This window comes from Klebsiella sp. PCX (genome assembly GCF_021869705.1).
Taxonomy (GTDB): domain Bacteria; phylum Pseudomonadota; class Gammaproteobacteria; order Enterobacterales; family Enterobacteriaceae; genus Klebsiella; species Klebsiella quasipneumoniae.
The window spans coordinates 2,690,162-2,746,804 of record NZ_CP091527.1 but is presented as its reverse complement, the minus strand read 5'-3'; the positions used below and the strand labels follow the sequence as shown (position 1 = coordinate 2,746,804).

Annotated in this window: 52 protein-coding genes and 1 pseudogene (2 of these 53 only partly in view); 26 read left to right on the top strand and 27 right to left on the bottom strand. The window is 60.4% G+C overall.

Annotation, left to right across the window (positions count from 1 at the left end):
• The 7 genes and pseudogenes from GQR96_RS12990 to pptA form a co-directional block, all read left to right on the top strand.
• Positions 1–277: pseudogene (locus tag GQR96_RS12990) on the top strand (NtaA/DmoA family FMN-dependent monooxygenase); it begins 1,987 nt to the left of the window's first position.
• A gap of 11 nt (positions 278–288) precedes the next feature.
• Positions 289–798 (top strand): GNAT family N-acetyltransferase, encoded by a 510-nt coding sequence (locus tag GQR96_RS12985; protein ID WP_004202731.1) that lies wholly within the window; start codon positions 289–291, stop codon positions 796–798.
• Between the two features lie 9 nt (positions 799–807).
• Positions 808–1,734 carry an amino acid ABC transporter permease gene (locus tag GQR96_RS12980; protein WP_004202730.1) on the top strand — a complete coding sequence of 309 codons (927 nt, stop codon included), beginning with the start codon at positions 808–810 and terminating at the stop codon, positions 1,732–1,734.
• Complete coding sequence (locus tag GQR96_RS12975) at positions 1,718–2,497, top strand: amino acid ABC transporter ATP-binding protein (RefSeq protein ID WP_023318389.1); 780 nt, start codon at positions 1,718–1,720, stop codon at positions 2,495–2,497. Before GQR96_RS12980 ends, GQR96_RS12975 begins: the two co-directional genes overlap by 17 nt.
• 38 nt (positions 2,498–2,535) lie before the next feature.
• The gene (locus GQR96_RS12970) at positions 2,536–3,387 is read left to right on the top strand and encodes a transporter substrate-binding domain-containing protein (protein ID WP_074384558.1); all 852 of its coding nucleotides are present in this window, start codon (positions 2,536–2,538) and stop codon (positions 3,385–3,387) included.
• A 77-nt stretch (positions 3,388–3,464) separates the two neighbouring features.
• Positions 3,465–4,082 (top strand): glutathione S-transferase family protein, encoded by a 618-nt coding sequence (locus GQR96_RS12965; protein ID WP_032456135.1) that lies wholly within the window; start codon positions 3,465–3,467, stop codon positions 4,080–4,082.
• A 70-nt stretch (positions 4,083–4,152) separates the two neighbouring features.
• Positions 4,153–4,380: a tautomerase PptA gene (pptA, locus tag GQR96_RS12960; RefSeq protein ID WP_002906690.1), complete on the top strand. Its 228-nt coding sequence runs from the start codon at positions 4,153–4,155 to the stop codon at positions 4,378–4,380.
• A 39-nt stretch (positions 4,381–4,419) separates the two neighbouring features.
• Here pptA and GQR96_RS12955 read toward each other — a convergent pair whose 3' ends face one another.
• From GQR96_RS12955 to GQR96_RS12945, 3 genes are read right to left on the bottom strand one after another with little or no spacing between them, the layout of a single operon-like run.
• Positions 4,420–6,036 carry a carbohydrate porin gene (locus tag GQR96_RS12955; protein ID WP_236948509.1) on the bottom strand — a complete coding sequence of 539 codons (1,617 nt, stop codon included), beginning with the start codon at positions 6,034–6,036 and terminating at the stop codon, positions 4,420–4,422.
• 43 nt (positions 6,037–6,079) lie between these two features.
• Positions 6,080–7,462, bottom strand: a complete 1,383-nt coding sequence (locus GQR96_RS12950; protein ID WP_043519650.1) for a glycoside-pentoside-hexuronide (GPH):cation symporter — start codon at positions 7,460–7,462, stop codon at positions 6,080–6,082.
• A gap of 23 nt (positions 7,463–7,485) precedes the next feature.
• A complete protein-coding gene (locus GQR96_RS12945) occupies positions 7,486–9,054 on the bottom strand; it encodes an alpha-L-rhamnosidase-related protein (RefSeq protein ID WP_065904345.1) in 1,569 nt (522 codons plus the stop codon).
• A gap of 204 nt (positions 9,055–9,258) precedes the next feature.
• Between GQR96_RS12945 and GQR96_RS12940 the strand changes: the two genes are divergently transcribed.
• Positions 9,259–10,083 carry a helix-turn-helix domain-containing protein gene (locus GQR96_RS12940; protein WP_004202721.1) on the top strand — a complete coding sequence of 275 codons (825 nt, stop codon included), beginning with the start codon at positions 9,259–9,261 and terminating at the stop codon, positions 10,081–10,083.
• A gap of 55 nt (positions 10,084–10,138) precedes the next feature.
• On the opposite strand, the gene GQR96_RS12935 is transcribed toward GQR96_RS12940, so the two are convergent.
• The gene (locus GQR96_RS12935) at positions 10,139–10,720 is read right to left on the bottom strand and encodes a flavin reductase family protein (RefSeq protein ID WP_032456131.1); all 582 of its coding nucleotides are present in this window, start codon (positions 10,718–10,720) and stop codon (positions 10,139–10,141) included.
• Positions 10,721–10,934: 214 nt separating this feature from the next.
• Between GQR96_RS12935 and GQR96_RS12930 the strand changes: the two genes are divergently transcribed.
• The 4 genes from GQR96_RS12930 (at position 10,935) to nhoA (ending at position 15,234) form a co-directional block, all read left to right on the top strand.
• Positions 10,935–11,636 carry an ABC transporter ATP-binding protein gene (locus tag GQR96_RS12930; protein WP_064183342.1) on the top strand — a complete coding sequence of 234 codons (702 nt, stop codon included), beginning with the start codon at positions 10,935–10,937 and terminating at the stop codon, positions 11,634–11,636.
• Entirely contained in the window at positions 11,633–12,601 is a 969-nt protein-coding gene (locus GQR96_RS12925; RefSeq protein WP_023318383.1) for an ABC transporter substrate-binding protein, read from the top strand. Before GQR96_RS12930 ends, GQR96_RS12925 begins: the two co-directional genes overlap by 4 nt.
• A gap of 55 nt (positions 12,602–12,656) precedes the next feature.
• Entirely contained in the window at positions 12,657–14,312 is a 1,656-nt protein-coding gene (locus tag GQR96_RS12920; protein ID WP_065904343.1) for an ABC transporter permease, read from the top strand.
• 76 nt (positions 14,313–14,388) lie between these two features.
• Positions 14,389–15,234 (top strand): N-hydroxyarylamine O-acetyltransferase, encoded by an 846-nt coding sequence (gene nhoA, locus GQR96_RS12915; protein ID WP_004202712.1) that lies wholly within the window; start codon positions 14,389–14,391, stop codon positions 15,232–15,234.
• 432 nt (positions 15,235–15,666) lie between these two features.
• On the opposite strand, the gene narI is transcribed toward nhoA, so the two are convergent.
• The 6 genes from narI to GQR96_RS12885 form a co-directional block, all read right to left on the bottom strand.
• Positions 15,667–16,347 (bottom strand): respiratory nitrate reductase subunit gamma, encoded by a 681-nt coding sequence (gene narI / locus GQR96_RS12910; protein ID WP_023289864.1) that lies wholly within the window; start codon positions 16,345–16,347, stop codon positions 15,667–15,669.
• On the bottom strand, positions 16,344–17,039 hold the full coding sequence (gene narW / locus GQR96_RS12905) for a nitrate reductase molybdenum cofactor assembly chaperone (RefSeq protein WP_065904341.1): 696 nt from the start codon (positions 17,037–17,039) through the stop codon (positions 16,344–16,346). The genes narI and narW overlap by 4 nt, the downstream gene beginning before the upstream one ends.
• Positions 17,039–18,583 carry a nitrate reductase subunit beta gene (narH, locus tag GQR96_RS12900; protein WP_004202708.1) on the bottom strand — a complete coding sequence of 515 codons (1,545 nt, stop codon included), beginning with the start codon at positions 18,581–18,583 and terminating at the stop codon, positions 17,039–17,041. The genes narW and narH overlap by 1 nt, the downstream gene beginning before the upstream one ends.
• The gene (locus GQR96_RS12895; protein ID WP_065904336.1) at positions 18,580–22,320 is read right to left on the bottom strand and encodes a nitrate reductase subunit alpha; all 3,741 of its coding nucleotides are present in this window, start codon (positions 22,318–22,320) and stop codon (positions 18,580–18,582) included. Before GQR96_RS12895 ends, narH begins: the two co-directional genes overlap by 4 nt.
• A gap of 113 nt (positions 22,321–22,433) precedes the next feature.
• Positions 22,434–23,816 (bottom strand): NarK family nitrate/nitrite MFS transporter, encoded by a 1,383-nt coding sequence (locus GQR96_RS12890; RefSeq protein ID WP_004202706.1) that lies wholly within the window; start codon positions 23,814–23,816, stop codon positions 22,434–22,436.
• Positions 23,817–23,990: 174 nt separating this feature from the next.
• Positions 23,991–24,566 (bottom strand): TetR family transcriptional regulator, encoded by a 576-nt coding sequence (locus GQR96_RS12885; RefSeq protein WP_004202704.1) that lies wholly within the window; start codon positions 24,564–24,566, stop codon positions 23,991–23,993.
• A gap of 119 nt (positions 24,567–24,685) precedes the next feature.
• Between GQR96_RS12885 and kmrA the strand changes: the two genes are divergently transcribed.
• Positions 24,686–26,185 carry an efflux MFS transporter KmrA gene (kmrA, locus tag GQR96_RS12880; protein WP_048294927.1) on the top strand — a complete coding sequence of 500 codons (1,500 nt, stop codon included), beginning with the start codon at positions 24,686–24,688 and terminating at the stop codon, positions 26,183–26,185.
• On the opposite strand, the gene GQR96_RS12875 is transcribed toward kmrA, so the two are convergent.
• A complete protein-coding gene (locus GQR96_RS12875) occupies positions 26,180–27,070 on the bottom strand; it encodes an IclR family transcriptional regulator domain-containing protein (RefSeq protein ID WP_072140467.1) in 891 nt (296 codons plus the stop codon). The genes kmrA and GQR96_RS12875 overlap by 6 nt on opposite strands.
• Positions 27,071–27,187: 117 nt before the next feature.
• On the opposite strand from GQR96_RS12875, the gene GQR96_RS12870 reads away from it, so the two are divergent.
• The 7 genes from GQR96_RS12870 to benD all read left to right on the top strand — a co-directional run bounded on the left by GQR96_RS12870 (position 27,188) and on the right by benD (position 33,443).
• Entirely contained in the window at positions 27,188–28,351 is a 1,164-nt protein-coding gene (locus GQR96_RS12870) for a muconate cycloisomerase family protein (protein WP_072500750.1), read from the top strand.
• Between the two features lie 19 nt (positions 28,352–28,370).
• The gene (gene catC / locus GQR96_RS12865) at positions 28,371–28,661 is read left to right on the top strand and encodes a muconolactone Delta-isomerase (RefSeq protein ID WP_004202698.1); all 291 of its coding nucleotides are present in this window, start codon (positions 28,371–28,373) and stop codon (positions 28,659–28,661) included.
• Between the two features lie 69 nt (positions 28,662–28,730).
• Complete coding sequence (gene catA / locus GQR96_RS12860) at positions 28,731–29,657, top strand: catechol 1,2-dioxygenase (RefSeq protein ID WP_053810331.1); 927 nt, start codon at positions 28,731–28,733, stop codon at positions 29,655–29,657.
• 109 nt (positions 29,658–29,766) lie between these two features.
• Entirely contained in the window at positions 29,767–31,149 is a 1,383-nt protein-coding gene (locus tag GQR96_RS12855; RefSeq protein WP_032456123.1) for a Rieske 2Fe-2S domain-containing protein, read from the top strand.
• The gene (gene benB / locus GQR96_RS12850) at positions 31,149–31,634 is read left to right on the top strand and encodes a benzoate 1,2-dioxygenase small subunit (RefSeq protein WP_023318372.1); all 486 of its coding nucleotides are present in this window, start codon (positions 31,149–31,151) and stop codon (positions 31,632–31,634) included. Before GQR96_RS12855 ends, benB begins: the two co-directional genes overlap by 1 nt.
• A gap of 9 nt (positions 31,635–31,643) precedes the next feature.
• A complete protein-coding gene (benC, locus tag GQR96_RS12845; protein ID WP_004202691.1) occupies positions 31,644–32,660 on the top strand; it encodes a benzoate 1,2-dioxygenase electron transfer component BenC in 1,017 nt (338 codons plus the stop codon).
• Positions 32,661–32,669: 9 nt separating this feature from the next.
• Entirely contained in the window at positions 32,670–33,443 is a 774-nt protein-coding gene (gene benD / locus GQR96_RS12840; protein WP_023318370.1) for a benzoate diol dehydrogenase BenD, read from the top strand.
• On the opposite strand, the gene yddG is transcribed toward benD, so the two are convergent.
• Positions 33,440–34,318: an aromatic amino acid DMT transporter YddG gene (gene yddG / locus GQR96_RS12835; protein ID WP_065904463.1), complete on the bottom strand. Its 879-nt coding sequence runs from the start codon at positions 34,316–34,318 to the stop codon at positions 33,440–33,442. The two genes, benD and yddG, sit on opposite strands and share 4 nt — an antisense overlap.
• 225 nt (positions 34,319–34,543) lie before the next feature.
• On the opposite strand from yddG, the gene fdnG reads away from it, so the two are divergent.
• Genes fdnG through fdnI form a run of 3 tightly spaced genes read left to right on the top strand, consistent with a single transcriptional unit; the run spans position 34,544 to position 39,136 of the window.
• The gene (gene fdnG, locus GQR96_RS12830; RefSeq protein WP_114140431.1) at positions 34,544–37,591 is read left to right on the top strand and encodes a formate dehydrogenase-N subunit alpha; all 3,048 of its coding nucleotides are present in this window, start codon (positions 34,544–34,546) and stop codon (positions 37,589–37,591) included.
• An 11-nt stretch (positions 37,592–37,602) separates the two neighbouring features.
• Positions 37,603–38,487, top strand: a complete 885-nt coding sequence (fdxH, locus tag GQR96_RS12825) for a formate dehydrogenase subunit beta (RefSeq protein ID WP_043519640.1) — start codon at positions 37,603–37,605, stop codon at positions 38,485–38,487.
• A complete protein-coding gene (gene fdnI, locus GQR96_RS12820) occupies positions 38,480–39,136 on the top strand; it encodes a formate dehydrogenase-N subunit gamma (RefSeq protein WP_065904334.1) in 657 nt (218 codons plus the stop codon). Before fdxH ends, fdnI begins: the two co-directional genes overlap by 8 nt.
• A 43-nt stretch (positions 39,137–39,179) precedes the next feature.
• Here fdnI and GQR96_RS12815 read toward each other — a convergent pair whose 3' ends face one another.
• The 4 genes from GQR96_RS12815 to GQR96_RS12800 form a co-directional block, all read right to left on the bottom strand.
• Positions 39,180–39,503 (bottom strand): CcdB family protein, encoded by a 324-nt coding sequence (locus tag GQR96_RS12815; protein WP_065904332.1) that lies wholly within the window; start codon positions 39,501–39,503, stop codon positions 39,180–39,182.
• Complete coding sequence (locus GQR96_RS12810) at positions 39,503–39,691, bottom strand: hypothetical protein (protein ID WP_023318364.1); 189 nt, start codon at positions 39,689–39,691, stop codon at positions 39,503–39,505. The genes GQR96_RS12815 and GQR96_RS12810 overlap by 1 nt, the downstream gene beginning before the upstream one ends.
• A 178-nt stretch (positions 39,692–39,869) precedes the next feature.
• Positions 39,870–40,688, bottom strand: a complete 819-nt coding sequence (gene ppk2 / locus GQR96_RS12805) for a polyphosphate kinase 2 (protein WP_004202673.1) — start codon at positions 40,686–40,688, stop codon at positions 39,870–39,872.
• An 85-nt stretch (positions 40,689–40,773) separates the two neighbouring features.
• Positions 40,774–41,211 (bottom strand): VOC family protein, encoded by a 438-nt coding sequence (locus tag GQR96_RS12800; RefSeq protein WP_004202671.1) that lies wholly within the window; start codon positions 41,209–41,211, stop codon positions 40,774–40,776.
• A gap of 278 nt (positions 41,212–41,489) precedes the next feature.
• Between GQR96_RS12800 and araJ the strand changes: the two genes are divergently transcribed.
• Positions 41,490–42,644, top strand: coding sequence for an MFS transporter AraJ (gene araJ, locus GQR96_RS12795; protein WP_004202669.1), 1,155 nt, complete (start codon positions 41,490–41,492; stop codon positions 42,642–42,644).
• A 6-nt stretch (positions 42,645–42,650) separates the two neighbouring features.
• Here the strand turns inward: araJ and GQR96_RS12790 are convergent, their stop codons facing one another.
• The 7 genes from GQR96_RS12790 to adhP all read right to left on the bottom strand — a co-directional run bounded on the left by GQR96_RS12790 (position 42,651) and on the right by adhP (position 50,941).
• Positions 42,651–43,742, bottom strand: a complete 1,092-nt coding sequence (locus tag GQR96_RS12790) for an alkylhydroperoxidase domain protein (RefSeq protein WP_004202667.1) — start codon at positions 43,740–43,742, stop codon at positions 42,651–42,653.
• 9 nt (positions 43,743–43,751) lie between these two features.
• On the bottom strand, positions 43,752–44,738 hold the full coding sequence (locus GQR96_RS12785) for a putative FMN-dependent luciferase-like monooxygenase (RefSeq protein ID WP_023318360.1): 987 nt from the start codon (positions 44,736–44,738) through the stop codon (positions 43,752–43,754).
• Complete coding sequence (locus GQR96_RS12780) at positions 44,738–46,354, bottom strand: dipeptide ABC transporter ATP-binding protein (protein ID WP_017900523.1); 1,617 nt, start codon at positions 46,352–46,354, stop codon at positions 44,738–44,740. The genes GQR96_RS12785 and GQR96_RS12780 overlap by 1 nt, the downstream gene beginning before the upstream one ends.
• The gene (locus GQR96_RS12775; protein WP_017900524.1) at positions 46,351–47,199 is read right to left on the bottom strand and encodes an ABC transporter permease; all 849 of its coding nucleotides are present in this window, start codon (positions 47,197–47,199) and stop codon (positions 46,351–46,353) included. The genes GQR96_RS12780 and GQR96_RS12775 overlap by 4 nt, the downstream gene beginning before the upstream one ends.
• Complete coding sequence (locus GQR96_RS12770) at positions 47,196–48,140, bottom strand: ABC transporter permease (protein ID WP_069135719.1); 945 nt, start codon at positions 48,138–48,140, stop codon at positions 47,196–47,198. Before GQR96_RS12770 ends, GQR96_RS12775 begins: the two co-directional genes overlap by 4 nt.
• Before the next feature lie 10 nt (positions 48,141–48,150).
• A complete protein-coding gene (locus tag GQR96_RS12765) occupies positions 48,151–49,773 on the bottom strand; it encodes a TIGR04028 family ABC transporter substrate-binding protein (protein WP_065904327.1) in 1,623 nt (540 codons plus the stop codon).
• A 157-nt stretch (positions 49,774–49,930) separates the two neighbouring features.
• A complete protein-coding gene (adhP, locus tag GQR96_RS12760; RefSeq protein ID WP_004202657.1) occupies positions 49,931–50,941 on the bottom strand; it encodes an alcohol dehydrogenase AdhP in 1,011 nt (336 codons plus the stop codon).
• A gap of 253 nt (positions 50,942–51,194) precedes the next feature.
• On the opposite strand from adhP, the gene GQR96_RS12755 reads away from it, so the two are divergent.
• The gene (locus GQR96_RS12755; RefSeq protein ID WP_004202655.1) at positions 51,195–51,794 is read left to right on the top strand and encodes an inorganic diphosphatase; all 600 of its coding nucleotides are present in this window, start codon (positions 51,195–51,197) and stop codon (positions 51,792–51,794) included.
• 143 nt (positions 51,795–51,937) lie between these two features.
• Complete coding sequence (locus tag GQR96_RS12750; protein WP_064177775.1) at positions 51,938–52,891, top strand: bifunctional helix-turn-helix transcriptional regulator/GNAT family N-acetyltransferase; 954 nt, start codon at positions 51,938–51,940, stop codon at positions 52,889–52,891.
• Between the two features lie 33 nt (positions 52,892–52,924).
• Here GQR96_RS12750 and GQR96_RS12745 read toward each other — a convergent pair whose 3' ends face one another.
• From GQR96_RS12745 to GQR96_RS12730, 4 genes are all read right to left on the bottom strand, one after another.
• Positions 52,925–54,637, bottom strand: a complete 1,713-nt coding sequence (locus tag GQR96_RS12745) for an ABC-F family ATP-binding cassette domain-containing protein (protein ID WP_065904325.1) — start codon at positions 54,635–54,637, stop codon at positions 52,925–52,927.
• Positions 54,638–54,997: 360 nt separating this feature from the next.
• On the bottom strand, positions 54,998–55,684 hold the full coding sequence (locus tag GQR96_RS12740; protein ID WP_062914229.1) for a hypothetical protein: 687 nt from the start codon (positions 55,682–55,684) through the stop codon (positions 54,998–55,000).
• The gene (locus GQR96_RS12735) at positions 55,685–56,392 is read right to left on the bottom strand and encodes a glycosyl transferase (protein WP_065904323.1); all 708 of its coding nucleotides are present in this window, start codon (positions 56,390–56,392) and stop codon (positions 55,685–55,687) included. It abuts the gene before it with no gap.
• A gap of 183 nt (positions 56,393–56,575) precedes the next feature.
• Positions 56,576–56,643 carry the end of an NAD-dependent malic enzyme gene (locus GQR96_RS12730; protein ID WP_004202648.1) on the bottom strand. The gene runs 1,630 nt beyond the window's last position, so only the last 68 of its 1,698 coding nucleotides appear in the window; the start codon falls outside the window, past its right edge; the stop codon is at positions 56,576–56,578.

The window sequence follows — 56,643 nt, the reverse complement described above, 5'->3', positions numbered from 1 at the left end:
ACGAGCCGACGCCTTTTTCGGCCCTAACGTAATTGGCGCATGGAAGGCGGCGCTGACCGGCAAAACCAAACTGGTGGGCAGCGTCGACGGCGGCTGGCCGAAAGCGGCGCATATCGCGGTGACGCTGAAAAAAGACAGCGGGCTGGTGAATGCCGTCCAGGCGGCGCTGAACGGCGCTATCGCCAGCGGGGACTACGCCAAAGTGCTTAACCGCTGGGGCGAAGGGGTGGAAAGCATACCGCAATCGGAAATCAACCCGCCCGGGCTGGGCGACTGACAGGAGGCGCGATGAGCGAAGCATTCCGCGATATTTCTCCGGACGCCCCGGAGCTGCAGCCGATTATTAGCGGGCTGTTTGCTGAATACGCCGCCCGCTACGGCGACTATTTTTCCCGCGATGCGGAAGTGGAGTTGAGCGAGTGGTATTTGCCGCCGCAGGGGCTGTTTATCGTCCTTGAGCGTGAGGGCGAAATTATCGCCACCGGCGCTTATAAACCTAAGGATCGCCACACCGCAGAGATCAAACGTATCTGGACGCACCGCCGTCTGCGCCAGCAGGGGCTGGCGGCGAAAGTAGTTCAGGAGCTGGAGCGGCGGGCGGTGCTGGCCGGGTACAGCCATATCTACCTGACCACCGGCTTCCGCCAGCCGGAGGCGGTAAAGCTCTATCTCAGCCAGGGGTATGAGGCGCAGTTTGACCTCGCGCGAGACCCGGAAGAGTACAGTCAGCCGCCTTACGATGGCCGGCTGCGGTTCACTAAAGCGCTGGCGGTGAGCGCCTTTAGCCACAGCGCCTGAGGAGGCATTATGCATACATCTGAAACGATAAAAGTGGTGCCGGCGCGCTATCCGCTGCGGGTGGTGGGAGCCCTGGTGGCCCTGCTGGTGCTGGCGGTAGTGATCCAGTCGGTGGCCTTCAACCCGCGCTGGGAGTGGGGCGTCTTCGCCCGCTGGTTCTTTGACCCGGTGATCCTCGAAGGGCTGGGACAAACCCTGCTTCTGACCCTGCTCGGCACGGTGCTGAGCGTGATCTTCGGCGGCCTGCTGGCGCTGGCCCGCTTGTCCTCATCCTGGCTGCTCAGCAGCCTCGCCTGGAGCTATATCTGGCTGTTTCGCTCGCTGCCGCTGATTGTAGTGCTGATCATTCTCTACAACTTCTCCTATCTTTACGACACCCTGTCGCTGGGGATCCCGTTTACCGGCGTCACCTGGGCCAGCTACCAGACGATAAACGTGCTGGGGCAATTCTCCACGGCGGTGGTGGGCCTGACCCTGGTGCAGAGCGCCTATACCGCGGAGATTATTCGCGGCGGCTTCCTCGGCGTTGACCATGGGCAGTATGAGGCCGCTGCCGCGCTGGGGCTGCCCGCCTGGCGACGCACGCTGCGCATTATTTTGCCGCAGGCGCTGCGCACCATTCTGCCATCCGGCTTCAATGAGATCATCAGTCTGGCGAAAGGAACGGCGATGGTGTATGTCCTGGCGATGCCGGAGCTGTTCTACACCATCCAGATGATCTACAACCGTACCCAGGAGGTGATCCCGCTGTTGATGGTCGGCGCCGCCTGGTATCTGGCGATCACCAGCGTTCTCTCCGCCATTCAGTACCTGGTGGAACGTGGCCTGGCGCGCAGCGAGCGCCGCTCGGCGGTGAACAGCGCCCGCAGCAGCCGTCTGAATCAACCCGCACGTCAACCACAGCCCCAGGAGGCCGTCCATGCCCAGCTCTCGTAATGGCCATATCTCTATCACCGGCGTCAGCAAATACTATGGCCGCCACAAAGCGCTGGACGATGTGTCCTTGGAGATACCTCCGGGCACAGTGACGGTGATCCTCGGCCCTTCCGGTTCGGGCAAGTCCACGCTGCTGCGCACCATTAATCACCTCGAGCGCGTTGATGAGGGGTTTATTCAGATTGATGGCGACTATATCGGCTATCGCCGCAAAGGCGACAAGCTGTATGAGATGAAAGAGAAGGAGATCCTCCGCCAGCGGATCAACGTCGGCTACGTGTTTCAGAACTTTAACCTGTTTCCGCACCTGACGGTGCTGGAGAACCTGATAGAGGCGCCGATCGCCCACAAGCAGGCCACGCGCAAAGAGGCCATTGCCCGTGCCTGGGAGCTGCTGGACGTGGTTGGACTGCGCAATAAAGCAGATGCCTGGTCGCGGCATCTCTCCGGCGGCCAGCAGCAGCGTATCGCTATTGCCCGGGCGCTGGCGCTGGACCCGCGGGTGATCCTGTTTGATGAGCCCACCTCGGCGCTGGATCCGGAGCTGGTGGGCGAGGTGCTGGATGTCATCAAGAAGCTGGCGCGCTCTGGCACCACTCTGGTGGTGGTCACCCACGAGGTTGGCTTTGCCCGCGAGGTGGCCGATCAGGTGGTGTTTATGGTCGACGGCAGGATCGTCGAGCAGGGCAGCAGCGACGAGGTGCTCAACCATCCGCAGCATCCGCGTACCCGGCAGTTTTTATCCAGGGTGCTGCCGTCATGAACAGAGCGATAGCGACCCTTGTATTCAGCGCCCTGGCGCTGGACGCTCACGCGGCGCTGGATCTGCGCGCCAATGAGCAGCCATTGCCGGTCACCCGCGACCCGCAGGCGATCGCGAAAATTCCACCGGGCTATCGCTTCGTGGAACCGGGGACGCTGACGGTGGCGATCTCGGCGCTCAATTCTCCGCCGCTGGCGCTGCTTGCCAGCGACAACCGCACGCGGATCGGCAGCGACCCGGATATAGCCCGCCTGCTGGCCGGGAGCCTTGGCCTGAAGCTCAGGCTGGTGCCCACCGCGTGGGAGGACTGGCCGCTGGGCATCGCCGCCGGCCGCTACGATGTGGCGCTGATCAATATCGCGGTAACCGAGAAGCGCAAAGAGAAGTTCGATTTCGCCACCTACCGGGTGGACTCCCTGGCCTTCTCGGTGAAATCCACCAGCGACATCGCCGCGGTAAACGGACCCGCAGACCTCGCCGGGCGCAAAGTGATCGTCGGGTCTGGCACCAACCAGGAGCGGATCCTGCTGGGCTGGAATGAGGACAACCGGGCCGCCGGGCGGCCGCCGGCCCAGCCGGTCTACCTGACCGATGATGCCTCCGGCAACCTCTATATCCAGTCCGGGCGGGCGGATATCTTTTTCGGCCCGCAGTCGATGGCCGCCTATAAAGCGGCCCTTAATGGCCAGACCCGGGTGGTAGGCCTGGGGCCGAAAAAAGCGTGGGTGGCGACAACCACCAAAAAAGGCAACGGCCTGGTCTTTGCCCTGCAGGCAGCCCTCGACGGGGCGATTGCCCGCGGTGAATATCAGCAGGTGCTGGCGCGCTGGGGAGAGCAGGGCGAGGCGGTGGCGCAGTCGGTGGTCAACCCGCCGGGGATCACCTACTAACCACCCGGGCCATGGTGTGCCGGTTGGGTGAGCGGTAATTTTCTGCCTACACTTAGGCTTTATCCTGGAGGCAGACCATGATTACCGTTTATGGCGTGCCGGGATGGGGCTCGACGATTAGCGAGCTGATGCTCTCCCTGGCCGATATTCCCTACGAGGTGGTTGACGTTGAGGGCTTTGACCAGCCCGGCCCGGCGCGCGAGCGCCTGCGGCAGATTAACCCGCTGTGTCAGGTGCCCACCCTGAGGCTGGCCGACGGCAACATCATGACCGAAACCGCCGCCATCGCGCTGATGATCCTCGACCAGCGTCCCGACCTGGCCCCCGCGCCGGGGACGCCGCAGCGTCAGCAGTTTCAGCGCCTGCTGGTCTGGCTGGTGGCTAATGTCTATCCTACCTTTACCTATGCCGACTATCCGGAACGCTGGGCGCCCGCCGCGGCGGAGCAGCTGGTGGAGAATTGTCGCCAGTACCGGAACAATCTCTATCTCTGGTTCGAACAGCAACTGGCCGCCGGGCCGTGGGCGCTGGGCGCGTCGATTACCCTCCTGGACTGCTATATCGCGGCGATGTACAGCTGGGGGCCGCGGCAGGCGTGGTTTGACGACCACGCGCCAAAATTCGCCGCCGTCGCCCGGGCGGTCTACCAGCGACCGGAGCTGGCCGCGACGCTGCGCCGTAACAAGCTGATTTAACGCACGCGATGCCAACCATAACGGCCATTGTGTGGTAGCGTTATGGCTCTGACCACAAGGAGTCTTTGCTATGCCGCATGTAGATATTAAATGTTTTCCCCGTGAACTGACTGACGAACAAAAAACCGCACTGGCCGCCGACATTACCGAGGTGCTGATCCGTCATCTGAACAGCAAAGAGAGCGCGGTCAGCGTCGCGCTCACCCAGGTTGAGCCGGACGCGTGGCAGGCGGTGTGGGATAGTGAGATCGCCCCGCAGATGGCGCAGTTGATTAAGAAGCCGGGTTATAGCATGTAATTGCCACTGGCGGGCATGATGCCCGCCAGTGACGCTCGGTCAGAACCAAATCTCCGTCTGCACGCCGAAGTTCCATGTCCCGCCAGCGGTAAAGCCTTTGCTGCCGAAATCATCGTTGATCGCATAACGATCCAGGTCTTTATCCCAGTTCATCCACGTGACAAAGAAACGTATCTCCGGCCGCGCTTTGATATCAAACACATCGCCCACTTTAAAGGTGGGGGCGAAGGTCAGCTTGTAGAAATCACCGCGCACCGCCTGATACTGATAAACGTTGTCATTATAGCGATAGCTGCGCCCGTTCGGATTGAGATCCATATACTGCCACGAGGCCTCATACAGCAGGGCGAAGTGAGCGGAGATCCCTTGCGATACCCGCAGGTTAAACGTCGCCCAGTCGTAGCGGTCGCCGTCGCGATAGCGGTCTTCGCTGTGCTGGGCGATCACCGACGGCGCCAGCTGCCAGTTTTTCCCCAGCGGCAGGATCCCGTACGACGCAAAGCGTAGGGAGGCCGCGTTCTCGGTCAGGTCGCCATCGCTCCCCGGCTGACGCGCTTCGGCGCCCAGCCCGACGCCGTACTGCAGGGCGCTTTCCGACACCCCCGGCGCCAGGCCGTAGAACTGCTGTTTGTCGTGGAGGGCCAGCATCGCGTAGTAGCCGTTTTTGGCGGTGTTATCGCTGCGCAGGGCATAGCTCCCGGTGGTCGAGGTATTATCTTTCAGGTCATCGTTGCCCTGGGCGGTCATCACCGTGGTCATCAGCTGCCAGTTGCCGTAAAAATGGTTTGCGGTGAACAGCAGATTCTGGATGTCATTATCCGCGTAATTATCGCTGCCAAGGTCGCCGAAGTTACGCGCATACACCGAATAATCGCCGCGCAGGCCGCTTCCCCAGTCGACATCATTGATCCCGCCGCCGGTGCCACCGAGGAACATGATGTCGCTATCGGTAAAGTGGATATCGAAGTTATCCCGATCGAAGCGCTTGCCAGCCCAGATCGAGGCGCGTTTTAACGGCCCGGTGAACTCGGCGAAATCGCCCATCTCGACGTACAGCTGACGAATGTTCAGATGGTGGCTGTCGTTATCCTGAACCCACGGATCCGGGTTGGTGGCCCCGTCGGCGAGCATGGTCTTAAAGCGCGCCCATGAGCCATCGTTGAAGGTAAGCTTTTTGCCAAAGCTCAGCTCAGCGTAATTATCTTTTTCGTTGCCGAGACGGCCGACGTGGGCATCGCCGTTGAGCGAACTGGCCGGGGAGATACCTGGCCCGCCGCGGGCGCCTTTGCCGTGGCTGTTGACTAACATTCCGGAACGGGCGTAGGTGTTAAAGGTAAAGCCATCGTCCGGGGCGCGTTTCGCCAGCTGCTCGCTCAGCTGCTGATTGGTGGCCTGCTGTTTTTGTTCGCGAGCCGTGGTCTGTTGGCTGAGCGCCTGCACCTGCTTTTCCGCTGCCGCCGCGCGCTGTTCCGCGGCGCTGGTGCGCAGCTCCGCCTGCTGCGCCCGGCGTTTAGCTTCTCCCGCCTCCTGCTCCGCATGATTTAGCCGGGCCTCCAACAGAGCCAGCCGTTGCTCGACAGTGAGTGGGGCCGCACTCGCGCCGTAAGCCGAAAAAAGGGCGCAGCAAACCGCTGCGCTTATCAAAGAGATACGCATATCAATCCTTATTTTTTCAGAGGTATGAAGGGTGTGCTGCGCCTTACAGGGCGTGGTTTTCTCCACCAACAGACGATGCGTTCGACGGCGCACGGCGTCCAGCGTCAAGGTCAGCGCGGATCTGCTCGTACTGGTCGTCGAGGCGGTAGAAGCGACCCATCCACAACATTGAGGCCACAATCAGCAGCGCGGGGATATAGAGGTAGCAGGCTTTTATCGCCAGCATCGCGCCGTCGCTTTGCGTCTGGTTAGCGATATAACCGGCGGATGAGAGCAGTACCCCGGTAATGGCTCCTGCGCCCGCCATAGCCACCTTGCCAAGAAAGCCGTTGATGGAGGTTAAAATGCCGGCGGTATTGATGCCGGTTTTCCATACCCCGTAATCCACCGGATCGGCCTGCATGGAAAAGTAAATTGCCGTGCGCTGTCCGGCGCCAAGCGATAACACGACCGCTCCGGCAACCAGACCCCAGCTATTAACGCCTGCCGCCATCATCATACCCATGCCGACCAGGTTGATCGCGCTGGCGACCAGATACACGTGGCGCTTTTTCATTCGGCTGGCGAGCAGCGGCACGGTGAGGGTGCCCAGCAGGGGAACGAAGGTGGAGATTCCGGCGACGACCGCCGTGAGTTCGTTATTGCCGACGTAATAATGGAAGAAGTACACCAGCGCCCCGGTTTGAAAGAAAAACGCGCCCCACATCAGGAAAATGTTGATGGCGAAGACGAACCACGGTCGATTGGCGCGCAGGCTGACCCAGGCGCGTTTTAAGGTCATGCGCTCCTGAGTAATGCTGATATTTTCCTTAACGTTCCGGAAGCTCACCAGCAGAAAAAAGGTGGCAATAACGCCGAAAACTACCGCCGTATAGAAGAAGCCGTGCTCCTGATTGCCTTTCCCCAGCGCGCCAACCAGCGGCAGAGTGGCGACCGCGACAATGGTCGCCCCGAGCGAGCCGAGCAGAATACGCACTGCCGACAGCGTCGTGCGCTCTCGCGAGTCGTTCGTCAGAAACGGCAGCATGGCGCAGAATGGAATATTAACGAGGGTATAGAGAAACGACAGGCACAAATAGGTGACAAAAGCGTAGATCAGCTTACCGGTGGTGCCGAAATCGGGCACGTAGAAGGCCAGAATACACAGCAGTCCAAAGGGGATCGCGCCAATCAGCAGATACGGACGGCAGCGCCCCCAGCGGGTGGCGGTATTGTCGATTACCAGCCCCATCAGCACGTCGGCCACGCCGTCCACCAGTCGGGTGACCAGAAACATCAGGCCGACGTAATAGGCCGGGAGGCCCATCACGTCGGTGTAAAAAAACATCAGATACAGAGAGATCATCTGCCACACAAGGTTGCAGGAGAGATCGGCAATGCCATAGCCAAGGCGCTGCCGCCACAGGGTAAACGTTGTTTCTGCCATAAATCACTCGCTTATCGTTGTTGTTAAAGTCCGTACCGGCGAATAAACCAGGCCGGCGTACAGCTCCACGCATGGCAGTAACTATTGATGAGCTTACTGCCATAGGGGGAAAAGTCAGGATGCTGCGGATCGAAAATTTCCCAGAAGGTGTCGGCGCCGTAGTCGACCATCGCTCCCCAGTAGGCCTTGATCTCCGCTATCGCCTCCTCGCGCAGGCCGCATTGCAGCAGGGCGACAATGTGATGATGGCGCAAGTACGGGGTATTCATGGCAATGGCGGGCGGATGTTGCTGCAGGCGGCGCATCAGCGCTTGCCGCTGCCCGGCGGTGCCAACCTCCGCCAGTACCAGCCAGATCTGCGATGCCCATGAGACCTGGCGCGCGGCGCCGCTGATAAACACCTGCCGCTCGCTGTCCCACAGGTGGCGGAGGGCGGCCTCTTTCAGCTGCGCGAGCGTAGCGGTGTAGTCGGCTACCCGCTGCGGTTCAACACGCTGCGCCAGCCAGAGGGCACGCTGCAGGCAGTAGATAAGCACCCCCTGCGCCGACGACTGTTTATTCAGCTCTGCCTGCCAGTCGATAAATACCCACCAGTCATCGCTGTCGCGCACCAGACCCTGGGGATCGCAGCGGGTCAGCGCCAGCTCGATTTGCCGTCGCGCCGTGGGCCACAGTTCACGGGCGGTTTCCATGTCGCCAGTGCTTTGCAGGTAGTGATAGAGTACGTCGACAAAAAATAATGAATAATCAAAGAGAAATGTGTCATCGGCACGCACGTCAGGCTGAACAAAGACATTGGCGGAGACCATGCCATCTTCCCGGGTATGGCCGGCAAACAGGTACAGGCAGCGGCGGACCAGATCGTGGTGGCCGAAGGTCACGTCATTGACCAGCGCCTGCAGGCGCAGGTCGCCGAGCCACAGCCGACGGTCGCGTTTCGGCCCATCCTCAAACACCTCCTGCATGCAGTTTTGCAGGGTGCGAACCGCGACGTCATCAATGGCTTTCAGCTCCGAATCGGCGATGACCGCCGGCTGCGGGCTGCCGGCTGAGGTAACGGTTTCCAGGGCTATCTCATCGAACTGCAGACGAAATTTGCGCGACAGCGCTTTGATTTCCACCTTCAGGTAGCGCAGGCAGTAGCGACGCGGCAGGTCAACCCGGGCGGGCAGGACGTCGAGCCACAGATCCTGTTGCTGCAACCAGCTACTGCTCAGCCACCCCTGGTACTCGCTGAACGGCTCGCAGACTTCGCTCAGCGTTTCGCCGAAGGTGAAGTGCAGATGGGCCGGGGCATCCGGCGGGCTGCCGACGCTGCGGCAGCTGAACTGCAGGTAGCCAACAAAATGGCTGCCAAAGTCAATGATAATGCTGTCGCCGACGCGAAGCGGCTGCTGATAAAACTGCTCAGGCGTGCAGACGGTGTGTCCCCGCCAGCCGTTCAGCGCCGCCGGATCGGCGACGGCCTCGACGATGGCCTGCGGCGCCTGGCGGTGACGATGTAGCGCGGGCGTTAGGGCGGCCGCACGCTCTAATAAATGCGGATGGCGGGTCATCGCCACACTGGAATTGTATTGAATTGCCTGTGACATACTGCGTCCTCTCCATTAGGTTAGGCGCAGCATAGGCCGTCGTCCGGCGGCACCACCACTCTGGCAATGCCAAACCGTCAGTGAAAATGGCAGGAATAATGAGGTGGGGGCGCTGGCGATCACAAATCCGCACATCGGGCGCGTGCCGAGGGCCGGAATAGATTATCGTGCCCCTGCGCACCAGGCTGTTCAGGATTTGCTGTAATGATGACACTGACCGTTGAGTATTATTTCACCCACCCCCAGGATAAGCTCGGCATGTACGCCAGCGACCCGGAAGATAATAGCCAGGAACATGGCCACGAGTTTGCCGAGCTGGTGATCGTCGAGGAGGGGCATGGATTACACGTTATTAATGGCCGCCCGCTGTATATCCAGCAGGGCGATGTATTTTATGTCCAGCCTGGCGATGTCCACTATTATGATGAGCTGGGGACGCTGAAGTTGATTAATGTCTTAATTAATCCGGCGGTGGCCTTTCGCTATTTACAGCAGATGGAGGGATTGCTGCAGCAATTATCGGCGCAGCGCGCCGCCTGCTATGGCTGGCTGGCACCGGAGACCCGCAGCTATTGTCGGGAACTGGTGGAAAAGATATTTTCCCCGGCGCTGAGGGCGGCGGATAATACCCCGCAACGGGAGTCTCTCTTTTTCCAGCTGGTGACCACCATTCTCACAGCCGAGTCGGAAGCCGAATATAGCAGCACCCGCTATAAACTGCATAAATTACTCACCTGGCTGCAGGAGCACTGTTTCGAAGAACATAACTGGCAGCAGCTGGCGGAGCAATTTCATCTCACCACCCGCACGGCGTTTCGCCATATTAAAGAGGCCACCGGATTAACGCCGGATAATTATCTGAAACGTCTGCGACTGGTCTCCGCGCGGGTCAAATTACGCGAAACGGAGATGACCATTACCGAAGTGGCTTATCTGTGCGGCTTCGCCAACAGCAACCACTTTACCACCCTGTATAAAAAAGTGTTTGGCCTGACCCCAAGCGCCGATCGCCGCCGCCCACCGGGTTAAAAGGGGGGCCGCAGGCCGGGCAGGGGAAAAATCTGCCACCCGCGGCAGGTCACGCTTATTCGTCGAGGGAGTTTGCCCGCACATGACGACCGCTGGCGACAAAATTGCCGGTGCCAAGATGATGCAGGGTATTGAGCTTATCGTCGTCGAACTGCCAGCGTCCGGTGACGAATGCGCGTTCATCGGCGGCGGCAGACACCACCTCCCCGAACAGGGTGTCGTACTGGGTCTGGGCCGCCGTCGCCGGCAGCAGGCGGCACTCCATCCATGCCAGACACTTCTCCTCGATCAGCGGCAGGCCCAGCTCCGGACCGGTCACCACCGGAATTCCGTAAGCATTGAATTTGTCTTCATCGCGGCCGCTGACGCTGCCGACGGCGTAGGTCCAGCTGGCGGCGGCCACGCCGGGAACCACGATGCCGAAGGTGCCGTTGCGCTCGATGATTTCCCGCGTCCAGGTGCTTTTATCCACCACGATAGCCACCCGCGGCGGGGCGAATTCCACCGGCATCGACCAGGCGGCGGCCATGACGTTGCGCCGGTCGGACGCAGCGTCGTAGCTGGTGATCAAAATGGTCGGACCGTGGTTGAGCAGGCGGCTGGCATACTGCAGTTCCACGTGGCGAAAGCGGCTCATAGGCGTTCCTTGAGTAATGGGTCGGTTGGCGGGTAATACGTTAAGCCGCAATGAAAATGTAATCAATACGTCATCTCGTCTGACTATAGTCGCCAGCACAAAGTCCCAAAGAGGATCACAATATGTTGGCTCCCCTGATGTTATCCCAGGTGAGCGCGTCCCGTCGGATGTCGACCGCCGGGCAGGGGTTGCTTTCCCGCAAGGGAGGGCGACAATGCGCGCGCTGACCCCTATCACTCTGCAGGCGGTCTCATTCGCCTTCGCAGAGACCCCCATTCTCGATCGCTTCTCGCTGCATATCGAACCCGGCAGCATTGTGGCGCTGCTGGGCCCGTCCGGCTGCGGCAAAAGCACCTTGCTGCGCCTGCTGGCGGGGCTGAGCGTGCCGGCCAGCGGTGAAATCCGCTTTGGCGATCGGCTGGTGGCCCGCGCAGGCTGGGGATTGCCCCCGGAACAACGCGATATCGGCATGGTTTTCCAGGATTACGCCCTCTGGCCGCATATGAGCGTGGCGCAGAACGTCGCCTTTCCGCTGCGCATGCGCGGCGTTGCCTGCGCCGAACGCGAGCGCCGGGTGAGCGAGGCGCTGGCGCGGGTGGGCCTCGACGGCTTTGCCGAACGTAAACCTTCAGGCCTTTCCGGCGGCCAGCAGCAGCGGGTGGCGCTGGCGCGGGCGATCGTCGCCGCGCCGCGGGTGCTGCTGTTTGATGAGCCGCTCTCCAACCTGGACAGCGAACTGCGCGAATCGCTGTGTGGCGAAATGAGCCGCCTGCTGCGCCAGCTCGGCATCACCGCCGTGTATGTTACCCATGACCGCCGTGAAGCCGAGCTGTTAGCCGACCGGATAGTCCATTTATCCGCGGGCCGCGTGGCCGCTGTCCGCGCCGTTACGCCAACCTCAGGGGACGTTGTATGAACACCGTTATGACCGTTAAAAAAGGAGTGGTACTCGCGATGGCTCTCTCCGCCATGATGCTCTCCAGCGCCCATGCGCTGACCGTTTACACCGCCGGCCCTGGCTCGCTGGCGAAAAGCCTGGCCAGCGGTTTTGAACAACAGACCGGGGTGAAGGTGACCGTTTTCCAGGCCACCACCGGCAAAGTGATGGCCCGTCTGGAGGCCGAGCAGGCCAACCCACAGGCGGATGTGCTGATCTCCGCTTCATGGGATACCGCGGAGGATCTGCACCAGCGGGGTTGGTTGCTGCCTTTTCACAGCGCCAACGCCGACAAGGTACCGGCTAATCTGAAATCGGCGGACTATATCGCCCAGGGGGTCTCGGCGCTTGGCATCGTCTGGAACAGCAAAAGCGGTACTCCGGAGCCGAAAGAGTGGCGGGATCTCACCCAGCCGGCGTTTAAAGATAAGGTGACGACGCCTGACCCGGCGCTCTCCGGCGCGTCGCTGGATCTGCTGATTGGCCTGCAAAACAGCATGGGCGACCAGGCCTGGCAGCTGTTTGACGATCTGAAAAAGAACGGCATGGTGGTCAGCGGCCCCAACGCCCAGGCGGTGACGCCGGTGATGCAGGGGGCGAAAGCGGCGGTGTTCGGCGCGGTGGATTATGTCTCCTACGGCAATATTCAGCAGGGCGAGTCGCTGAAGGTGATCTTCCCGGCCAGCGGGACGGTGATTGCCCCACGCCCGATGATGATCCTCAAAACCAGCCAGCATGCCGACGACGCCAAAGCCTTTATCGATTACGTGCTGTCGCCGGAAGGTCAGGCGCGGGTCGCCGACGCCTGGCTGATGCCCGCTCGCCGCGATGTGGCCGCTAAACGCCCGCTGCTGGACGCGCTGAAGGTCTTGCCCACCAGCGGCGAGGGGAGTAGCGAGCGTAGCGCCGTCCTGACCCGCTTCAGTCAGCTGTATGCCCAATAATTGACACGGTTCTCCGGCGCTGGCCGCCGGAGAACGCTTCGTTTCAGGAACCGCTGTGAAACAAAAATTCCTTTCCGGCGTGACCCTTGCTGCCCTGACGCTGCTGGTCGCGTTACCGCTGTTGTTTATTCTGCTGCAGGCAATTTTTCCCCATTTCAGCGCCGGTTCGCTCCATGACGCCTTTGGCGGCGTCTCGCCGCTGCTGGCGGACCCTCAGCTGATGTCGATGCTCGGCGGTACGCTGTGGATCGCCGGCGGCGTGGCGCTGGCCAGCGTCCTCATTGGCCTGCCGCTCGGCATTCTGCGCGGTATGTTTTCGTTGCCGCTGCCCCGGCTATGGGACCTGCTGTTTTTGATCCCCTTTCTGACGCCGCCCTATATCTCGGCGCTCTCGTGGATGTTGGCGCTGCAACGCCAGGGCTATCTGCAGCAGCTGACCGGCTGGCAGCTAAACGATCTGCTATTCAGCCGCAGCGGGATCGTGCTGGTGATGACCTTTAATATTTTTCCCGTGGTCTACTTTGCCGTTTCCCGCAGCCTGCTGGCGAGCGGGCAACGGCTGGCGATGGTCGCCCGGGTCCATGGCGCCAGCGCCTGGCGCGCCTTCTGGCACGTGACGCTGCCGATGCTCTCCCCGGCGCTGGCGGCGGGGATGCTGCTGGCGTTTACTCTCGCCATCGAGGAGTTTGGCGTACCGGCGGCGCTGGGCAGCCGGGCGGGAGTGGTGATGCTGACGGTGGGCATTGAGAAAAAGCTGGCCGACTGGCCGGTGGACCTTACCGGCGCTGCGCTGCTGTCGCTGCTGCTGATGACGGTAGCGCTGTTCGCCTGGTGGCTGCAAACGCGGCTGGTGGGGGAGAAGGAGGTCACCAGCGTCACCGGCAAACCGGGAGAAAACCGTGGGACGTCGCTGGGCTGGATGACGCTGCCCGCGCTGCTGGCGATGGCGGCCGTCGGCGGCCTGGCGGTCGGGGTCCCCGCCGTCTCGATGATGCTCACCAGCCTGATGGGCACCCTCTCGGGCGGAGTCAGCCTGGAGAATGTCACGCTGCGTCACTTCGCGGCGCTATTCGACCAGCAGGGCGATGCCCTGTCGGCTCTCGGCGTCAGCCTGTCTCTGGCGCTAGGTTCGGCGCTGATCGTCGGCGCGCTGGGGCTGCTGGCCGCCTGGCTGGTGATAGTGCAGAAGATCAAAGGGCGCGTGGTGGTGGATGCGCTGTCGCTGATGCCGGCGGCGCTGCCGGGCGTGGTGGTGGGGGTGGGATTGATCCTGCTGTGGAACCAGCCCTTCTGGCCGCGCTCGCCCTACAACACGCTGTGGATGCTGCTGCTCTCCTATTGTTGCCTGCTGCTGCCCTGGCCGGTGCGCTATGTCGGCAGCGCGCTGCGCCAACTCGGCCCCAATCTTGAGCCCGCCGCCCGGGTCCACGGCGCATCGCCGCTGCAGGCGCTGCGGCTAATTGTTCTGCCGCTGGTCTTTCCGGCGCTGCTGGCGGCGATGCTGATGGTGTTTGCGGTGGCGTCCCGGGAACTGGTGACCTCGCTGCTGCTGGCGCCCGCCGGCACGCAGACCGTGGCGGTGTTTATCTGGCGCCAGTTCGAACAGGGATCCGTTGGTCAGGGCATGGCGATGGCCAGCCTGACGCTGTTGACCGGTCTGCTCCTGATGCTGACGGCGCTGGCGCTGATGCAGCGCAGCACGCGCGGTTAACGACAAGCGCACAAAAAAGAGTGTCGGCGCGGGAATATAGGCTATAAATGTCGGACACCAACAGCTGGAGACCCTGATGAGTCCCTTTTTACGCGCCTATTTTTCCCGTCTGGGCTGGACGGGAGAGCCTGATGTTTCTATTGATACCTTGCGCCAACTGCATCTGCAGCATAACAGCGCTATACCTTTCGAAAACCTCGACGTCCTGCTGCCGCGCGAGATCCATCTTGACGACCTGGCGCTGGAAGCGAAGCTGATTGCCGGCCGACGCGGGGGGTATTGTTTTGAACAAAATGGCCTGCTGGAGCGCGCGCTGCGCGAAATAGGTTTTAATGTCCGCAGCCTGCTGGGGCGGGTGGTGCTGGCCAATCCGCCGCAGATGCCGCCGCGCACCCATCGTTTATTGCTGGTGGAAGTGGCGGGCGAGCGCTGGATCGCCGACGTTGGCTTCGGCGGCCAGACGCTGACCGCGCCGATTAAGCTGCTGGCCGATATCCCGCAGCAGACGCCGCATGGCAGCTATCGTCTGGTGCATGAAGGGGATGAGTGGACGCTGCAGTTCAACCATCACGAGCACTGGCAGTCGATGTACCATTTCGATTTAGGTCGCCAGTATGCGTCTGATTATGTGATGGGTAACTTCTGGTCGGCGCACTGGCCGCAGTCACACTTTCGTCACCACCTGCTGATGTGTCGTCATCTGCCGGACGGCGGCAAAATGACCCTTACCAATTTCCACTTTACCCACTGGGAAAATAACCACGTGGTGGAGAAGGTCGATTTTGCCGATGTCTCCGCGCTGTACGAAGGGCTGCAAACCCGCTTCGGCCTGGGCGTGGACGATCCTAAACATGGCTTCAGCGAAGCGGCGCTGGCGGCGGTGATGGCGGCTTTCGATACGCATCCGGAAGCCGGGAAGTAAATTTCCTCATGCCCGGTGGCGCTGCGCTTGCGCGGGCCTACGGGGTATGAGCCTGTGAGAGCGCCCCGTAGGCCGGATAAGGCGACAGCCGCCACCCGGCGAAATTACAGGTACCGTGCCTGATATCTTGCCCGGCGGCGCTGCGCTTGTGCGGGCCTACGGGGGATGAGCCTGTGAGAGGGCCCTCTAGGCCGGGCAAGGCGACAGCCGCCACCCGGCGAAATTACAGGTACCGTGCCTGATATCTTGCCCCGCGGCGCTGCGCTTGCGCGGGTCTACGGGGGATGAGCTCTGTGAGAGGGCCCTGTAGGCCGGGTAAGGCGACAGCCGCCACCCGGCATAACGGCTGGAGCCGGGTCGATAACTACCCGGACTCGCGCGAAGGCCGCGTCCGGGCTACCGGTTAGGATGAATGATAACAGCCGCCAGCGCTCAGCGTCGGGAGCGCACCACCTGGTAGCGGCGGGTGAAATACTCCACCGGCGCGCTCCAGACGTGAACCAGACGGGTGAACGGGAAGATCAGGAAGATGGTCATCCCCAGCACCAGGTGGACGCGGTAAATCCAGGCCACGCCGTCCAGATGCGCCGAGGCGCCGCCGTGGAAGGTGACCACCGCCTGCGCCCAGTCCACCAGCTTGAGCATTTCGCTGCCGTCCGGATGCTGGGCGGAGAAGGGGATCGTCGTCAGCCCCAGCGCGCACTGAATCAGCAAAATGCACAGGATCAGAATATCTGCCGTGGTGGAGGTGGCGCGAATGCGCGGGTTGGTCAGGCGGCGAGCCAGCAAGCCGATGCCGCCCACCAGGGTGAGCACCCCACACACGCCGCCGAGGATCATCGCCATCAGCTGCTTCTGCGACATTGGCAGGAACCACGAGTAGACCCAGTGCGGGGTCAGCATGCCAAAGAGATGGCCAAAAAAAATGCCGAGAATGCCGATATGAAACAAGTTCGACCATAGCACCATCCCGCGTTTATCCAGCATCTGGCTGGATGACGCGCGCCAGGTATACTGCCCATAGTCGTAGCGTAGCCAGCTGCCGAGCAGAAACACGGCGCCGCAAAGGTAAGGGTAGATATCGTAAAAGAAGACGTTCAGATACTGGATCATTTCGGGCCTCCGGCGCGGATGTCGACGTACAGCGGCGCCACATCCTGGCTAAAGCGTCGTTGATAAGCTTGCATAGGCGAGCTGTCGCAAGCGGTCGCATTATCTTCAATAAACTTCACCTGCTCTTCTTCCCACACTTCGTCCAGCGCCTGACAGGTATCGTCGCGCTTTTCTCCCGCCACCTGTTTGGTGACACTGTCACTGGTGAGCGGGCTTTTTGCCAGTTCCAGCAGGGCGTCAAACAGTTGATAATACGAGCATTCTCGTTGCTTCAGGCGGCCGCCGATCAGCGCCAGAATCGGCGCGATATTCTGCAGCCCTTCACGGGCGTCGGCGAGGGGTAAAATACTGAGATACTCCAGATACAGCGGCAGATAGTCGGGCAGTTCTCGGCAATCGATCAGCAGACCTGCCTGCTGATACTGATTCATCAGGTCCACCATCGCCTGGCCACGCTCGCGGGACTCAGCATGCACATGTTCAAACAGCAGCAGCGAGGTGGCGCGCCCTCGCTCGAACACCTCGCACCAGTCGGCCTGGCGATCCAACAGCGGCGCCGCCAGCAGCTCCCCGACAAAGGGCGTCAGGGAAGGGATATCGGCGCTGACCAGCGCCAGGGCTTCGTCGCGGTTCTCCCACAGCACCTCGTCGGGATACTCCAGCAGCAGACCGAGCACTTTCAGGATCCGCATCACTCGCCCTCCCCATGCTTACGCACGCCGCTGACGTCGATGGCGTCAATCCGCCGGCTGTTAAACAGGTTGAATTTCGTATCTGACCCGTGGCAGCCGTCGCCGAAGGTAAAGCCGCAGCCGTTGCGTTCCGGGAAGGCGTCCTCCGCCAGTTCGCGATGGCTGGTGGGGATCACGAAGCGGTCTTCGTAGTTGGCGATCGCCAGATAGCGATACATCTCTTCGACCTGCTCAACGCTGAGTCCCACCTCTTCAATTGCCCGGGTATCGGTCACGCCCTCAACGGTTTGCGAGCGCTTGTAGTGGCGCATCGCCATCATCCGTTTCAGCGCGCGCAATACCGGCCCGGTATCCCCGGCGCTCAGCAGGTTCGCCAGGTACTGGACCGGAATGCGCAGGCTCTCAACCGCCGGCAGGATGGCGCCGTTGTTGGGCAGGCCGCCGGCGTCGGCAACCGACTGGATCGGCGACAGGGGCGGCACATACCAGACCATCGGCAGGGTGCGATACTCCGGATGCAGCGGCAGGGCCAGCTTCCAGTCCATCGCCAGCTTATAGACCGGCGATTTCTGCGCCGCCTCAATGACATTGTGGGGGATGCCTTGTTTTAACGCTTCCTCGATGACCGCCGGATCGTTTGGATTAAGGAATACCTCGCACTGGCGCTCATAGAGGTCGGTTTCATGCTCGGTGCTGGCAGCTTCTTCGATACGGTCGGCGTCATACAGCAAGACGCCGAGATAGCGGATGCGCCCGACGCAGGTTTCGGAGCACACCGTTGGCTGCCCGGACTCAATGCGCGGATAGCAGAAGATGCATTTTTCCGACTTGCCGCTCTTCCAGTTAAAGTAGATTTTTTTGTAGGGACAGCCGCTGATGCACATCCGCCAGCCGCGGCATTTGTCCTGATCGATCAGCACGATGCCATCTTCCTCACGCTTGTAGATGGCGCCGCTCGGGCAGGTGGCCACGCAGCTCGGGTTGAGGCAGTGCTCGCACAAGCGCGGGAGATACATCATGAAGGTATTTTCGAACTGGCCGTACATCTCTTTCTGCATGGCTTCGAAGTTCCGGTCGCGGGCGCGTTTCTCGAACTCGCCGCCGAGCAGCTCCTCCCAGTTCGGGCCCCAGTCAATCTTATCCATGCGCTCGCCGCTGATCAGCGATCGCGGGCGGGCGGTGGGCAGATATTTGCCCTCCGGCGCGTTGTGCAGATGCTGGTAATCGTAGGTGAAGGGTTCGTAGTAATCGTCAATCGCCGGCAGCACCGGGTTAGCGAATATCTTCGACAGCACGCTAACCCGATTGCCGAGGCGGGGTGTCAGCTTACCGCTGATGCCGCGGATCCAGCCGCCTTGCCACTGTTCCTGGTCCTCCCAGTTTTTTGGGTAGCCAATGCCCGGTTTGGTCTCCACGTTATTGAACCACGCGTACTCCATGCCTTCGCGGCTGCTCCAGACGTTTTTACAGGTGACCGAGCAGGTGTGACAGCCGATGCATTTGTCCAGATTCAGCACCATTCCAACCTGAGAACGGATTTTCATTTTTTCGCCTCCTGTACCTGATCGCGGCCTTCGTCATCCAGCCAGGCAATATTCTTCATTTTGTGGATCATGATGAACTCGTCGCGGTTGGAGCCGACGGTGCCGTAGTAGTTAAAGCCATAGGCCAGCTGGGCGTAGCCGCCGATCATGTGCGTCGGCTTCGGGCAGACGCGGGTGACGGAGTTATGAATGCCGCCGCGGCGGCCGGTCACTTCCGAACCCGGGATATTCATAATCCGCTCCTGAGCGTGATACATCATGGTCATCCCCGGCGGCACGCGCTGGCTCACCACCGCCCGGGCGGTGAGGGCGCCGTTGGCGTTGAACGCTTCAATCCAGTCGTTATCTTCAATGCCCAGCTCTCTGGCGTCAGTTTCACTGAGCCAGACGATCGGCCCGCCGCGCGACAGCGTCAGCATCAGCAGGTTTTCGCTGTATGTGGAGTGGATCCCCCATTTCTGGTGCGGGGTCAGGAAGTTCAGCGCTTTCTCCGGAAAACCGTTCGGCGGCACGGCCTTCATCTGGCTGACGCTGCGGGTATCAATGGGCGGGCGATAAGCCACCAGGCTTTCGCCGAAAGCCCGCATCCACGGATGGTCCTGATACAGCTGTTGCCGCCCGGAGAGGGTGCGCCACGGGATCAGTTCGTGCACATTGGTATAACCGGCGTTGTAGGAGACGTGCTCGCTTTCCAGTCCGGACCACGTTGGGCTGGAGATGATCTTGCGCGGCTGCGCCTGAATATCGCGGAAGCGGATCTTCTCATCCTCTTTATTCAGCGCCAGATGAGTGTGGTCGCGACCGGTAAATTCTCCCAGCGCCTGCCAGGCTTTCACCGCCACCTGGCCGTTGGTTTCCGGCGCGAGGCTGAGAATAACTTCGGAGGCGTCAATGGCGCTGTCGATCCGCGGCCGGCCTTTGGCCGGACCGTCCTGCTTGAGGTAGTTAAGCTTGCCGAGGAAATCGACTTCGCTTTGCGTATTCCACGAGATGCCTTTTCCGCCGTTGCCAAGCTTATCGAGCAGCGGCCCGAGAGAGGTGAAGCGTTCCCAGGTGGCGGGATAGTCGCGCTCCACCAGGGCAATCGACGGAGCGGTTTTCCCGGGGATCAGATCGCATTCGCCCTTGCGCCAGTCAAGCACCTCGAACGGCTGCGCCAGCTCAGCCGGAGAGTCATGCTGCAGCGGGACCAGCACCACGTCGGTCTCTTTCCCGAGATGGCCGACGCAGACCTGCGAGAAGGATTTGGCGATATCTTTGTAAATCTCCCAGTCGCTCTTTGCCTCCCACGCCGGGTCGACGGCGGCGGAAAGTGGGTGGATAAACGGATGCATATCCGAGGTGTTCATATCGTCTTTTTCGTACCAGGTGGCGGTCGGTAGAACAATATCGGAAAAGAGACAGGTACTGGACATGCGGAAATCCAGCGTCACCAGCAGGTCGAGTTTGCCCTCGATAGCCGCCGTCTGCCACTCGACTTCCTCAGGTTTCACCTCATCGCTGGCGCCCAGTTCATCCCCCTGAATACCGCTGTCGGTCCCGAGCAGGTATTTCAACATGTACTCATGCCCCTTACCGGACGATCCCAGCAGGTTAGAGCGCCAGATAAACAGGTTCCGCGGATGGTTTTTGCCGCTGTCCGGCTGCTCGGCGGCAAAGCGGATCTCGCCGGATTTTAGCGACCGCACCGTGAACTCCGAGGGCGATAGCCCGGCGGCCTCGGCCTGCTGCTTGATGGCCAGCGGGTTGACGTTGAGCTGTGGCGCAGAAGGCAACCAGCCCATCCGTTCCGCGCGGACGTTGAAGTCGATAAGGCTGCCGCTAAATTTGCTGGCGTCGGCCAGCGGCGACAACAGCTCCTGCGCGGTCAGTTTTTCATAGCGCCACTGGCTGGCGTGATTGTAGAAATAGGAGGTGCTGTTCATTTGCCGCGGCGGGCGGTTCCAGTCCAGCGCGAACGCCAGCGGCAGCCAGCCGGTCTGTGGGCGCAGCTTCTCCTGGCCGACATAGTGCGACCAGCCGCCGCCGCTCTGGCCGACGCAGCCGCAGAACACCAGCAGGTTAATCATCCCCCGGTAGTTCATATCCATGTGGTACCAGTGGTTTACCCCGGCGCCGAGGATAATCATCGAACGGCCATGGGTTTTATGCGCCGTATCGGCGAACTCGCGGGCGATTTGTTCGATATGCTGGCGCGGCACGCCGGTGATCTGCTCCGCCCACGCCGGGGTATAGGCTTTAACCTCGGCGAAATCTTTCGCCGCATTGACATCATCAAGCCCTCGGTCCAGGCCGTAGTTAGCCAGAATCAGGTCATATACGCTGACCACCAGGCCGCGTTCACCACTGGCCAGCGTCAGCTGTTTCACCGGGAGCGGATGAAGGGTTACCGGTGCCTGCGGCACGCTGCGGAAATGCGGGTTTTCATTGCCGCCGAAGTAGGGGAAGGCGACTGACGCCACGCTGTCGCGAATATCCAGCAGAGACAGCGTGAGCTCCACCGTTTTGCCGTCAGCCAGCGGTTCGAGGTTCCATTTCCCTTTTTCGCCCCAGCGAAAGCCGATGGAACCGTTTGGCGCCACCAGTTCGCCGTCGGCGGTGCAGGCGACGGTTTTCCATTCCGGGTTATTCGTTTCGCCCAGTCCATCCAGCAGGTCGGAGGCGCGCAGCATGCGGCCTGGCACATAGCTGCCATCGTCGCGCGGCTCAAGCATCACCAGCATCGGCATGTCGGTATAGGTGCGGCAGTAGTTAAGAAAGTAATCACTCGGATTATCAAGGTGGAAGGCTTTGAGGATGACGTGGCCCATGGCCATCGCCAGCGCGCTGTCGGTACCTTGCTTCGGCGCCAGCCAGTGGTCGCACAGTTTGGCCACTTCCGAATAGTCCGGGGTGATGGCGATGGTTTTGGTGCCTTTGTAGCGCACTTCGGTGAAGAAGTGGGCATCCGGGGTCCGGGTCTGCGGCACGTTGGAGCCCCAGGCGATAATGTAGCTGGCGTTGTACCAGTCGGCGGATTCCGGCACGTCGGTCTGCTCGCCCCAGGTCATCGGCGAGGCGGGGGGCAGGTCGCAGTACCAGTCATAGAAGCTAAGGCAGGTGCCGCCGATAAGGGATAAATAGCGGGTACCCGCGGCGTAGGAGACCATCGACATCGCCGGGATCGGCGAGAACCCGGCGACGCGGTCCGGACCGTAGTGTTTGATGGTCCAGACGTTGGCGGCGGCGATAAGCTGATTCAGCTCTTTCCAGCTGGAGCGGACAAAGCCGCCTTTGCCGCGCGCCGCTTTATAGCTGGAGGTTTTGGCCGGATCCTGCATGATGCTATCCCAGGCCTGCACCGGGTCGGGAAACTGCGCCAGTGCTTCGCGCCACAACGCAATCAGCCGTTTACGCGCCAGCGGGTACTTCAGACGGTTGGCGCTATAGAGATACCAGGAGTAGCTGGCGCCTCGCGGGCAGCCGCGTGGTTCATGGTTCGGCAGATCCGGGCGGGTACGCGGATAATCGGTCTGCTGGGTTTCCCAGGTCACCAGACCGTTTTTGACATAAATTTTCCAGCTGCAGGAGCCGGTGCAATTCACGCCGTGGGTGGAGCGGACAATTTTGTCGAACTGCCAGCGTTGACGGTAGCTATCTTCCCAGTCACGGTTGTTGTTGTAGACCTGACCGTGGCCGTTGGCAAAGGTCTCGCCTTTCTGCTTAAAGTAGCGAAAGCGATCCAGTAGTTTACTCATGACATTTCTCCTGCTCCGATGATGTCCGGCATCGTGCCACCCGGCCGGATGAGCGAACGAACGCGTAGGCCGGATAAGGCGTAAGCCGCCATCCGGCAGATAAATCGTTATGGTTAAGCGGGTTTACGTCGGCCGTAGACCAGCCAGGTCACCAATACGCAAACCACGTAAAAAACGAAGAAGACCTTCATCGCCCCGACCGGCGAACCGGTCATCGCCAGCGAGGTGCCGAAGGCTTTCGGGATAAAGAAGCCGCCGATGGCGCCAATTGCCGAGATAAAGCCCAGCGCGGCAGCGGTATCGGTTACGGCTTCGTGCTGCGCTTCTTCTTCGCTGCCGCCGCGCTGCCTCACGCTGTCGATGGTGAGCTGACGGAAGATGACGGCGATCATCTGGAAGGTGGAGCCGCTGCCGAGTCCGGCGGTTAAAAACAGCCCCATAAACACCACGTAGAAGGCGAGGAAGCTGCCGGATCCGCTGCCCGGCAGGGTGAGGAACAGCAGGCCGGTAAAGAGCGCCATCAGCACGAAATTGACCAGCGTCACCCGCACACCGCCCAGACGGTCGGAGATGATCCCGCCGAACGAGCGCGCCAGCGCGCCGATAAACGGCCCAAAGAAAGCCAGCTTGAGAATGTCGACCGCAGGAAACTGGGTTTTCGCCAGCATGGCGAAGCCGGCGGAGAAGCCGATAAATGAGCCGAAGGTCGCCAGATAAAGCAGGCTGAGCAGCCACATATGCGGACGCTTGAGCACCGGGAGTTGATCGCGAATCGAGGCCTTCGAACTGGCGATGTCATTCATACCGAACCAGGCGGCAGCGGTGGCGAACAGCAGGAGCGGCACCCAGATGAGCGCCGCATTGCTCAGGGCTATCGTTGAACCATCGGGCTGGGTGACGCCATGGACGCCGAGGAAGGTGAAGAGCGGCAGGAAGATTACCGCCGGAGCGACCATCTGCATCACGCTGACCCCCAGATTGCCAAGGCCGCCGTTGATCCCCAGCGCGCTGCCCTGTTTGGCTTTGGGAAAAAAGAAACTGATATTTCCCATACTGGAAGCAAAATTCGCCCCGGCAAAACCACACAGCAGCGCAATAACAATAAATACCCAAAATGGAGTAGCAATATTCTGGATCGCCACGCCCAGCCAAATACAAGGCACAATCAGGATCACTGTACTTAATACAGTCCAGTAGCGCCCGCCGAAGAGGGGCACCATAAAGGAGTAGGGCACCCGTAATATCGCGCCGGAAAGTGAAGGAAGTGCGGTTAATAAAAAAAGCTGGTCGGTAGTGAAATGAAAACCGACCTTATTAAGATTGACCGCCACGGCGCTGAATAACATCCAGACGCAGAAGGCCAGTAGTAAGCAGGTTACTGATATCCATAAGTTTCTTCTCGCAATAGCCTGGCCCTTGTTTTCCCAGAAGGCCTTATTTTCTGGCCGCCAGTTTTTCAAAAGGTAATGATTATCTTTCTCATTTTGTACCGACATATTGCCCTCTAATTGCCCGGAATGGAGTAAATAAATAAGGTCAACAGCTGAATACAAGGGGACGGAGAATAACCCTTAATTGGCGTTATCTAAAAAGCGTAGATAAAAAAACGTGCTGTCGGAGAGCACGTGGAGAGCGTAGCGGGATTAATTGTTACTAAATGTAAAATTTAACTAAAATAACTCCAGGGTTATCATCTTATTGACGTAACGGCTAAACGCCGTCTCGTCCAGGGTCTGGGTGCCGAGGGCGTAAATCCCGTCGAGGCCGCACACCAGGGCGATAAAACGCCAGGCGATATCCGCCGGCGGCTCGGTCGAATGAAACTCACCGCAGGCGAGGCCCTGCTCAACGATCGCCACGGTCTCGGCATGCCACATGGTCATGGTTAGCAGGTAGGCCGCTTTGATGTCCGGGTCGCTGTCGGCCAGTACCTGGCCTTCCCGCCACAGGCGGATATAGGGTTCCAGCCGGCCATCCTCGCTGCCGATCATCGAGAATAACCGCTCGCGCCAGCTGGCGTCCTCGGCCACCAGCGGCATGTCGAGCATCTCGCGGATAAGACGGATGAACACCTGGGACTTCAGCTCGCCGATGGAGGCGAAGTGGTGGTGCAGTTGCCCGGCGGCCACCTGCGCTTCGCGGGCGATCTGCCGCACGGTCATGGCGCTGAAGCCGCCGCGCAGCGCCAGGCGCATGGCGGCCTGCATAATCCCTTCCCGTCGCTCATCCCGCTGTAAATAGTGCATAGAACCCCGCTGATATCTGGCTTTGGCCGAGTGTAACAAAAAGTTGGACATGCGTTCAACAATCCGGCAGGATCGCCATCCTGGACGTGTGTCCAAGTTCTAACATTGAGGTACAAGCTATGTCACGGCAATGGATGACGCTGATGGCGATTTTGCTGGTTTATATTCCGGTGGCGATTGACGCCACGGTGTTGCATGTGGCCGCGCCGACCCTCAGCGTCGCGCTGGGCAGCAGCGGCAATGAGCTGCTGTGGATCATTGATATCTATTCATTGGTGATGGCCGGGATGGTGCTGCCGATGGGCGCCCTTGGCGATAAAATCGGCTTTAAACGTCTGCTGCTGCTCGGCAGCGCTATTTTTGGCGTCGCCTCGCTGTGCGCCGCACTGTCGCCGACGGCTCTGACGCTGATTGCCTCCCGTGCCCTGCTGGCGGTGGGGGCGGCGATGATCGTGCCGGCGACGCTGGCCGGGATCCGCAGCACCTTTGCCGAGGCCAGCCAGCGCAATATGGCGCTGGGGCTGTGGGCGGCGGTGGGCTCCGGCGGCGCGGCCTTTGGCCCGCTGGTGGGCGGCATGCTGTTGGAGCATTTCTACTGGGGATCGGTGTTCCTGATCAACGTGCCGATTGTGCTGGTGGTTATCGCCATTAACGCCAAAGTGGTGCCGCGTCAGCCCGCGCGCCGCGACCAGCCGCTGAACCTGCTGCAGGCGCTCATTTTGATTGCGGCGATCCTGATGCTGGTGTTTAGCGCCAAATCGGCCCTGAAGGGCCAGCTGGCGCTGTGGCTCACCGCGCTGGTGGCGATCGGCGGGGCGGCGATGCTCACCTGGTTTATCCGCAAACAGCTGTCGGCGGTCCGGCCGATGGTGGATATGCGACTGTTCACTCATCGCATTATTTTAAGCGGGGTGATGATGGCGATGACCGCCCTGATTACCCTGGTGGGTTTTGAGCTGTTGATGGCTCAGGAGCTGCAGTTTGTGCATCAGAAAACGCCGTTCGAGGCGGGGATGTTTATGCTGCCGGTGATGGTGGCCAGCGGCTTTAGCGGGCCGATTGCCGGGATGCTGGTGTCGAAGCTCGGGCTGCGCGAGGTGGCGACCGGCGGGATGTTGCTCAGCGCCTTCAGCTTTCTGGGCCTGGCGCTGACCGATTTCAGCACTCAGCAATGGTTGGCCTGGGGGCTGATGACGCTGCTCGGCTTTAGCGTCGCCAGCGCGCTGCTGGCCTCCAGCTCCGCCATTATGGCGGCGGCGCCGAAGGAGAAAGCGGCGGCGGCCGGGGCGATCGAAACCATGGCCTATGAGCTGGGCGCTGGCCTCGGCATTGCCCTGTTCGGCCTGATCCTGACCCGCAGCTACAGCGCCACCATTGTGCTACCGCCCGGGCTGAATGAGACCATGGCGCAGCGGGCGTCGTCATCGATCGGCGAGGCGGTTAGCCTGACCCAGGCGCTACCCGCCGGGGTAGCGGAGGCGCTGATGGCGGCGGCGAAGGCGGCCTTTACCCAGGCGCACAGTCTGGTGCTGGCGACAGCGGGGGTCATGCTTCTGCTGCTGGCCGCCGGGATCTGGCGCAGCCTCGCCACGGTGACGAAGCCGCAGACGGCGCTATAGCTGTAGCGACAGGTCCATCGCCGCGCGGCGTAGCGGGGCGAGGGCCTTCTCTTTTAACGCCGCGGCGCTGACCGTCGCGGCCGGCACCCCGACATTCAGCGCGGCCACCACCTGGCCATGACGCGACAGCACCGGCACCGCCAGCGAGCACAGGCCCACCTCTATCTGCCGGTCGGCGAGGGCATAGCCCTGCATGCGCACCCGATCAATCTCCGCGCGTAGCCCGGCCATATCGCACAGGGTGTGTGGGGTGTAGCGAATGAGCACGGCGCGTGACAGTGTCACCTCCAGCTGCTCTTCCGGCAGCGCGCTGAGCAATACCCGACCCATCGACGTCGCCCACGCCGGCAGGCGACTGCCGCGTCCGATATCGACGCTCAATAAATTATTCACCGCCGCGCGGGCAATATAGAGCACGTTATCCCCGTCGAGCGTCGCCGCCGAACAGGATTCGCCGAGGGCTTTGCCGAGGCTGTCCAGCGCCGTCTGCGCCACTTTCGCCAGCGGGGTGCCGGCGAGATAGGCATGGCCCACCGCCAGCACCCGGGGGAGCAGCTCATAATGGCGGCCATCCGGGCTATGGACCATGCCCAGCGCGGCGAGGGTATACAGGCACCGGCGTACCGCCGCGCGGGAAATTTGCGTTTTCTGGCTTAACTGGGAAATGGTCAGCCGCTGACGCTGTGGGGTGAAGGCGTTAAGCACCTCCAGACCGCGGGCCAGAGACAGCATAAAGTTGGGATCGTGCTCGGCCTGCCTGGCGCTCAGCGTATTGGGGATATTGTCGCTCATCGCATCCTTCTCCGTTGCAGCGTAAAGCTCACGGCAGATCACTATACCTTGCGCAAAATGGGGCGCGCTGAATTGTGCCGGTTTTACCACCACGATCACATTAATAACCGTCTTTTAACAAACGCGTCGATAATCGCACAACATTTCGATTATCGCCGTTGACCATCCGCCAGGCCGAACCCTATTGTCAATGGCACAGCCCCCCCCGTTATGGATGTGGGTACAAAAAGTTATACATCTCATCAGGAAGCGAAAATGACTGCCACCGTAGAACGTATTGAGAGCTGGATTGTGGATGTCCCAACCATCCGGCCACATAAATTGTCGATGACCACCATGGGATGTCAGACGCTGGTGATCGTGCGCCTTACCCGCTCCGACGGCATCTGCGGCATTGGCGAGGCCACCACCATCGGCGGCTTGAGCTATGGCGTCGAGAGCCCGGAGGCTATCTCGTCGGCGATAACGCATTACCTGACGCCGCTGCTGCTGGGGCAACCGGCTGATAACCTGAATGCGCTGACCGCCCGCATGAACAGCGCCATTAAAGGCAACACTTTTGCCAGGTCCGCCATTGAAACCGCGCTGCTGGATGCCCAGGGCAAAGCGCTGGGGCTGCCGGTGTCGGCGCTGCTCGGCGGCGCGCTGCAAACGGCGTTGCCGGTGCTGTGGACGTTAGCCAGCGGCGATACCGCGAAAGATATTGCCGAAGGGGAAAAACTGTTAGCCGAGCGGCGCCATCAGGCTTTCAAGCTGAAAATTGGCGCACGCGAATTAGCGACCGACCTGCGCCATACTCGCGCCATTGTGGAGGCGCTAGGGGATCGCGCCAGCATCCGCGTCGACGTCAATCAGGCCTGGGACGCCGCAACCGGCGCGAAAGGCTGCCGCGAGCTGGCGGCGATGGGCGTCGACCTCATCGAACAGCCGGTCAGCGCCCACGACAACGCGGCGCTGGTGCGGTTAAGCCAGCATATTGAAACCGCGATCCTCGCCGACGAAGCGGTGGCCACCGCTTACGATGGCTATCAACTGGCGCAGCAGGGCTTTACTGGCGCTTACGCGCTGAAAATCGCCAAGGCCGGCGGACCGAACAGCGTACTGGCGCTGGCCCGCGTCGCCCAGGCGGCGGGTATTGGCCTGTATGGCGGCACCATGCTGGAGGGGACCGTCGGGACTGTCGCCTCGCTACACGCCTGGTCGACGCTGCCGCTGCAGTGGGGAACCGAAATGTTCGGCCCGCTGTTGCTGAAAGACGATATCGTCAGCGTACCGCTCTCCTTTGCCTACGGCGAGGTGGTGCTCCCGCAAATCCCGGGTCTTGGCGTCGAGCTGGATGAAGACAAACTGCGTTTTTACACCCGCCAGGCGTAGCGGGAAACAGGAGAAACAGATGCTATTTAAAGTGGATATGACCGTGAATATACCGCTCGGCTTTCCCGTCGCCGAAGCGGAGGAAATAAAACAACGCGAAAAAGCCTATTCGCAACAATTACAGCGGGAAGGCAAATGGCGACATATCTGGCGCGTCGCCGGTCTTTACGCCAATGTCAGTATTTTCGATGTCAAAGATACCGAAGAGTTACATCAAATATTAATGGGATTGCCGCTGTATCCTTTTATGGATATTCGCGTCGAGGCGCTGTGCCGCCATCCCTCGTCTGTTCGTGACGATGATAGCTAATAATAATAACACCTGACCTCATGCCGGGGTGACCCGGTAAATACCCTACAACGATAAGAGAGAATAATAATGAGTAATGCTTTCGTACAACAAGAAGCCGTGCAGAAATTATTACGTGAAGGGGCGGGTTTACACGTCCCTGGCGGAAACGAACGTTTTAAAGCCATTATTCACCGTCTGCTGGAGAATATCTGTACGCTGATCGACGACTATAACATCACCGAAGAAGAGTTCTGGCATGCGGTGAACTATCTGCATGCGCTGGGTGGTCGTCAGGAGGCGGCGCTGCTGGCGGCAGGGCTGGGTCTGGAGCATTTCCTCGACCTGCGTCAGGACGCCATCGACGCAGCGGCGCGCCGGGAAACCGGCACCCCGCGCACCATCGAAGGGCCGCTGTATGTGGCCAATGCGCCGCTGGCCGAAGGTCACGCCCGGATGGATGATGGCGCCGACCCGGGGGAAGTGATGTGGCTGCATGGCCAGGTCAAAGATACCGAGGGCCGGCCGGTGGCCAACGCCATCGTCGATATCTGGCACGCCAATACCCTCGGCAATTACTCCTTCTTCGACCCGAGCCAGAGCGAATACAACCTGCGCCGTCGGATCCGCACCGGCGCCGATGGCCGCTATAGCGTGCGCAGCATCCTGCCTTCCGGCTACGGCTGTCCGCCGGATGGACCAACGCAGAAATTGCTGGATCAGTTAGGCCGCCACGGCAACCGTCCGGCGCATATTCACTTCTTCGTCTCCGCGTCGGGGCATAAACATCTCACCAGCCAGATCAACCTCAGCGGCGATAAATACCTGTGGGATGATTTTGCCTTTGCCACCCGCGACGGTCTGATTGCCGACCCGATTAAAGTGACGGACCGCGAGACTATCGCGCAGCGCGACCTTGAGGGAGAGCACACTGAGGTCTGTTTTGATTTCACCCTGTGTAAAGCGCTCAGCGCCGACGAAGAGCAGCGCGGCGCCCGCCTGCGCGCCAAAGCGTAATCTGCTGTAACGGCCCCGGGCACGCGGTTGCCCGGGCCAGACATTGCACCTGAAAGCTAACAATTCACCCGGTTTATTTCATCCTGAATACCGCAGGAGGGACTGACTCATGCAAAAAACGCTATCAGCGCTTAAAGACAAAATTAACAACGCCTTAATTGTCGATCGTGAAAATCATATTTACCGCTGCCACCGGTCGATATTTACCGACCCGCAGCTGTTTGAATTTGAAATGAAGCATATCTTCGAAGGTAACTGGGTATTTCTCGCCCATGAAAGCCAAATTGCCGAACCGGGTGATTATTATACCCTGACGCTGGGGCGTCAGCCGGTGATTATTACCCGCGATAAAAAGCATGAGCTGCATGCGTTAATTAACAGCTGCGCTCATCGCGGCGCCATGTTATGCCGACGGAAAACCGGGAATAAAAACTCTTTTACCTGTCCGTTTCACGGCTGGACCTTCAGCAATAACGGCAAATTATTAAAAGCCAAAGATGAAAGCACCGGCGCTTATCCTGACACCTTCAAACAGGAAGGATCTCACGACCTGCAAAAGCTGCCGCGTTTTCAGTCCTATCGCGGTTTTTTATTCGGTAGCCTCAATGCCGACGTGCAGCCGCTGGAAGCCTATCTCGGGGAAACTTGTAAAATCATCGATCTGATCGTCGACCAGGCACCGGAGGGGCTGGAGGTGCTCAAGGGTTCGTCGAGCTACGTTTACGAAGGCAACTGGAAGCTGGGCGCGGAGAACGGCGCTGATGGCTACCATGTCAGCGTGGTGCACTGGAACTACGCCTCCACCATGTCGCGACGCAACTATGAAGCGCAAGGCACCCATGCGGTGGACGCCAACGGCTGGTCAAAAAGCCTTGGCGGCGGCTACGGATTTGACAACGGCCACATGTTGCTGTGGACCCGGGCGCTGAACCCGGAGGTGCGCCCGGTGTATGCCCATCGCGAGCGTCTGCAGGCGGAATTCGGCGAACGGCGCGCCGACCAGATGGTCAACGAAACCCGCAACCTGTGCCTGTACCCCAACGTCTATCTGATGGATCAATTCTCCACCCAGATCCGCGTCATTCGTCCGCTGGCGGTGGACAAAACCGAAGTCACTATCTGGTGCTTTGCCCCGAAGGGAGAATCCGACCAGGCGCGGGCCCTGCGTATCCGCCAGTATGAAGATTTCTTTAACGTTAGCGGGATGGGCACCCCGGACGATCTCGAAGAGTTCAGCGCCTGTCAGCGCGGCTATCTCGGTGAAAATCTGGCGTGGAGCGATCTCAGCCGCGGCGCGCTGCGCTGGGTCGATGGTCCGGATGAGCATGCGCAGCACGCCGGATTTAATCCGCGCTTAAGCGGCGTGAAATCGGAGGACGAGGCGCTGTACATCGCCCATCACCATCACTGGCAGACGCTGATGCTCGCGGCGATTGAACAAGAGCAGCAGCGCTATGACCAGTCGATCACCCAGCGCGTGGAGGTGGCCTGATGCTGAACCTCGAACAGGTACGCCAGTTTCTCTATTACGAAGCCCGTCTGCTGGATGACCGTCAGTGGGATGAATGGCTCAGCTGCTACAGCCCGCAGGTGATCTACTGGATGCCGGCGTGGGGCGACGACGATCAGCTGACGCGCGACCCGCAAAAAGAGATTTCGCTTATCTACTATCCCAACCGGGAAGGGCTGGAGGATCGCGTCTACCGCATTAAAACCGAGCGCTCCGGGGCCAGCACGCCGGAGCCGCGGACCACCCATATCATCAGCAACGTCGAACTGCTGGGGGAGAGCGACGAGGGGCTGGAGGTGCGTTACAGCTGGGTGACCTGGAGCCACCGCTATCAGCACACCGATGCCTTTTTCGGCGCCACCTGCTGCACGCTGACCGAGCAGGACGGCCGGCCGCAGATCGTGCGCAAAACCGTGCGCCTGAATAACGACTATATCCGTCAGGTGATTGACGTTTACCACATTTAAGAGGCGCCTATGACCTTCACTATTGCTCTTAATTTTGAGGACGGTATCACCCGCTTTATTCAATGCCATGCCGGAGAGAAAGTCCTGGATGCTGCCTATCGGCAGAAGGTGAATCTGCCGATGGACTGCTCGGACGGCGTGTGCGGCACCTGCAAATGCCACTGCGCCAGCGGGGAATACGATCTCGGCGAGGAGTATCTCGACGAGGCGTTAAGCGATGAGGAAGCGCAGGCCCGCCAGGTGCTGACCTGCCAGATGGTGCCGACCAGCGACTGCGTTGTCGATGTGCCGGTGGCCGCCGCGCAGTGTAAAACCGCCCTGACGAACACCGGGGCGCAGGTGCGACAGGTGAATTGTCTGTCCGATACCGCCATCGAGCTGGTGGTCGCCCTCGATGAGCCGCTGGACTTCCTGGCGGGGCAGTACGTCAACATTCAGGTGCCAGGCACGCCGCACGTTCGCGCCTATTCCTTCAGCTCACGGCCAGGCTCGGCAGAAGGGCGTTTCCTGATCCGTAACGTGCCCGGCGGCATGATGAGCCAGTGGTTAACCCTGCAGGCGCGGCCCGGCGATCGTCTTACCCTCAGCGGCCCGATGGGCAGCTTCTATCTGCGCCACGGCGAACGTCCGTTGCTGATGCTGGCCGGCGGTACCGGGCTGGCGCCGCTGCTCTCCATGCTCGAGACCTTGCAGGCGCAGAACGCCGCGCGCCCGGTGACCCTGATGTATGGCGTCACGCGCGACGCGGATCTGGTGAAGACCGAGGCGCTGGAGGCATTCCGTCAGCAGTTAAACCACTTTCGCTGGCTACCGGTAGTGGCGGAGGAAAACAGTCCTTGCCCGCAGCGCGGCTTCGTCACCGATCATCTTGACGACGCCATGCTGAATAATGGCGAGGTCGATATCTACCTTTGCGGACCGCCGCCGATGGTCAACGCGGTCGCCACGGCGCTGCGTGAGCGAGGGATCACCCCGGCGGGCTTCTGGTACGAGAAATTTATCGCCAGCCAGAGCGCGGCGGCATAAGGAGGCAGTATGCGTTTTAGCGATAAAGTGGTCGCCATCACCGGCGCGGCCCAGGGCATTGGCCGACAAACCGCGGAGCAGGCGGCTGCGGAAGGCGCGGCTCTGCTGCTCATCGATCGTTCGCCCTGGGTGCATGAGCTGGCGGCGACGCTGGCTCAGTCCGGCAGTCAGGTGCTGGCGCTGGAGGCTGACCTGGAACAGTGGCCGAGCGCCGAGCAGGCGTTTGCCGACGGGGTGGCGCATTTTGGCCGCATCGATGTGTTAATCAATAACGTCGGGGGGACCATTTGGGCGCGGCCGTTTGCCGAATATCAACCGGAGCAGATTGAGAAAGAGATCCGCCGCTCGCTGTTTCCTACCCTGTGGGGCTGCCGCGCGGCGCTGCCGTGGATGCTGAAGCAGGGCAAAGGCTGCATCGTCAATATCTCGTCGGTGGCGACAGCAGGGGTCAACCGGGTGCCTTATTCGGCGGCGAAGGGAGGTGTGAATGCGCTGACCCGGTCGATTGCCATGGAGTACAGCGGCAGCGGTATTCGGATTAACGCCGTCGCACCGGGCGGGACGGAGGCGCCGCCGCGCCTGACGCCGCGTAACGACGAGCAGCCCAGTGAACAGGAGAAGGCGTGGTATCAGCAGGTGGTCGATCAGACGGTGGCCAGCAGTCTGATGCACCGCTACGGCACGCTGGCGGAACAGGCAAACGCGATCCTGTTTCTCGCCAGCGATGAGGCCAGTTATATCACCGGCGTCACCCTCCCGGTGGCGGGCGGCGATCTCGGCTAATGGCGGGTCGCGTACCAGCAGAGCAGGGAGCCGAGACACACCATCCCGGCCCCCTGCCAGAACGACCATGATAGCGCGGCGCTAAGCAGGATCGCCGCCAGCGCGGAGGAGAGCACCGGCGTGAAGTAGGAGGCCGCCGCCAGCAGGCTGACGTTACCGTGGAGGATCCCCACGTTCCACGCGGCGTAGGCCAGACCGAGCGCCACCGCTACCGTCAGCAGCTTGATGCTGACCGGCCAGCTGAAGACCATCGGCGGCTGCGGCGTGGCGAGAAACTTCAGCCATAGCGTCAGCGCGGTTAACAGGACGAACAGGGTAATGGCATTTTTGCCGCCGGCATATTTGGCCGTCACCGTGCAGTAGGCCGCCCAGATAAAGGCGCCGATAAAGGCCAGCAGATAGCTGAGCGGACTGGAGATGACGTTGCTGATAATCTCCTCCAGCTGCAGGCCGTGCTCACCCCCCAACACCCAGCCGACGCCAAGCAGGGCGAGAAGCAAACCGGGGATCACCAGCCAGCTGCTTTTCTGACCATTAAACAGGATGGCGAACAGGATGGTCAGGCTGGGCCACAGGTAATTGACCATCCCCACCTCAATCGCCTGTTGACGGCTGGCGGCATAGCCCAGGGACAGCGCGAGGCAGATTTCATAGCTGACAAACAGCACGCTGCCGGCCAGCAGATAGCGGCGCGGGATCTGGCGCAGGTTGGGAAAACCAACGGTAAAAATCAGCAGCAGGCCGCTGAGGCTGTAAATCATCGCCGCGCCGCCGACCGGTCCCAGTCCTTCGCTGACGCCGCGAATCAATCCGACCATCGTGCTCCATAAAATAATGGCGGCGAAGCCGATGGTCGTGGCTCTCTTTTTCTCCATGCTTATCCTGAGGGTTACGCGAATGCAGCCGGCATATATATCATCTTTTGACCGCCGCGGGGCGAAATTTTCCGCCATGGGTAACCCCTGGGGATTAGTGAAAACGGCCGCGGCTGGCGATTAAGGGGGAGTGGGTTTTGCTCCTTGATTTGACGCAAATTTTCCCGGGATTTTACTGTTAGTTTCCTCCGCGCGATGAATCAACATCCTGCATGGAGGAATGCAATGGACGTCAGCCGCAGAAAGTTCTTTAAGATCTGCGCAGGCGGTATGGCCGGAACCACAGCTGCCGCCCTGGGCTTTGCCCCCAAAATGGCGCTGGCTCAGGCACGCAACTACAAATTGCTGCGTGCGAAAGAGATCCGCAACACCTGCACTTACTGCTCCGTTGGCTGCGGGCTATTAATGTATAGCCTCGGCGACGGCGCGAAAAACGCTAAAGAAGCGATTTACCATATCGAAGGAGATCCGGACCATCCGGTGAGCCGCGGCGCGCTATGCCCGAAAGGCGCCGGCCTGCTGGACTATGTCCACAGTGATAACCGCCTGCGCTACCCGGAGTACCGCGCCCCGGGATCCGATAAATGGCAGCGACTCTCCTGGGATGAAGCCTTCAGCCGCATTGCCCGGCTGATGAAAGCCGACCGCGACGCCAACTTTATGGAAAAGAACGAGCAGGGCGCGACGGTTAACCGCTGGCTTTCCACCGGTATGCTGTGCGCCTCGGCGGCGAGTAATGAGACCGGCATGCTGACGCAAAAATTTGTGCGATCGCTCGGCATGCTGGCGGTAGACAACCAGGCGCGCGTCTGACACGGACCAACGGTAGCAAGTCTTGCTCCAACATTTGGTCGCGGTGCGATGACTAACCACTGGGTGGATATCAAAAACGCGAACGTCGTGGTGGTGATGGGCGGTAACGCCGCGGAAGCCCACCCGGTGGGATTCCGCTGGGCGATGGAGGCGAAGAACAACAACGACGCCACGCTTATCGTCGTCGACCCGCGCTTTACGCGCACTGCGTCGGTGGCCGATATCTATGCGCCGATTCGCTCCGGTACCGACATTACCTTCCTGTCGGGGGTGCTGCTGTACCTGATCGAACATAACAAAATCAATGCCGAGTACGTGAAGCACTACACCAACGCCAGCCTGCTGGTGCGGGATGATTTTGCCTTCGAAGAGGGGCTGTTCAGCGGCTATGATGCGGACAAACGCCAGTATGATAAATCGTCCTGGAACTACCAGTTCGATGAAAACGGCTACGCTAAACGCGATGAGACGCTAAGCCATCCGCGCTGCGTGTGGAATCTGCTGAAGCAGCACGTTTCCCGTTACACGCCAGAGGTGGTCGAAAACATCTGCGGTACGCCGAAAGCGGACTTCCTCAAGGTGTGCGATGTGCTGGCCTCAACCAGCGCCGCCGATCGCACCACCACCTTCCTGTATGCCCTGGGCTGGACGCAGCACACCGTCGGCGCGCAGAACATTCGCACCATGGCGATGATCCAATTGCTGCTCGGCAATATGGGCATGGCCGGCGGTGGCGTGAATGCCCTGCGCGGTCACTCTAATATTCAGGGGCTGACCGACCTTGGCCTGCTGTCTACCAGCCTGCCAGGCTACCTGACCCTGCCTTCTGAAAAGCAGCCGGATCTGCAGACGTACCTGGCGGCCAACACGCCAAAAGCGACCCTGCCGGACCAGGTGAACTACTGGAGCAACTACCCGAAATTCTTTGTCAGCCTGATGAAATCCTTCTACGGCGAGGCGGCGCAAAAAGAGAACGACTGGGGCTTTGAGTGGTTACCGAAGTGGGACCAGGCTTACGACGTTATCAAATACTTCAACATGATGGATAACGGCAAAGTCACTGGCTATATCTGCCAGGGCTTTAACCCGGTCGCGTCCTTCCCGGACAAAAACAAAGTGGTTCGCAGCCTGAGCAAGCTGAAGTATATGGTGGTTATCGATCCGCTGGTCACCGAAACTTCCACTTTCTGGCAGAACCACGGCGAGTCTAATGACGTCGACCCCTCGACGATTCAGACGGAAGTCTTCCGCCTGCCATCGACCTGCTTTGCTGAAGAGGACGGTTCGATCGCCAACTCCGGCCGCTGGCTGCAGTGGCACTGGAAAGGTCAGGATGCCCCAGGTGAAGCACGTAACGACGGCGAGATCCTGGCCGGGATTTACCATCGCCTGCGCGAACTGTACCGCACCGAAGGCGGTAAAGGCGCAGAGCCGCTGCTGAAGATGAGCTGGCGCTATAAGCAGCCGGACCATCCGGAATCGGAAGAAGTCGCGAAAGAGAACAACGGCGTGGCGCTGGCGGATCTTTATGACGCCAACGGCACCCTGGTGGCGAAAAAAGGCCAGCTGCTGAATAGCTTCGCGCTGCTGCGCGACGACGGGACGACGGCGTCTTCCTGTTGGATCTATGCCGGCAGCTGGACGGAGCAGGGCAACCAGATGGCGAATCGCGATAATGCCGACCCTTCGGGTCTGGGCAATACGCTGGGCTGGGCCTGGGCATGGCCGCTTAATCGCCGGGTGCTCTATAACCGCGCTTCGGCCGATATCAACGGCAAGCCGTGGGATGCGAAGCGGATGCTGATCCAGTGGAACGGCAGCAAGTGGGTCGGGAATGATATTCCGGACTTCAATACCGCGCCGCCGGGGAGTAACACCGGGCCATTTATCATGCAGCAGGAGGGGCTGGGTCGCCTGTTCGCGCTGGATAAGCTGGCGGAAGGACCGTTCCCGGAACACTACGAGCCGATGGAAACCCCGCTTGGCACTAACCCGCTGCACCCGAAGGTGGTCTCCAGCCCGGTGGTGCGTTTGTATGAAGAGGACGCCATCCGCTTAGGTAAGAAGGATAAGTTCCCGTATGTCGGGACCACCTATCGTCTGACCGAGCATTTCCATACCTGGACCAAGCATGCGCTGCTCAATTCCATCGCGCAGCCGGAACAGTTTGTCGAAATTAGCGAAGGGCTGGCAAAAGCGAAAGGGATTGCCAACGGCGACCGGGTGAAAGTCAGCAGCCAGCGCGGCTTTATTCGCGCGGTAGCGGTGGTGACGCGCCGCCTGCAAACGCTCAACGTCAACGGCCAGCAGGTGGAGACCGTCGGGATCCCGCTGCACTGGGGTTTTGAAGGCGTGGCTCGCAAAGGCTATATCGCTAACACCCTGACGCCGAACGTTGGCGATTCCAACTCGCAAACGCCGGAATATAAGGCGTTTCTGGTCAACATCGAGAAAGCGTAAGGAGCGATTCAATGGCGATGGAAACACAAGACATTATTAAACGCTCCGCGACCAACCCGATCACCCCCGCGCCGCGCGCGCGGGACCATAAAGCGGAAGTCGCCAAGCTTATCGATGTCTCCTCCTGCGTGGGCTGTAAAGCCTGCCAGGTGGCCTGCTCCGAATGGAATGACATCCGCGATGACGTGGGGCACTGCGTCGGGGTGTACGATAACCCGGCGGATCTTAGCGCCAAATCCTGGACGGTAATGCGCTTTAGCGAGACCGAACAGAACGGCAAGCTGGAGTGGCTTATCCGCAAGGATGGCTGTATGCACTGCGCAGAGCCGGGTTGTCTGAAGGCCTGCCCATCCGCCGGGGCGATTATTCAGTACGCCAACGGCATCGTCGATTTCCAGCAGGAAAACTGCATCGGCTGCGGCTACTGCATTGCTGGCTGTCCCTTTAACGTACCGCGTCTCAATAAAGAGGATAACCGGGTCTATAAATGCACCCTGTGCGTGGACCGGGTCAGCGTCGGTCAGGAACCGGCGTGCGTGAAAACCTGTCCTACCGGCGCGATCCACTTCGGTACGAAGAAAGAGATGCTGGAGGTGGCCGAGGAGCGGGTGGCTAAGCTGAAAAAACGCGGTTATGCCAGGGCCGGGATTTACAACCCGCAGGGCGTCGGCGGCACCCACGTGATGTACGTCCTGCATCATGCCGACCAGCCCGAGCTGTATCACAAGCTGCCGAAGGAACCGCAGATCGATACCAGTATCAATCTGTGGAAGGGGGCGCTGAAGCCGCTGTCGGCGGCGGGCTTTATCGCCACCTTTGCCGGGCTTATCTATCACTACATCGGTATCGGGCCGAACAAGGAAGTTGACGACGATGAGGAGAAGCATGATGAATAAATCGAAGATGATTGTGCGCACGACCTTTATCGATCGCGCCTGTCACTGGACGGTGGTTATCTGTTTCTTCCTCGTGGCGCTGTCGGGAATATCGTTTTTCTTCCCGACGCTGCAGTGGCTGACCGAAACCTTCGGTACCCCGCAGATGGGGCGTATTCTGCACCCCTTCTTTGGCGTGCTGATTTTTGTCGCCCTGATGTTTATGTTCGTTCGTTTTGTCCACCACAACATCCCGGATAAACAGGATATTCCGTGGCTGAAAGGTATCGTCGAGGTGCTGAAAGGCAACGAGCATAAGGTGGCGCGCGTCGGTAAATATAACGCCGGGCAGAAGATGATGTTCTGGACCATCATGAGCATGATTTTCGTGCTGCTGGTGACCGGGGTGATTATCTGGCGGCCCTGGTTTGCCCAATATTTCCCGATTCCGGTGATTCGCTATAGCCTGCTGATACACGCCACTTCGGCCATTATTCTGATCCACGCCATCCTTATCCATATGTATATGGCGTTCTGGGTGAAGGGGTCGATTAAGGGGATGATTGAAGGCAAAGTCAGCCGCCGCTGGGCGAAGAAACACCACCCGCGCTGGTATCGCGATGTCGAACGCCTGGAAGCGATGAAAGAGAGTCGCGAAGGGATGAAGTAAGCCGTCTGGCCAGGAGACCCGCTCCAGTTTTGCTGGAGCGGGTTTATGTGTTAGTGATTAATGCGTCCATCGCTGATATCACGGTAGTTCTTTCTTTAGCCAAATTGCAGATAAAATATTTTTTATCCAGCCTTTGCTTTGCCACGCTGGTGATTGCCGGCGTGTTGATGAATAGTTTCTCAAACTCCATATTAATAACCGGGGCGGCAGCATGATAATGGTCAGTCAAATGAGAATGATAGCTCAGCGGCACAATTAAACGTGTACCAAGGTCATTAAAATAATCATGTTGGATTACCATTAAATAAGGTTGAAACGCATTGGTTCTCGGTGATGGGTTACGAAAGATATCAAATTGCGCCGCCATTAAATCCCTCCGAAAAAAGGATCCTCTGACAACAACCCTGCACGGGCAGTGAACTCATTCAGTGCCTTAATGAATTCCTGGTCTTTTCGGCGTTTGTCCGCATCGACGATGGTCAGTGCCTGGTTGCGCGGGTTAACCGTTGTTGCACGATCGCGAGTCTGTGACTTGTTAACGGCATTCTGTTTCATTATCTGCTCCTTGTTGTTGGCGAGCTGATTATCACGCGGTGTGCGATGAAAAGAAATACCTGGTTCGGGTTTGGTTTTTATTTTGCGAGGCAGCTTCCAGAGGAAAGTAATCGCCTGAAATATTAATGGTTATAGTAATAAACCCGGCGCTGGTATTAACCAGCGCGGCGGGAAATAATCAGAACTTCTCCGGAATAAAGCGGAAGGGAAAATTGGTCTGTTTCATTTTACCAATTTTGCGCTTCGGCAGCGTGACATGCTCCACTGGCAAGGCTTCGTAGGGGATCTGCGACAGCAGGTGGGTGATGATATTCAGACGCACCCGCTTTTTATCCTCGGAGCGGGCGACGAACCACGGCGCCCAGGCGGTGTCGGTGGCGGCGAACATGGCGTCGCGGGCGGCGGTATATTCATCCCAGCGATTGAAAGACTTGATGTCCATCGGCGAGAGCTTCCAGATCTTGCGCCCGTCGTCGATGCGATCCCGCAGGCGCCGCTCCTGCTCCTGCGGGGAGACCTCCAGCCAGTACTTGAGCAGGATAATGCCCGACTCGACCATGCCGCGCTCCACCATCGGCGCGCCGTCGAGAAATTTCTGCACCTCCTCCGGGGTACAAAAGCCCATCACGCGTTCGACGCCGGCGCGGTTGTACCAGCTGCGATCGAAAATCACGATTTCCCCAGCCGCCGGGAGATGCTTGATATAGCGCTGAAAATAGAGCTGACTTTTCTCGCGTTCGGTGGGCGAGGGTAAGGCGACGACCCGGAAGATACGCGGGCTGACGCGCTCGGTGATCGCCTTAATGGTGCCGCCTTTGCCGGCGCCGTCCCGGCCTTCAAAGACGATGCACACCTTCAACCCTTTATGCACCACCCAGCGCTGCAGTTTCACCAGCTCCACGTGGAGCTTGCGCAACGCCTTCTCATACGCTTTATTGTCAAGCGGGGCGATCTTCACCGCCGCGTCGACCGGATTACCGCTTTTCTTATTACCCATCGCCATGCTCCGTGTTGCCGAGGTATCCCTTTGAAGTGTAATCCTTCACCGGCGAGGCGGTGGAAAATATTCCGCCCGGGACGGGTTAGCGGGCGCTCCCCGCGGCGATGACTTCCAGTCCCACCCGCTGCCCCCACGACAGCTCAAGGGTGTTACCGTCCGGGTCGGCAAAGAAAGCGAAATAGCCTACCGGATCGCCCAACTGCTCCGGTTCCCGACGCAAAACGCCTTCCCGCCGCGCCTGAGCGACTTTCTCATCGATCTCCGCCTGGGTGGCGCAGGCGACGCCGAGATGGCCGAACGGACCCAGCGGCGTGTCGGCAGGGTCATCACTTTGCACCAGCACCAGGGCGAAAGGTCGGGTGCGATCGCTGAGCCACGCCACTTTACGCGCCGAGGGGAGGTCGGGTTCGCGCTGGTGAATAACGGTCATCGCCGTATAGCGGGTATAAAAATCGATGCTGCTGGCCAGACAGCGGACGGTAAAGGCGACATGGGTAAAGCCGACATCAACATTTTGCATGGATGATTCTCCCGAGGTGAACGATGTCTCGACTTTACAACCTCAAGTTAACTTGAGATCAATCCGCGATGTATCCCTGCGTGCCCACCAATTTTTACAGGGGATTATCCACCGCCAGGCGCCTCTGCCGTCGGCAGGAAAGCCAACAGTGGCGCTGGCGAGCGCATGAACGAATCAGGCCGTTATATGGAGGATACTGCCGTCGGGCGTTTTTAGCTGGTGTGGCGAGGCGGGATGGTCAATAATGCCGGCCGTCTCTCAATACCCCTATAAGATGTATGAAAAAAACGATCTTTTCACTGGCGCTGGGCACTTTCGGACTCGGCATGGCGGAATTTGGCATTATGGGCGTGCTGCCGGACATGGCGCGCGATGTCGGGATTTCCATTCCCGCCGCCGGCAATATGATTGCCTGGTATGCCTTCGGCGTGGTGATCGGCGCACCGATCATGGCGTTGCTCTCCAGTCGGTTTTCGTTGAAATCGGTGATGCTGTTTCTCGCCGCCCTGTGCATTCTCGGCAATACCCTGTTTACCTTCTCCAGTAGCTACGCCATGCTGGCGCTAGGCCGGCTGGTTTCCGGGTTTCCCCACGGGGCGTTCTTTGGCGTCGGCGCGATTATCCTGTCGAAAATCGCGCCGCCAGGGAAGGTGACCGCCGCGGTGGCCGGGATGATTGGCGGCATGACGATCGCTAACCTGGTGGGCGTCCCCGGCGGCACCTGGCTTGGGCATCACTTTAGCTGGCGCTATACCTTCGCACTTATCGCGGTGTTTAACGTCGCGGTGTTTCTGGCCATCTGCTGCTGGGTGCCCACGCTGTATGACCGGGCCAGCACGCGGCTGCGCGAGCAGTTCCGTTTTCTGGCTTCCCCGGCGCCGTGGCTGATTTTTGCCGCCACCATGTTCGGTAACGCCGGGGTGTTCGCGTGGTTCAGCTATATCAAGCCCTTTATGCTCAACGTCTCCGGCTTTGCCGAAAGCCGGATGATGCTGATTATGATGCTGGCGGGGCTGGGTATGGTGGTTGGCAATCTGTTCAGCGGTAAAATTTCCGGGCGCTACAGTCCGCTGCGCATCGCGGCCATGACTGACGGGGCGATCGCCGTGACGCTGCTGCTGATCTTTGCCTTCGGGGAGCATAAAGTCGCTTCGCTGACGCTGGCGTTTTTCTGCTGTGCCGGGCTGTTTGCCCTGTCGGCGCCGCTGCAGATCCTGCTGCTGCAGAACGCCAAAGGCGGTGAGATGCTGGGGGCGGCAGGGGGGCAGATCGCCTTTAACCTCGGGAGCGCCATCGGCGCCTTCTGCGGCGGAATGATGATTGCCCAGGGGTTCGGCTGGAACAGCGTGGCGCTTCCCGCCGCCACGCTGTCGTTTCTGGCGATGAGCGCCTTGCTCATCTACGGTCGCCATCAGCGCCGACAGGTTTGCTAACGACGCTTACTCACGCCAGGGTTCGCCGAGCGTCAGCATCAGCCGGTTGGCCCAGGCGAAAAAGGCCGCTGACTGCAGCAGATCCAGCTGGGCCAGGGTATCTAAGCCCTGCTCATCAAGCGCAGCCAGATGGCTGGCTTTCAGCGCGGGCGGCGTCACCGACAGCGCGGCGGCGGCATCGATCTCCGCCTGCCAGCGCGGCGACTGCCCGCCGCGCAGATCTTCTCCCGGCGTCACCGCCAGCAGCGTGTCGACGGCGGTCTCGTCCTTCGCCAGCTGCGCCGCTTTGCGGGCATGCACCGAGGCGCAGTAAATACAGCCATTGATTTTACTGGCCACCGTGGCGGCCAGTTCACGTTCGGCGCGCGGCAATCCCCCTGGGGTATAGAAAATGCCTTTATCAGTCAGCGTCCGCTGCTCCAGCACTGGCTGGTTGCGCGCCAGCAGGCGGAAGTAAGGCGAATCGCTATGGCCATATTTTGCCAGGATCGCCTGTTCTTCAGGACTAAATTCCGCCAGCGGTTTATCCGCCAGCCAGGGTTCCCAATGCAGTTCATCACGGGTGAAACGCACCGGGGCCGCTTTGCCGCTCTGAGTTTGTGGGGTGGTGTGCCAGTACCCGGCCACCACCGGTGTGTCAGCGCTGACGATGGGCTGATGGTTGAGCGCCCGCAGGCCCAGCAGCAGGCGGCTCTGGAAGCCGATAAAGGCCACCAGCTGCGCCAGGGTGACGATGCCCCGCAGGCTCCAGCCTGCTTTTGTCAGAGCGTGCAGCGCGGCGGGGGTCGCTTCGACAGGAGTGAAGGTCAGCAGGCGGGCAAAGGCCAGCGCCGGAACCAGACGGTCCGTGGTCGGGTCGGCAAGGCCGAAGCCGGCATAGTGCGCCGCCAGCGCGTCCGCCTGGTGCAATTTCGCCACCTTCGCGGCCACGGCGAAGCGTTCATCAAGAGGAAAGTCAGTATCCTGCTGGCTGAACAGCACTTCATAACTTCCCTGGGCGTGACGGGTGGCGGCGTCGCGGATTGCGCGCGCCTGATCGAGCGGGGAACCGATGGCGATCTCCGCCAGTTCGGCCAGAATATCCTGACTCAGCGTCATGGTGACTCCTTATCTGATGTGGGGGGCAATATGCTGAGCGATCAGCTCAATGGAACGCAGCGTATCCCGGTGCGAAGGCTCCACCGAGTGCACCTGAAACGAAATATCGGTAGCGCGGGCCAGCACGCTGTCTTGCGCCAGGGAGGCGATAACATGCTCAGGATCGCCGACGTGGGCATCCAGCTGCTGCAGATAGTCAGTGACACTGTCACCTTCTATCCGATGACCCGCTTCCCGGTGCTGTGCCGCCTGTTTGCGCAGGCCGGGTTCGGCGACCTGCAGGGCGTGGGCGTGGCTGTCAGCGACAAAGGCGGTGCGCGAGGCGAGGATCCGCGGCGCAACGCCGTCCGGCAGCGCCGACAGATAGGCGTCGATGATCGGGTTCTGAATGGCGTCCAGCGGCAGGCGCGGCTCACCGGGCGGCCGGGGCTGCGTGCGGGACAGCATCAGCCCGTGTCCCGCCTGACCGGCACGGATGGCGCCCTCCACCGAGAAGGTGGCGATCCAGATTCGCGCCGCCAGCTGCGGCGCCGGCGGATAGAGATGGTTGTCCGGGTGGCTGAGGGTGTCGCCGCGCCAGGCGCTGTGGATCAGGTGCAGATGGTCAGCAAACACCGCTCCGCGCTGCTCGCTGGTCAGGCCGAAGGGCAGAAATGAGGTTGGCGTGCCGCCGGAGCCAAACCCCACCTCCAGACGCCCGTCGGTGAGTAAATCCAGCACCGCCGCGTCTTCGGCGACGCGCAGCGGATTTTCCATCGGCAAGGTGATAATGGCTGTACCGAGGCGAATGCGGTCAGTCTGCGCCGCGACGTGGGCGAGAAACACCAGCGGGGAAGGCAGGCCGCCTTCCTGTTCATGAAAATGGTGTTGGGCAATCCATGCGCTGTCGAAGCCGACGCGCTCCGCGTGGCGGATCTGTTCGGCCGCCAGCCGGTAGCGCGTTTGCGCAGAGCCCTGATCGAGCAGACGGGTAAAAAAGCCGAGGCGTTTAGGCATTATGCGTTCTCCGTATAGGGCTGCGCTAAGCGGGGGGAAACCTGGGGGATAGCGGCGATCAGCTCGCGGGTGTAGGCCTGCTGCGGGGCGGCGAACAGGCGGCCAACGTCGCCATGCTCCACCACCTGGCCGGCGCGCAGCACCGTGACGCTGTCGGCAATCCGCCTCACCGTCGCCAGATCGTGGGTAATGAACAGATAGCTCAGACCAAGCTGCTGCTGTAGCTGCTCTAGCAGGGCGAGGATCTGCGCCTGAACGGTGACGTCGAGTGCCGAGGTCGCTTCGTCAAGGACCAGGATCGCCGGCTCGAGGATCAGCGCCCGGGCAATCGCCACCCGCTGCCGCTGGCCGCCGGAAAGCTCCCGCGGCGTCCGCGACAGCAGCTCCGGGGCCAGTGCCACCCGCGCGGCGACGCTCTCCACACGCTGGCGACGCGTCGCCGCGCTGAGGCGCTCAAAGTTTTTTAATGGCTCTTCGATAATCGCGAACAACGTCTGGCGCGGGTCGAGCGAAGCGAAGGGGTTCTGATAGACGAACTGGATTTTGCGCCGCAGCTGACGCTGCGCCTCGCGGCTAAGATGCCCGGCGTCAATACCGTCGATGGTCACCTGTCCGGCGTCGGCGCGCTCGAAGCCCAGCAGGATCCTCGCCAGGGTGGTTTTTCCGGAGCCGGACTCGCCCACCAGCGCATGGGTGCTGCCGCGCCTGACCTCAAAGCTGACGCTGTCGAGCGCCTGCAGCGCCTGTTTGCCCAGCGAGAAGCGTTTGCTGATCCCGTCGACGCGAATGGCCGGCGTGGCAAGCGGACGAGGACGATCCGCCGTCAGCCTCAGCGGCGCGTCCTGCAGATCGCGGAGCAGCTGGCGGGTGTAAGGGTGCTGCGGACGCCGGACAATCGTCTCGGTGGCGCCTTGTTCCTGAATCTCGCCCTGGCGAAACACCATGATCCGGTCGGCGCGTTCGGCGGCCAGCGCCAGATCGTGGGTGACAAACAGCACGGCGGTTCCCGACTCGCGACGCAGGATATCGAGCAGGTCGAGAATGCGCTTCTGCACCGTGACGTCAAGGGCGCTGGTAGGCTCGTCGGCAATAATCAAATCCGGCTGCAGGGCAATGGCGATGGCGATCAGCACCCGCTGCTTCATCCCGCCCGACAGCTGATGCGGGTACTGGTCAAGACGCTGTTCCGGGTGGCTGAGCCCGACTTTAGCGAGCAGGTTGAGGACCTGCTGCCGGCGTTCGGCGGCGGAGAGGGACTGATGCAGTTGCAGAATCTCTTCCACCTGCTGACCAATGGTTTTTACCGGGTTAAGCGAATTGCCTGGGTCCTGCGGCACCAGGCTGATGCTCACTCCGCGCAGGCGGTTCAGGCGTTTTGCCGACCAGTCGCTAATCACTTCGCCATTGAGAATAATTCGCCCGGCGTCGCGGCGGGCATTATCCGCCAGCAGGCCGATAATCGCCTGCGCGGTAGTGGTTTTCCCCGAGCCGGATTCCCCAACGAAGGCCAGCATTTCGCCGCGCTGAATGGAAAAGCTGACGTTATGCACCACTTCGCGCCATTCGCCCCGCGAGCGGTAGCTGATGCGCAGATCTTCAACAGACAGAACGTTCATGGGCGTACTCCACTCCACTGGCGGCTAAGACGATTGGCGGCAAGGACCACCGCGACCACGGCGAGGCCGGGGAAGGTGGTCAGCCACCAGGCGGTCGACAGGTAATTACGACCTTCGGCGATCAGTAATCCCCACTCCGGGACCGGCGGCGGGGTGCCGTAGCCGAGGAAGCTGAGGGTGGCCAGAGCCAGCATCGCCTGACCAAACTGCAGCGTTGCGAAGGCGAGCACCGCGGTGAGCGAGTTGGGCAGGATATGACGCCAGAAGATGGCGAGAAAGGTGCCGCCGCTGCCCCGGGCCGCTTCGACGTAATCGCTGTGGCGCACGCGCACCACTTCCGCCCGCGCCAGGCGCGCGAAGCTGGCGATAGCCGCGACGCCGACCGCCACCGCCGCATTCACCGTGCCAAAACCCAGCAGAATGATCACCGTCAGCTGCAGCAGCAGCGAGGGGATGGCCAGCAGGACATCCACCAGGCGCATGAGGGTGGATTCCACACGTCCGGCCAATGCCCCGGCGAGGGTGCCAAGGGCGGTGCCGACCACCAGGCCGATGGCGACGGCGATTAGCGCCGCCGACAGAGAATGTACCGCGCCGTAAACCACCCGCGTCCACAGGTCGCGGCCCAACTGGTCGGTGCCCAGCCAGTAGTGCGCCTGCGGCGCCAGGCGCTGAGCGCCGGGGATCCCTTCCAGCGGGTTAGCGGAGGTAAACCACTGTGGGGCAAGGGCCATTAACAGGGCGGTGATCATCACCGCCCACGCCAGCCACAGGCCTGGCTGCAGACGCACTCTGCGCCACTCCGGGCGGCGGCGAACCGCGATGGCATAGTCGACCAGGCTCATTTCACACCTCCGGTCTGTAATTGGAGTCGGGGATCCAGCCGCGGCATGACCAGGTCGACCAGCAGGTTGATCAGGACGAAACCGAGGGCGGAGATCATCACCACCGCCTGCAGCACAGCAATATCCTGGTTATTCACCGCCTGCTGGGTCAGTTGCCCGAGGCCGCTGCGGCCGAAGACGGTCTCGGTGATCAGCGCCCCGGCAATCAGCTCGCCCAGCAGTAGCCCGGCTATGTTCAGCGCAGGCAGCAGGGCGTTACCCATCACATGGCGCCAGAGGACGCCGGTCTCGCTCATTCCCTTGGCGCGGGCGACCGCGACGAAGGGCTGAACCGCCACCTGATCCATGCTGCGCATCAGGATCTGCGCCAGCGGGGCGGAGATGGGCAGCGCGACGGCGATAACCGGTAAAATCAGCCCTTCCAGCGGACCGGGGTTGATCACCGGGATCCAGCGCAACTGAAACGAAAAGAGCTGGATCAGGGCGATACCCAGCCAGAAGGTGGGCAGCGAGATAAACAGCACCGGCAGCGACTGCAGGAGGTTGCTCAGCCAGCGCAGCCCCGGCAGACGCGAGGCGAAGGCGAGGATGAACGCCAGGATCACGGCCAGCAGGAAGGCCGGCAGGGCGAGGCTTAAGGTATCCGGCAGGTTGCTGGCAATCAGGCTACTGACCGCCAGACCCGCCTGCAGGGAATAGCCAAAGTCGCCGTGCAGCATTGCCAGCAGCGTGTGCAGGTACTGGCGCCACAGCGGGCTGTCGGCGCCGTAGGCCAGCCGCATGTCGGCGATTTGCGCCGGGCTCAGACCGAGGTCCGGGTTCTGAAACTTGATCAGCACCGCATCCCCTGGCAGCACCTGCAGCAGGAAAAAGGTGAGGGTAAAGGCCGCCCACAGGACCAGCAGCCCCTGACCGAACCGTCGCAGAAGATAAGCGCTCATATCCGGCCTCTTAATGTTTATCCAGCCAGGCGCTGTAGAACGACGGACGACCGACGGCCTCGAAGCTGACGCCTTTCACCCACGGCGCGCCGGCGAACACCTGCGGCTCTTCGAAAATCGGGATCACATAGGCGTTTTCGATCAGATAGCGCTGGGCATCGCCGGTTAACTGCAGACGCTGCTGTGGCTCCACCGCCGCGGAGATGCCGGTCAGCAGATCGTTCAGCTTATCATCGCGGAAGTGCTGTACTTTATCGCTGGAGCCGCCTTTCTGCAGCAGCGCGTCGCGGTTGTTGGGGAAAAACATGCTTTTTACCACATCCGGATCGGCGCGGCCCACTTCCGAAACGGTGAGCGGCGTTTTCTGCGGGTCGAGGTTGTCAAGCGTACGGCTGCCGGCATCCCCGGCTTTGACCGTTAACGCGACTCCCACCTGGCGCCATTGCTGGGCGATCAGCTGCAGCACCTCTTTATTCTGCGGCTGCGGGAGCGACTCATAGACCGTCAGCGCCAGCCGCTGCCCGTCTTTGCTGCGAATCCCGTCGGCGGCCGCTTTCCAGCCGGCCTCATCCAGCAAATGCCGGGCTTTGGCCTGGTCGAAGGTCAGTTTATCGCTCAGATTGACATAGCCGGCGGCAGAGCTGGCCAGCACGGAGGTGGCTTGCGGGTAGTTAGCGGAGAACAGCGTCTCCACCACCTGTTTGGCGTTGGTGGCATGGAGCAGGGCCTGGCGCACCCGCAGGTCGGCGACCAGAGGGTTATCCGGGCGGAAGCTCAGGCTGTCGTTGACCCCGCGGGTAGGGGCGGCGTAGACCTTAAATCCCTGATCGGTCGCCTGTTTTTCATCGTAGGCCTGCACCTGGCGAATAAAGCCCGCCTGGCCGGCCAGCAGCGCGCCGATGCGCACGCTGTCTTCCGGGGTCACAATATAGGTGATGCCGTCGAGGTTGGCGGGCCCCTGCTGGGCGATGTTTTTCGGCCCCCACTGATAATCCTTGCGCGCCACCAGCGTCAGCTCGCGGCCCGGTTTTTCATCCTGCACCACAAAGGGACCGGAGCCGATGATATGCCGGGCATCGCCCAGCTCCTCAAAATTGCGCTGCAGGGTGCTGAGGGACACCAGACCGGAGCCGATGGTGGCGGTCCCTTGCAGAAAGCCCGGCGACGGTTTGTTGAAGTAAAATTTCACCGTCAGCGGGTCGATCACTTCGCTGCGCTGGTAGTTATTGATCACCTCCGAGACAGGCAGGCGGTGGGCTTTATCGCCCAGCCCATAGGTGTCGAAGTTTTTGGCGACGGCGGCGGCATCCAGCGGCGTACCGTCCGAGAAGGTGACCCCTTTGCGCAGGTGGAAAGTGTACTCGGTTTTATCGGCATTACTGGTCCAGCTCTCGGCGATCCACGGCTCAATCTCCAGCGTTTTCGGGTTCTGCCAGGTCAGCTTGTCGGTGATCTGATTGAGAATGCCGCCGTTTGGATAAAAGCCGCCGGCGGGTGGATAGAGATTGGTGTGCGGTTGCTGCTCCAGATAAATTAAGGTACCGCCTTTAACCGGCGTGTCGGCGGCCCAGACGGAAAAGGCGCCGGAAAGAAACAGCGCGGCCAGCGCGGGCAGGCGAAAATGACGATGCATGGTGAATTCCTTTGTTATCTATTGTGTTGCCATCATCGGGCGCGACTAAAAACAAAGGAACCAAGGAATTGCGCTAAGCATTTGCGGAAATTGCATTTACTTTTCGCGGCGGGAAGCGAGGGGAAGCGCCTCTCCCGGGCGGGAGAGGCGCTGGCGATTAGCTACGCAGATCGATAACCATACGGCCGCGGATCTGACCCTGCTCCATCTCTTTAAAAATGGCGTTGATATCTTCCAGCGGGCGCAGGGTGACTTTCGGCACCACTTTGCCTTCGGCGGCGAACTGGAAGGCTTCCACCAGATCCTGACGGGTACCGACCAGCGAGCCGACCACTTCGATGCCGTCGAGCACCAGACGTGGAATATCGAGGCTCATTGCTTCCGGCGGCAGGCCTACCGCCACCACGCGGCCGCCGGCGCGAACGGCATCCACCGCCGAGTTAAAGGCCGCTTTAGCCACCGCGGTCACCACGGCAGCATGCGCGCCGCCGGTTTTTTCCTGAATCACTTTCGCCGCATCTTCATTGCGCGAGTTGATGGTCAGATCGGCGCCCATCGAGGCCGCCAGCTCCAGCTGGCCGTCGTTGACGTCGATGGCGATCACTTTGGCGTTAAAGACATTCTTGGCATACTGCAGCGCCAGGTTGCCCAGGCCGCCGAGGCCGTAGATAGCGATCCACTGGCCCGGTTTGATGTGGGAGACCTTAACGGCTTTGTAGGTGGTGACCCCGGCGCAGGTGATGCTGCTGGCGGCGGCGGAGTCGAGGCCGTCCGGGACTTTAACCGCGTAGTTGGCGGTGACGATGCACTCTTCCGCCATGCCGCCGTCGACGGTATAACCGGCGTTTTTCACCGAGCGGCACAGCGTCTCGTTGCCGCTGTTACAGTATTCGCAGTGGCCGCAGCCTTCGAAGAACCACGCCACGCTGGCGCGATCGCCCGGCTTCAGGGAGGTGACGCCAGGGCCGACTTTTTGTACTACCCCGATCCCTTCATGACCAAGAATAACGCCGGTTTTATCGCCAAAATCGCCGTTTTTCACGTGCAGGTCAGTATGACACACGCCGCAGCATTCCATTTTCAACAGCGCTTCGCCGTATTCCAGCGGGCGCAGCGTTTTTTCCGTAACGTTAACCTGATGGTCGTGGGTAACAACAGCTGCCTTCATGCCTGTCTCCTTGTGAGGGGAATGATTAATTTTATTAATGCAATACTACCTAATAAGGATTAGACGCTATGGGGAAAAAAACAAGGCGCTTTAGTACAGGATGTGGTTTTTTGCTACAACGATAGCACAAAATTCAGACAATACCTCTAATTTTGGTAGGTAATAATAGCGTCACTGAATGGTCATGTTTTCTTCATCACTCAACACTATTGTTTTGCGCATCAATTTCTTATAACAACAGAGTGATACAACAATGCATCTGGTCAAAACGCTCCTCACTGCCGGTCTGCTTTTTTCCGCCGCCGCACAGGCTCACAATGTGCTGGAATTCCCGCAGCCGGAAAACAATCCCGAAGAGTTTTACGCGGTTACCGAGATCCCGGCTGGCGGGATCATTAAGTATGAAACCGACGCCAAAACAGGATTTATCATCGCCGACCGCTTTCAGTCGATGCCGGTGGCTTACCCGGCAAACTACGGTTCATTAACCCAGTCGCTGGCCGGGGATGGCGACCCGCTGGACGTGGTGTTTTACACCCGCGCGCCAATGGCCCCGGGCACGCTGATTAAGCTGCGGCCGATCGGCGTCCTTAAGATGGTAGACGGCGGTGAGAAAGACGACAAAATCATCGCCGTGCCGGCCAGCAAAATTGATCCCACCTATGACGACATCAAGACCATCGCCGATCTGCCGAAAATCGAGCAGCAGCGGCTGGAGGCCTTCTTCCGGGTCTATAAAGAACTGCCGGAGGGGCGGAAAAAGGTCGAGCTGGCCGGGTTTAATGATGCCGCCGCCGCGAAGCAGGAGATCAAATCGGCCTGGGAAGCCTGGAAGGGGAAGAACCCGCAATAATATTCATCGCGGGCGCAGTCCGGCGCCCGCAGCATTCCATCATCCGATACGCTACCCAGCCGTACTGGAGGGGTTATCCTCTTGACGCGTCCTGCGATAGATGGTTGTATAATACAACTATATCTTGATCTGGACGCATCGCTATGGCTGACACCTCCTTAATCCAACAGATCCGTACCGCCTCACGGTTAATGGTGCGCGAGCTGGGTTTTATGAACACCACGCTGGCCGCCACCCACTATTCGCCGTCGGCGGTGCATACCCTGCTCGAAGTGTCGGTGAGAGGGGCAATGACCGCCGCCCAGCTGGTGACTTTGCTGGGCCTGGAAAAATCGAGCGTCAGCCGGATGGTTGCCCGTCTGCTGGCGGCCGGGGAGCTGGAGGAACGTCCCTGCGCGGAGGATGCGCGGTCTAAATCGCTGGCGCTGACCGCCAAGGGGCACGATACGGTGGCGATGATCAACGCGTGGGCTACCCGCCGGGTGGTGGAGGCGTTAGGCCATCTGGATGAGCCGCAGCAGCGGACCGTCGCCAGCGGACTGGCGGCCTATGCGCAGGCGCTGGCGCAGTGTCGGGATATCGCGCTGGCGGATACGACCCCGCAGATTTCGCTGGTGACCGGCTATCAGCCGGGGATGATCGGCCGGATAGCCCAGATGCACGGGGAGTATTACGCCCGGCACCATGACTTCGGCGCTTTTTTTGAAGGCAAGGTCGCCAGCGGCGTGGCGGAATTTGCCACCCGGCTTTCCTCGCCGGCCAACCAGATCTGGCTGGCGATGCGCGAGGGGAAGATTGTCGGTTCGGTGGCGATCGATGGCGAGGATCTCGGCCAGCAGCAGGCGCATCTACGCTGGTTCATTCTCGATGACAGCTGTCGGGGAACCGGCATTGGCAGGCGGCTCCTCAGTGAGGCGATGGCTTTCTGCGATAGTCGTCAGTTCAGCGCCGTTCAGCTGTGGACGTTTAAAGGTCTGGACGCGGCCCGCAAACTGTATGAGTCCTTTGGCTTCACGTTAACCTGCGAATGGCAGGGGGATCAGTGGGGAAAGGTGATGACCGAGCAGCAGTTTACCCGGCCAGGCAACGCCGGCTAAGGGCGGGGTGCCTTAGCCGGCGGGGGGCGAAGATTACCCCAGTTGATTAAGCAGCCGGGCGATCTCCTCTCGCCACTGCGCCTGCAGCGCAGGCTTTTGATGTTTCGGCTTACGGGCCATGTCGTCCGCCAGCCATTGCTCCAGAGCGATCAGGCGCGCCAGCAGCGCCTCTTCATCATCAGCCGCGAGTGACGGCTCTTGAGGTGAGTAGGCCACCGTCGGGGTGGAGGGCTGCGCCTGCAGACGGGCATAAACCTCTTCCAGACTGTGCCACTCCGTTAGCCCGGCGCGGTCGATCAGCCAGAAGCGGTTACAGCTTTCGCTAATAAGCTGGCGGTCATGACTAACCAGCAGCACGCCGCCGGGGTAGTCGCGGAGCGTCTGCGCCAGCGCCGCTTTGCCCTCCATATCAAGATGGTTGGTGGGTTCATCCAGCAGCAGCAGGCTGTAGCGCGCCAGCGACAGGCCGACGAACAGCAGTCGCGACCGCTCACCGCCGCTGAGGGTGCTCACCTTCTGGCTATGCCTCGCCCAGTCAAATCCAGCGGCGATCAGCGCCCGTTTCCGGGTGTCCGCCGACGGGGCGAACGGCGTCAGGGCGTCGAGCAGGCTGGCATCGTCCGGCAACTGCGCCAGCGTCTGGTCGTAATACCCGGGGTGAAGCCGGGGGTGCAGACGCAGCCCCGGAAGAGGCGATGCGTCGTTCATCTGCTGCCACAGCAGGCGCAGCAAGGACGATTTACCGCCGCCGTTGCGCCCCATGATGGCCACGCGATCTCCGCTGCGCAGTCGCGCCACGCCGGTGGTAAACAGGGCCGGCAGTCCCGGCGCGGGGGCCACCGGCAGCCTGTCCATCTCCAGCAGGCGGTTCGCCGGCAGAGCGTCCCCTTGCAACACCAGGCGCCACGGCGGGCCGACGCTGAGCTCAGTCTGCTCGTCTTTCAGGCGGGCGACCTGCTTCTCCATCTGTTTGGCTTTGCGGGCGAGATCTTCGTTGTCATACACCCGACCCCAGGTGGCCAGCCGCCGGGCGCTGGTGCTGACCCGGTCGATCTCTTTTTGCTCGGCCTTATGACGTAATGCGGCGCTTTCATCCTGCTCCTGCAGTGCCTGACGGGCAGCGCTGCAGGGTAAGGCGAAGCTGTGCAGCGTCTGGTCGCGAAGGATCCAACTGGTATTAGTTACAGCATCCAGTAAGGTGTTGTCATGTGACACCAGCACGAAGCTCCCCTGCCAGGTTTGCAGGAAGCTTTCCAGCCACAACAGGGTGGGCAGATCGAGATGGTTGCCGGGCTCATCCAGCAGCAGCAGGTCAGGCTGGCGGATCAGCGCCCGGGCCAGCAGCAGGCGCGTGTGCTGCCCGCCGCTTAGGGTGCTGGTTTGCTGCGCCATCACCGCCGGCGTGAAGCCCATCTGCGCCAGCAGGCGTTCGGCCAGCCAGCGCTGTGCTTCCCGGGCGTCGGCGGGTAACGGGGCCAGCACCGCCTGCAGCAGTGACTGCGAACGCAGCGCCTCCGGCAGATGCTGTTCAACGCGGGCCATCAGACACTGACCGGCGAGCGAGACGCTGCCCGAGGTGGGCGCGAGAGTGCCATCCAGCACCTGCAGCAGGGTGCTTTTGCCGCAACCGTTATGGCCAATGAGACCGATACGGTCGCCTTTCTTCAGGGTGAAGGAGAGGGTGTTAAACAGCGGCCCAAAAGCCGTCTCCACGTGGAGCGCATGGGCAGTTAGTAATGTACTCATAGTCAACTTACTCAAGAGTTACAGGCATGCGAATGCCTCGTCAAAACTCGCTGACGATAACCCGGTAAGCCGGAGAGAAGGGATTCTGTGAAGGGTCTTCGCTCAAGCCAAAGTTATCGCAGCACGATACCGATAACGCTTGAGCTGGCGCCATTGCCTAAGGCATGTGAAACAATAAACATTTCACAATACAGCATGGGGGGCCTCCTTTTATATTCAGTTAGTGAATGGGTGATGGCAGTGTAGTGGGGAAAGGAAAAGCGCGCCAGTGACAAAACTGGCAGGGGGCGTCCCCGCCAGCTTTCGCCGGCGCCACTTTTGCCTACGAAGCCGGGTTGGCGCAGAGGACTTATGTGTTTGCTAGAACATGATGGGAAACCAGCGGGCGTGGTCGCGGGTATATTCCGTCATCGCCTGGGGATCCTTTATCGCCTGGCAGGGGGCGTCGAGAATATTCGGATACGCATCCGGATACCAATCTTCCTCGGTGGTTAAGGTAAAAAAGCGAGACTCCCGGTGGGTTTCACAGGTATAGGCGTTTTTAATATTGTCGGCTTTGCGATATCCCTTGGGATCGCGATATTCGATATACACTTTGTACTCAGAACGGGTACCCCGCCACGCGCCCGGCTCCGGTTTCTGCCAGCGGACCGTCTGGTAGTAGCGCTCCCGCTCGCCGTAGCGATAGACGGTGGTCTCCCCGCCGGGAATAAGGTCGGGCTTCAGGAAGAAGAACATCAGCCCCGCCAGCAGCAGTAACACCGGTGGGAGAGTGTGGGTCAGCAGCCGCGGCGCCCGACGGTTAACCAGCAGCAGCCAGAGCAGCGGCGGGATCAGGCTGACGATAACAGCGAAGAGGATTTTCGCCGGCGTGTAGAGTTCATGCACCGACACCTCGCCGGCTTTTGCCGCGTAAAGCGCCTGCTTATCGCCGAAATACCAGTACTCGCCGTGAAAGGCGCTGATGGCGCTCACCAGCAGCAGCCCGCTAAAGAGCCCCAACCAGACCCGTAATAGCGGTTGCAGAACGATTTTTTGCTGGCTCATTTAGGCTACCTCACCAGGGAGAGGGGCGATCGGGCGGGCAATCATGATTGCCGTGTCGCTGAGTGCGTTAAGATCGCTCACCGGAGCGCACTGGCGAGCCATGACCTGCGGATCGCGGTCCGGAAACCAGCCCTCATTGAATGACAGGGTGTAAAACTGGCTGTGCCGCTGCACTTCACAGCGCCAGGCGCGATGAAGATTATCCCTGTCGACAGGCCAGCGCGGATCTTTCGCTTCAACAAAAATCTCATATTTAGAGGGCTGAGTGATACGTTGGTTAGAATTTGTCTTCATCCAGAAAATGGCAGTGTAATAAACGTTGTGTTTCCCGTACTGAATACTGGCATCCCGTCCGGGGGTGACCTCCGGATGGAGGAAAATAAAGGTCCCGGCGGTAATCAGTACCATCAGCGGGAATAGCGGATGCTGTATCGGCCGCCAGGGAATATTACGCACCGCCAACAGCCAGACCAGAGTCAGAAATAACACGTAGAGCAGGGCGAAGAAGAATTTACTCGGCGTATAGATGACGATATCCACCAGATCGCCGGTAGCGGGCTGATACTGCTCAGCGCGCGGGGTGAGCATCCACATATCGCCGCCAGAGAGGCACAGGCCGGCGATGATGGCGATACTACCCGTGAGGAGTAAGACAATCCGGATCAGAATAGCCTTCGCTTTATTCGCGTCAGGGGTTAATTTTTGCATTTCACATTCCGTTGTGAGGGGGTGAGAAACAACTATTTTGCACAGCGGAGGGCGCGCGGCAAATGCTATCCGTTTTCTATTTTTACGATAAATGAATATGGGCGGAAAAGGCGTTTCTGTGGTGGGAAATATTATCCGGACGCTATTAATAACCGGGCCGATCGTTCGGCCCGGTGAGCGCGATTAAATTGAGGTGCGGCGGTAATTACGATATTCCGGTAGCCAGAAATTATCGCTGATGGACTGCAGCA

What these genes read in the sequence shown, in the direction of transcription:
- GQR96_RS12930 (WP_064183342.1), top strand. Translation starts at nt 10,935, where the DNA reads ATGCGCGCGCTGACCCCTATCACTCTGCAGGCGGTCTCATTCGCCTTC.
- GQR96_RS12765 (WP_065904327.1), bottom strand. Translation starts at nt 49,773, where the DNA reads ATGCATCGTCATTTTCGCCTGCCCGCGCTGGCCGCGCTGTTTCTTTCC.
- fdnI (WP_065904334.1), top strand. Translation starts at nt 38,480, where the DNA reads ATGAATAAATCGAAGATGATTGTGCGCACGACCTTTATCGATCGCGCC.
- benD (WP_023318370.1), top strand. Translation starts at nt 32,670, where the DNA reads ATGCGTTTTAGCGATAAAGTGGTCGCCATCACCGGCGCGGCCCAGGGC.
- narW (WP_065904341.1), bottom strand. Translation starts at nt 17,039, where the DNA reads ATGCGGATCCTGAAAGTGCTCGGTCTGCTGCTGGAGTATCCCGACGAG.
- GQR96_RS12965 (WP_032456135.1), top strand. Translation starts at nt 3,465, where the DNA reads ATGATTACCGTTTATGGCGTGCCGGGATGGGGCTCGACGATTAGCGAG.
- GQR96_RS12945 (WP_065904345.1), bottom strand. Translation starts at nt 9,054, where the DNA reads ATGTCACAGGCAATTCAATACAATTCCAGTGTGGCGATGACCCGCCAT.
- GQR96_RS12925 (WP_023318383.1), top strand. Translation starts at nt 11,633, where the DNA reads ATGAACACCGTTATGACCGTTAAAAAAGGAGTGGTACTCGCGATGGCT.
- pptA (WP_002906690.1), top strand. Translation starts at nt 4,153, where the DNA reads ATGCCGCATGTAGATATTAAATGTTTTCCCCGTGAACTGACTGACGAA.
- GQR96_RS12975 (WP_023318389.1), top strand. Translation starts at nt 1,718, where the DNA reads ATGCCCAGCTCTCGTAATGGCCATATCTCTATCACCGGCGTCAGCAAA.
- GQR96_RS12895 (WP_065904336.1), bottom strand. Translation starts at nt 22,320, where the DNA reads ATGAGTAAACTACTGGATCGCTTTCGCTACTTTAAGCAGAAAGGCGAG.
- fdxH (WP_043519640.1), top strand. Translation starts at nt 37,603, where the DNA reads ATGGCGATGGAAACACAAGACATTATTAAACGCTCCGCGACCAACCCG.
- yddG (WP_065904463.1), bottom strand. Translation starts at nt 34,318, where the DNA reads ATGGAGAAAAAGAGAGCCACGACCATCGGCTTCGCCGCCATTATTTTA.
- GQR96_RS12735 (WP_065904323.1), bottom strand. Translation starts at nt 56,392, where the DNA reads ATGCAAAAATTAACCCCTGACGCGAATAAAGCGAAGGCTATTCTGATC.
- GQR96_RS12785 (WP_023318360.1), bottom strand. Translation starts at nt 44,738, where the DNA reads ATGCCTAAACGCCTCGGCTTTTTTACCCGTCTGCTCGATCAGGGCTCT.
- GQR96_RS12870 (WP_072500750.1), top strand. Translation starts at nt 27,188, where the DNA reads ATGGATGTGGGTACAAAAAGTTATACATCTCATCAGGAAGCGAAAATG.
- benC (WP_004202691.1), top strand. Translation starts at nt 31,644, where the DNA reads ATGACCTTCACTATTGCTCTTAATTTTGAGGACGGTATCACCCGCTTT.
- GQR96_RS12885 (WP_004202704.1), bottom strand. Translation starts at nt 24,566, where the DNA reads ATGCACTATTTACAGCGGGATGAGCGACGGGAAGGGATTATGCAGGCC.
- GQR96_RS12755 (WP_004202655.1), top strand. Translation starts at nt 51,195, where the DNA reads ATGCATCTGGTCAAAACGCTCCTCACTGCCGGTCTGCTTTTTTCCGCC.
- GQR96_RS12855 (WP_032456123.1), top strand. Translation starts at nt 29,767, where the DNA reads ATGCAAAAAACGCTATCAGCGCTTAAAGACAAAATTAACAACGCCTTA.
- GQR96_RS12775 (WP_017900524.1), bottom strand. Translation starts at nt 47,199, where the DNA reads ATGAGCCTGGTCGACTATGCCATCGCGGTTCGCCGCCGCCCGGAGTGG.
- GQR96_RS12750 (WP_064177775.1), top strand. Translation starts at nt 51,938, where the DNA reads ATGGCTGACACCTCCTTAATCCAACAGATCCGTACCGCCTCACGGTTA.
- nhoA (WP_004202712.1), top strand. Translation starts at nt 14,389, where the DNA reads ATGAGTCCCTTTTTACGCGCCTATTTTTCCCGTCTGGGCTGGACGGGA.
- GQR96_RS12950 (WP_043519650.1), bottom strand. Translation starts at nt 7,462, where the DNA reads ATGGCAGAAACAACGTTTACCCTGTGGCGGCAGCGCCTTGGCTATGGC.
- GQR96_RS12770 (WP_069135719.1), bottom strand. Translation starts at nt 48,140, where the DNA reads ATGAGCGCTTATCTTCTGCGACGGTTCGGTCAGGGGCTGCTGGTCCTG.
- araJ (WP_004202669.1), top strand. Translation starts at nt 41,490, where the DNA reads ATGAAAAAAACGATCTTTTCACTGGCGCTGGGCACTTTCGGACTCGGC.
- GQR96_RS12980 (WP_004202730.1), top strand. Translation starts at nt 808, where the DNA reads ATGCATACATCTGAAACGATAAAAGTGGTGCCGGCGCGCTATCCGCTG.
- GQR96_RS12815 (WP_065904332.1), bottom strand. Translation starts at nt 39,503, where the DNA reads ATGGCGGCGCAATTTGATATCTTTCGTAACCCATCACCGAGAACCAAT.
- GQR96_RS12935 (WP_032456131.1), bottom strand. Translation starts at nt 10,720, where the DNA reads ATGAGCCGCTTTCGCCACGTGGAACTGCAGTATGCCAGCCGCCTGCTC.
- GQR96_RS12985 (WP_004202731.1), top strand. Translation starts at nt 289, where the DNA reads ATGAGCGAAGCATTCCGCGATATTTCTCCGGACGCCCCGGAGCTGCAG.
- GQR96_RS12740 (WP_062914229.1), bottom strand. Translation starts at nt 55,684, where the DNA reads ATGAGCCAGCAAAAAATCGTTCTGCAACCGCTATTACGGGTCTGGTTG.
- GQR96_RS12810 (WP_023318364.1), bottom strand. Translation starts at nt 39,691, where the DNA reads ATGAAACAGAATGCCGTTAACAAGTCACAGACTCGCGATCGTGCAACA.
- narI (WP_023289864.1), bottom strand. Translation starts at nt 16,347, where the DNA reads ATGATCCAGTATCTGAACGTCTTCTTTTACGATATCTACCCTTACCTT.
- catA (WP_053810331.1), top strand. Translation starts at nt 28,731, where the DNA reads ATGAGTAATGCTTTCGTACAACAAGAAGCCGTGCAGAAATTATTACGT.
- ppk2 (WP_004202673.1), bottom strand. Translation starts at nt 40,688, where the DNA reads ATGGGTAATAAGAAAAGCGGTAATCCGGTCGACGCGGCGGTGAAGATC.
- benB (WP_023318372.1), top strand. Translation starts at nt 31,149, where the DNA reads ATGCTGAACCTCGAACAGGTACGCCAGTTTCTCTATTACGAAGCCCGT.
- kmrA (WP_048294927.1), top strand. Translation starts at nt 24,686, where the DNA reads ATGTCACGGCAATGGATGACGCTGATGGCGATTTTGCTGGTTTATATT.
- GQR96_RS12790 (WP_004202667.1), bottom strand. Translation starts at nt 43,742, where the DNA reads ATGACGCTGAGTCAGGATATTCTGGCCGAACTGGCGGAGATCGCCATC.
- GQR96_RS12800 (WP_004202671.1), bottom strand. Translation starts at nt 41,211, where the DNA reads ATGCAAAATGTTGATGTCGGCTTTACCCATGTCGCCTTTACCGTCCGC.
- catC (WP_004202698.1), top strand. Translation starts at nt 28,371, where the DNA reads ATGCTATTTAAAGTGGATATGACCGTGAATATACCGCTCGGCTTTCCC.
- GQR96_RS12745 (WP_065904325.1), bottom strand. Translation starts at nt 54,637, where the DNA reads ATGAGTACATTACTAACTGCCCATGCGCTCCACGTGGAGACGGCTTTT.
- GQR96_RS12955 (WP_236948509.1), bottom strand. Translation starts at nt 6,036, where the DNA reads ATGCGTATCTCTTTGATAAGCGCAGCGGTTTGCTGCGCCCTTTTTTCG.
- adhP (WP_004202657.1), bottom strand. Translation starts at nt 50,941, where the DNA reads ATGAAGGCAGCTGTTGTTACCCACGACCATCAGGTTAACGTTACGGAA.
- GQR96_RS12940 (WP_004202721.1), top strand. Translation starts at nt 9,259, where the DNA reads ATGATGACACTGACCGTTGAGTATTATTTCACCCACCCCCAGGATAAG.
- GQR96_RS12780 (WP_017900523.1), bottom strand. Translation starts at nt 46,354, where the DNA reads ATGAACGTTCTGTCTGTTGAAGATCTGCGCATCAGCTACCGCTCGCGG.
- GQR96_RS12890 (WP_004202706.1), bottom strand. Translation starts at nt 23,816, where the DNA reads ATGTCGGTACAAAATGAGAAAGATAATCATTACCTTTTGAAAAACTGG.
- narH (WP_004202708.1), bottom strand. Translation starts at nt 18,583, where the DNA reads ATGAAAATCCGTTCTCAGGTTGGAATGGTGCTGAATCTGGACAAATGC.